The 43,445-nt window shown below is 63.3% G+C and carries 36 protein-coding genes and 2 pseudogenes; 23 read left to right on the top strand and 15 right to left on the bottom strand.

From position 1 onward, the window contains the following. Positions 1-541 (top strand): IS3 family transposase (locus PC358_RS03195; RefSeq protein ID WP_033700009.1); only part of this gene is annotated, 541 nt, incomplete at its 5' end. 114 nt (positions 542-655) lie between these two features. On the opposite strand, the gene sodC is transcribed toward PC358_RS03195, so the two are convergent. The 3 genes from sodC to ggt form a co-directional block, all read right to left on the bottom strand. Further along, complete coding sequence (gene sodC, locus PC358_RS03190) at positions 656-1,171, bottom strand: superoxide dismutase family protein (protein ID WP_033697479.1); 516 nt, start codon at positions 1,169-1,171, stop codon at positions 656-658. Between the two features lie 127 nt (positions 1,172-1,298). Next, the gene (locus PC358_RS03185; RefSeq protein ID WP_033697476.1) at positions 1,299-2,180 is read right to left on the bottom strand and encodes a LysR substrate-binding domain-containing protein; all 882 of its coding nucleotides are present in this window, start codon (positions 2,178-2,180) and stop codon (positions 1,299-1,301) included. A gap of 70 nt (positions 2,181-2,250) precedes the next feature. Next, on the bottom strand, positions 2,251-4,041 hold the full coding sequence (gene ggt, locus PC358_RS03180) for a gamma-glutamyltransferase (protein ID WP_033697473.1): 1,791 nt from the start codon (positions 4,039-4,041) through the stop codon (positions 2,251-2,253). Between the two features lie 116 nt (positions 4,042-4,157). Between ggt and PC358_RS03175 the strand changes: the two genes are divergently transcribed. Then, on the top strand, positions 4,158-4,808 hold the full coding sequence (locus tag PC358_RS03175) for an ankyrin repeat domain-containing protein (protein WP_033697471.1): 651 nt from the start codon (positions 4,158-4,160) through the stop codon (positions 4,806-4,808). A 37-nt stretch (positions 4,809-4,845) separates the two neighbouring features. Here the strand turns inward: PC358_RS03175 and pobA are convergent, their stop codons facing one another. Continuing rightward, complete coding sequence (gene pobA, locus PC358_RS03170; protein ID WP_033697469.1) at positions 4,846-6,033, bottom strand: 4-hydroxybenzoate 3-monooxygenase; 1,188 nt, start codon at positions 6,031-6,033, stop codon at positions 4,846-4,848. Between the two features lie 171 nt (positions 6,034-6,204). On the opposite strand from pobA, the gene PC358_RS03165 reads away from it, so the two are divergent. The 3 genes from PC358_RS03165 to PC358_RS03155 all read left to right on the top strand — a co-directional run bounded on the left by PC358_RS03165 (position 6,205) and on the right by PC358_RS03155 (position 8,487). Beyond that, a complete protein-coding gene (locus tag PC358_RS03165; protein WP_033697466.1) occupies positions 6,205-7,083 on the top strand; it encodes a helix-turn-helix domain-containing protein in 879 nt (292 codons plus the stop codon). An 85-nt stretch (positions 7,084-7,168) separates the two neighbouring features. Further along, a complete protein-coding gene (locus tag PC358_RS03160) occupies positions 7,169-7,567 on the top strand; it encodes a MerR family transcriptional regulator (RefSeq protein ID WP_027593543.1) in 399 nt (132 codons plus the stop codon). Between the two features lie 20 nt (positions 7,568-7,587). Next, on the top strand, positions 7,588-8,487 hold the full coding sequence (locus PC358_RS03155; RefSeq protein WP_033697465.1) for a hydroxymethylglutaryl-CoA lyase: 900 nt from the start codon (positions 7,588-7,590) through the stop codon (positions 8,485-8,487). Between the two features lie 531 nt (positions 8,488-9,018). On the opposite strand, the gene PC358_RS03150 is transcribed toward PC358_RS03155, so the two are convergent. Then, a complete protein-coding gene (locus tag PC358_RS03150; protein ID WP_033697463.1) occupies positions 9,019-9,552 on the bottom strand; it encodes an MgtC/SapB family protein in 534 nt (177 codons plus the stop codon). 154 nt (positions 9,553-9,706) lie between these two features. Here PC358_RS03150 and PC358_RS03145 point away from each other — a divergent pair, with 154 nt between their 5' ends. The 6 genes and pseudogenes from PC358_RS03145 to PC358_RS03120 all read left to right on the top strand — a co-directional run bounded on the left by PC358_RS03145 (position 9,707) and on the right by PC358_RS03120 (position 16,827). Further along, complete coding sequence (locus PC358_RS03145; protein WP_033697462.1) at positions 9,707-9,946, top strand: DUF3203 family protein; 240 nt, start codon at positions 9,707-9,709, stop codon at positions 9,944-9,946. Positions 9,947-10,067: 121 nt separating this feature from the next. Beyond that, on the top strand, positions 10,068-11,471 hold the full coding sequence (gene ccoG, locus PC358_RS03140; RefSeq protein ID WP_033697461.1) for a cytochrome c oxidase accessory protein CcoG: 1,404 nt from the start codon (positions 10,068-10,070) through the stop codon (positions 11,469-11,471). Between the two features lie 52 nt (positions 11,472-11,523). Next, the gene (mapR, locus tag PC358_RS03135; RefSeq protein WP_033697460.1) at positions 11,524-12,933 is read left to right on the top strand and encodes a GntR family transcriptional regulator MpaR; all 1,410 of its coding nucleotides are present in this window, start codon (positions 11,524-11,526) and stop codon (positions 12,931-12,933) included. 60 nt (positions 12,934-12,993) lie between these two features. Then, a complete protein-coding gene (locus tag PC358_RS03130; RefSeq protein ID WP_033697459.1) occupies positions 12,994-14,649 on the top strand; it encodes a PAS domain-containing sensor histidine kinase in 1,656 nt (551 codons plus the stop codon). A gap of 27 nt (positions 14,650-14,676) precedes the next feature. Further along, positions 14,677-14,937, top strand: a pseudogene (locus PC358_RS03125) (PAS domain-containing protein); the annotation flags it as partial. A gap of 165 nt (positions 14,938-15,102) precedes the next feature. Next, entirely contained in the window at positions 15,103-16,827 is a 1,725-nt protein-coding gene (locus PC358_RS03120; RefSeq protein ID WP_081874704.1) for an ATP-binding protein, read from the top strand. Between the two features lie 6 nt (positions 16,828-16,833). On the opposite strand, the gene PC358_RS03115 is transcribed toward PC358_RS03120, so the two are convergent. The 6 genes from PC358_RS03115 to PC358_RS03090 form a co-directional block, all read right to left on the bottom strand. Continuing rightward, the gene (locus PC358_RS03115) at positions 16,834-17,580 is read right to left on the bottom strand and encodes an SDR family oxidoreductase (RefSeq protein ID WP_033697456.1); all 747 of its coding nucleotides are present in this window, start codon (positions 17,578-17,580) and stop codon (positions 16,834-16,836) included. Positions 17,581-17,915: 335 nt separating this feature from the next. Next, positions 17,916-19,451 carry a DHA2 family efflux MFS transporter permease subunit gene (locus PC358_RS03110; RefSeq protein WP_033697455.1) on the bottom strand — a complete coding sequence of 512 codons (1,536 nt, stop codon included), beginning with the start codon at positions 19,449-19,451 and terminating at the stop codon, positions 17,916-17,918. Then, positions 19,448-20,641, bottom strand: a complete 1,194-nt coding sequence (locus PC358_RS03105) for an HlyD/EmrA/EmrK family protein (protein ID WP_033697453.1) — start codon at positions 20,639-20,641, stop codon at positions 19,448-19,450. The genes PC358_RS03110 and PC358_RS03105 overlap by 4 nt, the downstream gene beginning before the upstream one ends. 30 nt (positions 20,642-20,671) lie before the next feature. Then, positions 20,672-21,145, bottom strand: a complete 474-nt coding sequence (locus tag PC358_RS03100) for a MarR family winged helix-turn-helix transcriptional regulator (protein WP_033697451.1) — start codon at positions 21,143-21,145, stop codon at positions 20,672-20,674. A 125-nt stretch (positions 21,146-21,270) separates the two neighbouring features. Continuing rightward, the gene (locus PC358_RS03095; RefSeq protein WP_033697449.1) at positions 21,271-21,888 is read right to left on the bottom strand and encodes a response regulator transcription factor; all 618 of its coding nucleotides are present in this window, start codon (positions 21,886-21,888) and stop codon (positions 21,271-21,273) included. A 12-nt stretch (positions 21,889-21,900) separates the two neighbouring features. Further along, entirely contained in the window at positions 21,901-23,307 is a 1,407-nt protein-coding gene (locus PC358_RS03090; protein ID WP_033697447.1) for a sensor histidine kinase, read from the bottom strand. 196 nt (positions 23,308-23,503) lie between these two features. Here PC358_RS03090 and PC358_RS03085 point away from each other — a divergent pair, with 196 nt between their 5' ends. The 3 genes from PC358_RS03085 (at position 23,504) to PC358_RS03075 (ending at position 28,154) form a co-directional block, all read left to right on the top strand. Continuing rightward, a complete protein-coding gene (locus tag PC358_RS03085; protein WP_033697445.1) occupies positions 23,504-25,126 on the top strand; it encodes an acyl-CoA synthetase in 1,623 nt (540 codons plus the stop codon). A gap of 80 nt (positions 25,127-25,206) precedes the next feature. Further along, on the top strand, positions 25,207-26,976 hold the full coding sequence (locus PC358_RS03080; protein WP_033697444.1) for an acyl-CoA dehydrogenase C-terminal domain-containing protein: 1,770 nt from the start codon (positions 25,207-25,209) through the stop codon (positions 26,974-26,976). A gap of 170 nt (positions 26,977-27,146) precedes the next feature. Next, positions 27,147-28,154, top strand: a complete 1,008-nt coding sequence (locus tag PC358_RS03075) for a FecR family protein (protein ID WP_033697443.1) — start codon at positions 27,147-27,149, stop codon at positions 28,152-28,154. A gap of 4 nt (positions 28,155-28,158) precedes the next feature. Here PC358_RS03075 and PC358_RS03070 read toward each other — a convergent pair whose 3' ends face one another. After that, positions 28,159-29,478: a Na+/H+ antiporter family protein gene (locus PC358_RS03070; protein ID WP_033700005.1), complete on the bottom strand. Its 1,320-nt coding sequence runs from the start codon at positions 29,476-29,478 to the stop codon at positions 28,159-28,161. Positions 29,479-29,666: 188 nt separating this feature from the next. On the opposite strand from PC358_RS03070, the pseudogene PC358_RS28365 reads away from it, so the two are divergent. Together PC358_RS28365 and PC358_RS28360 are read left to right on the top strand one after the other, a co-directional pair. Beyond that, positions 29,667-30,953, top strand: a pseudogene (locus tag PC358_RS28365) (methyl-accepting chemotaxis protein); the annotation flags it as partial. Positions 30,954-31,055: 102 nt separating this feature from the next. After that, complete coding sequence (locus PC358_RS28360) at positions 31,056-31,811, top strand: methyl-accepting chemotaxis protein (protein ID WP_371097434.1); 756 nt, start codon at positions 31,056-31,058, stop codon at positions 31,809-31,811. On the opposite strand, the gene PC358_RS03060 is transcribed toward PC358_RS28360, so the two are convergent. Further along, the gene (locus PC358_RS03060) at positions 31,808-33,736 is read right to left on the bottom strand and encodes a S8 family serine peptidase (protein WP_033697440.1); all 1,929 of its coding nucleotides are present in this window, start codon (positions 33,734-33,736) and stop codon (positions 31,808-31,810) included. The genes PC358_RS28360 and PC358_RS03060 overlap by 4 nt on opposite strands. A gap of 186 nt (positions 33,737-33,922) precedes the next feature. Between PC358_RS03060 and PC358_RS03055 the strand changes: the two genes are divergently transcribed. The 5 genes from PC358_RS03055 to PC358_RS03035 all read left to right on the top strand — a co-directional run bounded on the left by PC358_RS03055 (position 33,923) and on the right by PC358_RS03035 (position 38,402). Continuing rightward, entirely contained in the window at positions 33,923-34,939 is a 1,017-nt protein-coding gene (locus tag PC358_RS03055; RefSeq protein WP_033697439.1) for an ABC transporter substrate-binding protein, read from the top strand. After that, on the top strand, positions 34,936-35,784 hold the full coding sequence (locus PC358_RS03050; RefSeq protein WP_033697438.1) for an ABC transporter permease: 849 nt from the start codon (positions 34,936-34,938) through the stop codon (positions 35,782-35,784). The genes PC358_RS03055 and PC358_RS03050 overlap by 4 nt, the downstream gene beginning before the upstream one ends. An 81-nt stretch (positions 35,785-35,865) precedes the next feature. After that, on the top strand, positions 35,866-36,729 hold the full coding sequence (locus tag PC358_RS03045; protein WP_033697437.1) for a LysR family transcriptional regulator: 864 nt from the start codon (positions 35,866-35,868) through the stop codon (positions 36,727-36,729). Positions 36,730-36,838: 109 nt separating this feature from the next. After that, entirely contained in the window at positions 36,839-37,756 is a 918-nt protein-coding gene (locus PC358_RS03040) for an AEC family transporter (RefSeq protein WP_033697436.1), read from the top strand. 34 nt (positions 37,757-37,790) lie between these two features. Continuing rightward, complete coding sequence (locus PC358_RS03035) at positions 37,791-38,402, top strand: cell wall hydrolase (RefSeq protein ID WP_033697434.1); 612 nt, start codon at positions 37,791-37,793, stop codon at positions 38,400-38,402. Between the two features lie 9 nt (positions 38,403-38,411). On the opposite strand, the gene PC358_RS03030 is transcribed toward PC358_RS03035, so the two are convergent. Next, positions 38,412-40,577: a TonB-dependent receptor gene (locus tag PC358_RS03030; protein WP_033697433.1), complete on the bottom strand. Its 2,166-nt coding sequence runs from the start codon at positions 40,575-40,577 to the stop codon at positions 38,412-38,414. A 256-nt stretch (positions 40,578-40,833) separates the two neighbouring features. Here PC358_RS03030 and PC358_RS03025 point away from each other — a divergent pair, with 256 nt between their 5' ends. After that, entirely contained in the window at positions 40,834-41,685 is an 852-nt protein-coding gene (locus PC358_RS03025; protein ID WP_033697431.1) for a CAP domain-containing protein, read from the top strand. A 23-nt stretch (positions 41,686-41,708) separates the two neighbouring features. Here PC358_RS03025 and PC358_RS03020 read toward each other — a convergent pair whose 3' ends face one another. After that, entirely contained in the window at positions 41,709-42,689 is a 981-nt protein-coding gene (locus tag PC358_RS03020; protein ID WP_033697430.1) for a GlxA family transcriptional regulator, read from the bottom strand. A 101-nt stretch (positions 42,690-42,790) separates the two neighbouring features. Between PC358_RS03020 and PC358_RS03015 the strand changes: the two genes are divergently transcribed. Next, positions 42,791-43,402, top strand: a complete 612-nt coding sequence (locus tag PC358_RS03015) for a LysE family translocator (RefSeq protein WP_033697429.1) — start codon at positions 42,791-42,793, stop codon at positions 43,400-43,402. The last annotated feature ends 43 nt before the right edge of the window (positions 43,403-43,445 follow it).

Genomic DNA, 43,445 nt, shown 5'->3' with positions numbered 1-43,445 from the left:
AGGTACTGTCGGCAAGATAGCGATGAATCTGCTGGAGCGTAATTTCGTCGCCCAGCGCCCCAACCAGAAATGGGTGAGTGACGTAACCGAGTTCAAGGTGGCGCAACAGAAGCTCTATCTTTCGCCTGTGATGGATTTGTATAACGGGGAAATCATCGCCTACGAGACGGCCAGTCGCCCACAGTACAGCCTGGTTGGGAACATGCTCGACAAGGCACTCAAGACCCTGGGGGAGAAGCCGAAACTCGTGCTCCACACCGATCAGGGGTGGCAGTACCAGCAGGCTCAGTATCGCCAGAAACTGCGCAGTTGTGGAGTGAAGCAGAGCATGTCTCGTAAAGGCAATTGCCTAGATAATGCAGCTATGGAAAGCTTCTTCGGCACGCTCAAGTCAGAATTTTTCTACCTCAAGCGGTTTGAGAATGTTGATGAATTGAAAGCGGGCTTGGATGAGTACATCCACTACTACAACCATGACCGCATCAAGCTGAGGCTCAATGGCCTGAGCCCTGTCGAGTACAGGACCCAGGCGGCAGCATAGAACTGTCCAACTTTTTGGGGGCAGTCCAGACAGTGGGAGCGGGCTTGCCCCGCGAAGCGCCGCGCGGGCGGCGCTCGATCTCACAGGCGCTGAAAATGTTGTGGCGAACACCTATTACTGCACAACCCCACACGCCACGCGTGCACCGCCACCACCCAGTTTTTCAGGGTGGTCGCTGTGGTTGTCGCCACCGGCATGCACCATCAGCGCATGGCCTTTGAAGTCCTCGGCCTTGAGGCGGGGCGCAAGCACGGGGTAGGTGGCCTTGCCGTCGGCACCGACGTACAACGCCGGCAGGTCGCCACGGTGGCCGCTGTCATCGAACGGGCCCTTGTGCGCCTGGGTCGAATCCGGGTCCCAGTGGCCGCCCGCGCCACCTGCAGGCACAGGTTTGCCGTTTTCCTCGGTAGGCGCGCACGACGCCTTCTGATGCAAGTGGAACCCGTGCACGCCAGGCGGCAGGTCCTTGAGATCAGGGGTCAACAGCGCGCCGTACTTGTTCTGTTCGATGCTGATGGTGCCTATCGACTTGCCTGGGCCGTCGGGGCCTGCCAGCTTGAGCTCCACCTTCTCGGCGGCCTGGGCGAGGCCGGCGCTGGCCAGCAATGCGATGAAAAGCGCTGCTTTCATGTTGTTTCTCCATGGCATGGGGAGGATGGGTGTCGTACCCGGATAACAAGTGGGACTGCATAACCTGTCAGATATTCCATTCGGCCACAGACTGAAACACTTCCTTTGCACGAGGCAGCAAGGGGCTCTAGATCCCGCCGCCAGCCAGCAACTGTGTCATCACCTCGGCCAATGCCTTGACCATCACGTCCGCCGTGGGCCGGTGCACGATGACGATCTCGTAGCTGTCGACCTCGGGCAGCCCTTGCTCGCCCCCCAGTACCTGGTGTTCACGCGTTGCCGCCCGAGGTGGCAGCAGGCTGATACCCATGCCATCGGCTACCGCAGCCTGGATGCCGCTGAGGCTGGAACTGGTGAAGCTGATACGCCAGCGCCGGCCCATGCCTTCGATGGCGGTGATCATGTCGTCGCGGTACAAACCGCGCGGCGGAAAGGTCACCAACGGAATCGGGTCGAGCTCGAAAGACGGCATGCGTGCACTGTCTATCCACTGCAGGCGCTCTGGCCAGCACGCCACCCCTTCGCGGCTGTTGCGCCGTTGTTTGAGCAGCACCAGGTCTAGCTCGCCATTGTCATAGGCCTGGCTGAGGTCGCGGCACAGCCCGCTGGTCACCTCCAGTTTGACCTGGGGGTGCAGGCGGCTGAACGCCGACAAGGCATTGGTGGTGCGCCCACCGACGAAGTCCTCGGGCACGCCCAGGCGCACTGTGACACCCACCATCGCCCCGGCCAACGCTTCGAGCATCTGGTCGTTCAAGGCCAGCATATGGCGGGCGTAGCCGAGCAAGGTCTGCCCGGCGTCGGTCGGCAGCACATCACGGTTGCCGCGCACCAGCAGACGGTGGCCGACCATTTCTTCGAGGCGCCGCACCTTCTGGCTGATGGTGGATTGGGTCGAATGCAGCCGCGCGGCGGCGGTGGTGAAACTGCCGCAATCGGCCACCACGACAATAGCGCGCAGCAGGTCGAGGTCGAACAGGGCTCTATTCGATTTCACGCTGATAGACATCTTGATATTCAACTTCTAAATGACAAGGGTGATTTCTACCACGCTACCTGATGCCCCGCAACGCGCGCCCTCAATCGCCGAGCGCCACGCCTTCGCGCCGCGGGTCGGCGCCGCCTGACCAACCGTTGGTATCGCGCTGGATGATCTGCATGCCACTGGTCATGGTCATGGGCGTGACCTCGTGCCCCCAGGCCGCCAGCTGGCGGATCAGCGCCGGGCTGGTCAACTGTGCTTCCACCTCGGTAGCGGCATTGCGGCTGCCGAAGTTGGGCAGGCTGCTGGCCTGCTGTGGGTCGAGCTGCCAGTCCAGCAAGCCGACCAGGGCCTTGTTCACGTAACCGATGATCTGCGACCCACCGGGCGAACCGAGGCTGGCCACCAGCTCCCCCGAGTTACGTGAAAACACCAGGGTCGGTGCCATGGCCGACAAGGGCCGCTTGCCCGGTTCGACCCTGTTCGCCACCGGCTTGCCATGCTCCTGCGGCAGGAAGGAAAAGTCGGTCAGGTGGTTGTTCAACAGGAAGCCCTTGACCATCAGGTGCGCGCCGAACGCGGCCTCCACCGACGTGGTCATCGCCAAGGCCTGCCCACTGTCGTCCACTGCAGAAAGATGCGAGGTGGAAATGCGCAGCGGCGAACGGTCAGGGGCCATGGCCAGGTCCGCGCCCTGCGGGGTGCCTGGGCGGGCGCGCTTCATGCTGTACTCGCCGATCAGCGCTGCTCGGCTGGCCAGATAGGTGGCGTCGATCAGGCCCTTGACCGGGACCGGCACGTAATCGCTGTCGGCCAGGTACTGAGCGCGGTCGGCATAGGCCAGGCGCTCGGCCTCGGCGATCAGGTGCACGGCCAGCGGCGATGCCTCCAGGCCTGCCGGGGACGCGTTCGCCAGCGGCCGCAATGCTGCCAGATCGCGTTGTGGCGTGGCGCGCTGCACGGCTTCAAGCACGCCCAGCGTCTGCAACACCGTTACCCCACCCGACGATGGCGGCGGCATGCCGCAGATACGCCAGGCCTTGTAGGGGCCGCACACCGGCTCGCGCTCTTTGGCGCGGTACTGCTCAAGGTCCTGCAACGACAGGTAACCGGCATTGGCATGGCTGCGCACCTTGGCCACGATGGCCCCGGCGATTTCACCGGTATAGAACGCTCGGGGACCGTGCGCGGCAATCTGCTCGAAGGTTTGCGCAAGCTCGGGGTTGCGCAACCTCGTGCCCACCGGCAGCGGCTTGCCCTTTTCATCCAGGAAGTAGCGGGCCATGGAGGGTGAACGGCGAATATACGGGTCGCCCGCCACCAGGGTGTGAAGGCGTTCGGAAACCGGGAAACCGTTACGTGCCAGCGCAATGGCCGGGGCAAAGAGTTGCTGCCAAGGCAGCTTGCCGTGCTGCTCGTGAGCCAGTTTTAGCGCGCGCAGTACCCCGGGTACACCCACTGAGCGCCCGCCGATCTGCGCCGTCTTGAACGGCATCGGCGAACCATCGGCTTGCAAAAACAGTTTTTCCGTTACCTGCGCCGGGGCAGTCTCTCGGCCGTCGAAAGCCTGCACGCGCTTGCCGTCCCAGTACAGGATAAAAGCCCCACCACCGATGCCGCTGGATTGCGGCTCGACCAGGGTCAGCACCATTTGCATGGCGATGGCCGCGTCGATGGCGCTGCCGCCGGCACGCAGCATCGCCCGCCCCGCTTCGGTGGCCAGCGGGTTGGCGGCGGCGGCCATATGCCGGTTGGCGTGCACCGGCTGCAGGCCAGTGCGATAGCCGGACGCCAGCTCGGGTGGTGCGGGCATCACCTGGTCGGCACAGGCCCACCCACTCGCGACCGCCAGGCACAGCGCGCTCATCAGCGGTGTAGAGAACTTCATCGTTTTGCTTCCTGCCTTGTCTATTCAGCAGACCACTGTCGGTCATGCGCAAACTTAACTTCAAGACCTGGTGTGATTTTTCTAGGATGCAGACAGGTCACCAAGGAGCCCATCCCATGCGTATACCACTCGCAACCATGCTGTTCGCCCTGTTCACCAGCCTTGCCGCCCACGCCGAGAACACCACCCTGGACAACCACCTGCACAACGCTGCCAGTCACGATGACGTGCGCACCTTGCAACAGTTGCTGACACAAGGTGCCCGACTGGAAAGCCGTGATGAGCAAGGGCGCACTGCCCTGATGGTGGCCACTCACGGCAACCAGGTTGCGGCGGCCCAAGCGCTGATCGAGGCCGGTGCCGACGTGAACGCCAAGGACAATATTGATGACAGCCCTTATCTGTATGCCGGCGCCCGGGGCCTGAACGACATCCTGCGGCTGACCCTGAGCCACGGTGCCGACCTCCGGAGCACCAACCGATACGGGGGAACTGCGTTGATCCCTGCGGCGGAGCGTGGGCACGTCGAGACCGTGCAGATGCTGATAGACGCCGGGGTGGACGTGAACCACCTGAACCGGCTGCACTGGACCGCGCTTATGGAGGCAGTGATCCTGGGGGATGGCGGGCCGCGGCATGTGGAGATTGCGCGCCGGCTGCTGGCTGCGGGGGCGGATCGGCAGAGTGCCGACAAGGACGGGGTTACCGCGCTGGAGCATGCGCGCCAGCGGGGATACCGGGAGATGGAGGCGCTACTGACTCGCTAATTTCGAGGCAGGCACAATTCGTTTGCACAATGGCAGGTCAGACTACTGCTTCGTACGGCAGCCCCACATAGTTCTCGGCAATGTTCAGCAGCCCCGCCGGGGAGTTCAGGAAGTACTCGCGGTCTGCCTCCTGCATCTTCTGGTCCCAGGCATCCTTGTGGCTGCCGAAGTCATGCAGCAGCTGGGTCATGAACCAGCTGAAACGCTCGCCCTTCCATACCCGGCGCAGGGCCAGCGGCGAATATTGCTGAAGCAGGTCGGTACGCCCTTCGCCGTACACCTTGACCAGGATGCGGTAGAGGTAGTTGACGTCCGAAGCTGCCAGGTTCAAACCTTTGGCGCCGGTGGGTGGGACGATGTGCGCAGCGTCACCGACCAGGAACAGGTGGCCGTACTGCATCGGTTCGACCACCAGGCTACGCAGCGGCGCGATGCTTTTTTCCAGGGCTGGGCCAGTGACCAGGTCAGCCGCAACCTCGGCGGGCAAACGGGCCTTGAGTTCGTCCCAGAAACGCTCGTCGGACCAGGCTTCGACCTTATCGTCCAGCGGCACTTGCAGGTAATAGCGGCTGCGCGTCTGCGAGCGTTGGCTGCACAGCGCGAAACCCCGCTCGTGGTGGGCATAGATCAGTTCGTGATTGACCGGGGGCGTATCGGACAACAAGCCAAGCCAGCCAAATGGATAGACCCGCTCGTACTGCTTGAGCACGCCCTCGGGAATGCTCTGCCGGGAAACCCCGTGGAAACCATCGCAACCGGCGATGTAGTCACACTCCAGGCGGTGGGCCTGGCCGTCCTTCTCGAACGTCAGGTACGGCCGCTCGCCTTTGAGCTCATGCGGCTGCACATTGTTCGCCGCGTAGATGATCGGCGCCCCACTGGCTTCACGCGCCTGCATCAGGTCACGGGTGACCTCGGTCTGGCCGTAGACCATCACTGTCTTGCCGCCGGTCAGGGCCTTGAGGTCCAACCGCTGGCGACGCCCGCCGACCAGCAGTTCGACACCTTCATGCACCAGGCCTTCACGGTCCATGCGCGCCGATACACCGGCCTCACGCAACAGGTCGACAGTGCCTTGCTCAAGCACCCCGGCACGGATGCGCCCAAGCACGTATTCAGGGGTCTGGCGTTCGACGATGACGGTCTCGATACCGGCATTGTGCAGCAATTGGCCGAGCAGCAGGCCAGACGGACCTGCACCGATAATTGCAACCTGAGTTTTCATTGTTGTTGTCTCTAGTCGGGCGATGCCGGCCTGGACTGGCAGTGGCCGGGCATCTGCTGTTAGGGTTTGCACCTGCATTTTTACGGGCAACGCCAGCCGTTTAAGTGTGCTATTCCATGCAAAACCTGCACTTTTACAAAAAACGTTCGATTAACGGACAGGCATCCCCGCATGAAATCCACCCTCCCCGGCATTCCGTTGTTCCAGCTGTATGGCGAAAACCAGGCGTGGCCCGGCACCGACCTGCTGCACTGCGAGTCGATCCCGGCACGCAGCCGCCTGCACCACTGGGAAATCAAACCGCACCAGCACGCCGAGCTGTTCCAGCTGTTGTATGTGCAACGTGGCCAGGCCGAGGTGGAGATCGAAGGTGTTCGCCGCGCGATCAGCCAAGCCTCGATCCAGGTAGTACCGCCATTGACCGTGCACGGCTTTCGCTTCAGTGCCGACATCCAAGGGCATGTGCTGACCTTCGGCACCGCGCTGGTGGCGGGCCTTGAGCAGCAACTGGGCGCGCCGCTGGGCATGCTTGCCGCGCCGGCGTGCTATGCGCTGGGCAAGGACCGCCAGCGCTTGCGCAGCCTGATCGACACCTTGCAGCAGGAGTACCAGGGCAATGCCCCGGCCCGGGCGACGATGCTGCAGGCGCTGGTCACAGCATTGATGGTGTGGATCAGCCGCCAGCAGCAACTGGGGCAGACGCCACGCAACCGTGACGAACGTGACCGGCAATTGCTCGGGCAATACCTGCGCCTGGTCGAGGCCCATTACCGCGAGCACCTGTCCGTGGAAGATTTTGCTGCGCGGCTGAACGTCTCGAGCCTGCAGCTGAACCAGCTGTGCCGCGCTTTGAGCGGGCAGACCGCCTTGCAGGTGGTGCATCAGCGCCTGCTGCTGGAGGCGCGCCGCAACCTCCTCTATACCCGCATGAGCATCGGGCAGTTGTCGGATACCCTGGGGTTTACCGACCCGACTTACTTTGCGCGGTTTTTCAAGCGACTAAGTGGGCAGACACCCAATGCGTATCGGCGCACAGGCGTGCCAGATTAGAAACCCTCACACGCCTTCAAGCCCTGCTTGACGTATACGTCAACCTGCATTCAGGATACCTGCATACTCCACGCCGAGCCCCAGCATGAGCCTTCAGACCTACAGCATCTCCGACCTGTCCCGCGAGCTGGACATCACCACCCGCGCCATCCGCTTCTACGAGGAACAGGGCTTGCTGAGCCCCGAGCGGCGCGGCCTGGAACGCATCTATTCGGCACGTGACAAGGTCAGCCTGAAACTCATCCTGCGCGGCAAGCGCATCGGCTTTTCCCTCGCCGAATGCCGCGAGCTGATCGAGCTGTACGACCCCACCAGCGGCAATCTCAAGCAGCTCAATAGCATGCTGGTGAAAATCGCCGAACGACGCGCCCAGCTGGAACAGCAGATGCTCGACATCCACCAGATGCAACTCGAACTCGACACCGCCCAGGAGCGCTGTGAACAAGCCCTCGCCGCGACCTTGAACAATAAAGACAACCGTTGACCCGCCACAGGAAACCCGCCATGCCCTTGCCCAAAGAAGTCCGTCTGGTCGAAGTCGGCCCCCGCGACGGCCTGCAAAACGAAGCCCAACCCATCAGCGTCGCCGACAAGGTACGCCTGGTGGACGACCTCACCGAGGCGGGCCTGGCCTACATCGAAGTCGGCAGTTTTGTCTCGCCCAAGTGGGTACCGCAGATGGCCGGTTCCGCCGAAGTCTTCGCCGCAATCCAGCAAAAGCCCGGTGTCACCTACGCAGCCCTGGCCCCCAACCTGCGGGGTTTCGAAGATGCCTTGGCGGCAGGGGTAAAGGAGGTGGCGGTGTTCGCCGCAGCGTCCGAGGCCTTCTCGCAGCGCAACATCAACTGTTCGATCAGCGACAGCCTCAAACGCTTCGAGCCGATCATGGAAGCCGCGCGCAACCACGGCGTGCGCGTGCGTGGCTATGTCTCCTGCGTGCTGGGCTGCCCCTATGAAGGCACGGTCAGCGCCGAACAGGTTGCCCCGGTCGCTCGAGCCCTGCATGAAATGGGCTGCTATGAGGTGTCGCTGGGTGACACCATCGGTACCGGTACCGCCGGTGATACCCGTCGGCTGTTCGACATCGTCTCGGCCCAGGTGCCCCGCCAGCAGCTGGCCGGGCACTTCCACGACACCTACGGCCAGGCCTTGGCCAATGTGTATGCCAGCCTGCTTGAAGGCATCAGCGTGTTTGACAGCTCGGTAGCGGGCTTGGGGGGGTGCCCCTATGCCAAAGGCGCCACCGGCAATATCGCCACCGAAGACGTGCTGTACCTGCTCCAGGGGCTGGGCATCGAGACCGGCATCGACCTGGACCGCCTGATTGCTGCGGGGCAACGCATCAGCCAGGTGCTTGGCCGGGCCAACGGCTCGCGGGTGGCGCGGGCACGCAGCGCGCAGTAAGTCATACGGGTGTCACATGAATGTGGGTGGAGTGTTACCTCCCCCACGTTTCACAGCAAAAAATCGGGTAACAGGGAAACAAATCGACAAAATTTCAGGCTCGGTGTTTTTCCGTAAACGCTTAAGTGATTGATTTTAAAGGGTTTGCAAAAGTTGGCACGGGCCCTGCTATATCTTTGGTACAAGAACAAGAAAAACGACACACCCAATAAAAACAACAGGTAACGGCTCTGACATAACAAGAACAACACGGCAGAGGCGTAGCAAGCAGATTTTTTTGGAGTAGGCACGCTTTTCAGGGGTACGCCCCGCGGTCTGACACAGAACAATAAAACTACCTCAAGGTAGCAGCAGTCAGCACCGGACCAGTCATGGTGAAAGCAGGTCAGCGCTCAAAAAAATACGTTTGCTCTTGACCCCGCATGGGGGTCGCTCGCAACACAAAGACAGGCTTACAAAAACAACAAAAGGCCAGTCTTCAATAATAAAAAAGAGCAGGCAACATCACTTTGAGGGGAGCTTAGGCTCCCCTCAGTGCTTCCTGCCCTCCTCCTCTTCCTCCTGCTTCGCCTCATCCACATTCTCGACCTTCTCCACCAGCAAAGGCATCGTGCCCAGCACCAGCAAGGCCAGCACCGTGCTGATCAATGCCGTGGCCTCACGCCCCATGCCGGCAGCCGTGCCGATGGCGGCGGTCATCCACAACCCGGCAGCGGTAGTCAGCCCTTTCACATGGCTGGTGTCCTGGCCGTTACCCTTGAGAATGGTCCCCGCGCCCAGAAAGCCGATACCGGCGACAATGCCCTGGATCACCCGGCTCAGCGCCTGCTCGTCAGCGCCGGCCATGCTCGGTGACAACACAAACAGTGCAGCGCCAAGCGAGACCAGCATGTGCGTGCGCACGCCGGCAGACTTGCCTTTGTGCTCGCGCTCGAAACCCAGTACCGCACCGAGCAGCGCGGCCATCAGCAGGCGCACGAGGACCTGGGTCACTTCGCGCTCGTCGGTGATGTCGGCGAACTCGGCTTGTATGGCCTGCCAGATGGGGTGCCACCAGGGGTTCATAGTGATGCTCCTCGACCGGGCTCGGCGTGCGGCCCTTCTGAGGGTTGACCCGCTGCGCGCTGACAAGTGCGATGCCGCCCGCCCGGCGGAACGATGCAGCAACCTGCCATGTGCTGCGGTCACAACCTGTAACCGACACCAAGAGGATGTTCCCATGCCGGTTGAAATCGACGAAAGCACCCGCCGCTGCACCCTCATCGGCGACGATGTGCATCTGGAAGGCGATGGCCCAGCCATCGAAATCATCACCGACGAACAGCTGCGCATGTCGGTGGCGCTGCTCGCCGGGCAACGCGTACCAATCACCGAGGCAGAGGCCGATGCCCTGACCGTGGCGGGTGCGGTGGATAGCCGCAGGCATCTGAAGACAAGCGTTCCAGGCTCGGTAATATGAGGCCTGGCGGCCTTCAGCTGCGCATCTGATACGGTTTTTATCGCGAAACCTGAGCCTGTGCTGATAACAGCTCGGGGGCCATAGTGCTCATGCCTGATCGAGGCCTGATGAGCACCGAGCCATGAACGATAGAATTCAATTTACCGAGATTGCCGCGCCCGTAGTCACCGCCGCCAAACGCCATGTCGACAGCGGCATTCACACCCGCAGTTTCACCGGGCTGTACCGCAACCTGCGCATCGGCTTCGCCGGGCTGTTGTTTCTCCTGTTTTTCGGCACCGTCTGGCTCGACTGGAACGGCCGCCAGGCCGTGCTGTGGGACTTGAGCAGCAGCAAGTTCCATATCTTTGGCGCCACCTTCTGGCCGCAGGACTTCATCCTGCTGTCGGCGCTGTTGATCATCTGCGCCTTCGGCCTGTTCGCCATCACTGTCTACGCCGGCCGTGTGTGGTGCGGTTACAGTTGCCCGCAAAGCACCTGGACCTGGCTGTTCATGTGGTGTGAAAAGATCAGCGAAGGCGACCGCAACCAACGCATCAAGCTCGCCGCAGCCCCTTGGGGCCTGGAGAAGCTGGCCCGCCGCTCACTGAAGCACGGGTTGTGGCTGGCCATCGGCCTGCTCACCGGCCTGACCTTCGTTGGCTACTTCACCCCGATCAAGCCCCTGGCGGCGGAGCTGTTCACCCTGCAACTGGGCGGCGTCGCGCTGTTCTGGGTGCTGTTCTTCACCGCCGCCACCTACATCAATGCCGGTCTGTTGCGCGAAGCGGTCTGCCTGCACATGTGCCCATATGCCCGTTTTCAGAGCGTGATGTTCGACAAAGACACCCTGGCGGTAGCCTACGACCCGCGTCGGGGCGAAACCCGTGGCCCGCGCAAGAAAAGCAGCAACGCCCAAGCCCAAGGCCTGGGCGACTGCATCGACTGCACGATGTGCGTGCAAGTCTGCCCCACCGGCATCGATATCCGCGACGGCCTGCAAATGGCCTGTATCGGTTGCGCGGCCTGCATCGATGCCTGCGACGGGGTCATGGACAAGATGGGTTACGCCCGCGGCCTGATCGGTTACAAGTCCGAACACAGCCTGCAGGGCGGCACCACCCACTGGCTGCGGCCTCGCCTGCTGGGCTATGCCGCCGCGCTGGTGGTGATGGTCGGCGCACTGGTGCTTGCCTTGCAGTGGCGCCCGATGGTGTCGCTGGACGTGATCAAGGACCGTGGCCTGTTCCGCGAAAACGCCCTGGGCCAGATCGAGAACATCTACCTGCTCAAAGTCATCAACAAGACCGAAAGCACCCAGCGCTATCACCTGCGGTTGCTGGACGCCGACGGCTTCACCCTGCAGGGCAAGACCGAGTTCATCATCCCGGCCGGCGAAATGAGCGAACTGCCTGTCTCGGTGGCGATGCTCGCCGAGCGTCCCGCCAGCAGCTCGCAGACCTTGAGTTTCGAGGTGCAGGACAGCGACGAACCTGCTGTACGCAGTGTTGCCCAAAGCCGCTTCGTCGCGCCGATGAACCGCTGATCCCTTAAACTGTTTGTCTACCTTGCCTGCCAGGCTTCGACAGAAGGCCAGAATGAAACGCTACGAACGATTCGCCGACGACATTGCCGAACTGATCCGCTCGGGTGTGCTGGGCCCCGGCCAGCGCGTACCCTCGGTACGCTATGCCAGCCAGACTCACGGGGTCAGCCCGTCCACGGTGTTCCAGGCCTATTACCTGCTTGAGCGGCGCGGGCTGATCCGCGCACGGCCGCGCTCGGGGTATTTCGTCAACGCCCATGCACCGCGCCAGTTCAGTGAGCCGCAGGCGTTGCAACCGGTCAGCGAGTCCACCGATGTCGACGTCAGCGCGTTGGTCTTCTCCATCCTCGACTCGATCAAGGACCCCAACACCGTGCCGTTCGGCTCGGCGTTCCCAAGCCCCGAACTGTTCCCGCTGCAGCGCTTGTCGCGCTCGCTGGCCAGCGCCAGCCGCGCAATGGACCCGCGCATGGTGGTCACCGACCTGTCCCCTGGCAACCCCCAGTTGCGCCGGCAGATCGCCCTGCGCTACATGGTCGGCGGGCTCATGCTGCCGATGGAAGAGCTGCTGATCACCAACGGCGCTCTCGAAGCCCTCAACCTGTGCCTGCAGGCCGTGACCGAACCCGGCGACCTGGTGGCGATCGAAGCACCGGCCTTCTATGCCTGCCTGCAGGTGCTGGAACGGCTGAAACTCAAAGCGGTGGAAATCCCCGTTCACCCGCGCGAGGGCATGGACCTGAGCGTGCTGGCGCAGACCCTGGAGAAGCACCCGGTCAAGGCCGTATGGTGCATGACCAACTTCCAGAACCCGGTGGGTGCGAGCATGCCGGAGGCCAAGAAGCAGGCGCTGGTCGAGCTGCTGGCACGCCACCAGGTGCCGCTGATTGAAGACGACGTCTATGCCGAACTGTATTACGCGCAACAGGCGCCCAAGCCAGCCAAGGCCTTCGATACGCAGGGCTTGGTGATGCACTGCGGTTCGTTCGCCAAGAGCCTGGCGCCCGGCTACCGGATCGGTTGGGTGGCCGCCGGGCGCTTCGCCCAGAAGATCGAACGGCTCAAGCTGATGACCTCGCTGTGCGCCTCGATGCCCGCCCAGGCAGCCATCGCCGACTACCTGCAGCACGGTGGCTATGACCGCCACCTGCGCAAGCTGCGTTACGCCCTGGAAGGCCAGCAAGCCAACATGCTCGCAGCCATTTCCCGGTACTTTCCGGCACAGACGCGGGTCAGCCAGCCCTCCGGCGGCTACTTCCTGTGGCTCGAACTGCCAGAGCAGATGGACGCACTGAAGCTGTTCCACATGGCCTTGGCCCAAGGCATCAGCGTTGCGCCCGGGCCGATCTTCTCGCCAACGCGACGCTTCGGCAATTGCATCCGCCTGAATTACGGTAGCCCCTGGCATGACGGTGCCGAACGGGCGATGGAGACCCTGGGGCGCATCATTCGTTCATTTTGATGGCTGGGGGCATTGAGACACGACTATAGTTTGTGCGAATTGTTCAACGGATCGAACAGCATGCCGCCAGTCACTCAACCCTCCTACCAGCAGCTGCAGGCACGTGTCGCAGAGTTGGAAGCTCTGCTGACCGAGCGCGAGGACATCGCGCAGGCCAACAACAAACTGCTCGGTCAACTGGTCGACAGCAGCCTGGCCAACGTGTTTGCGGCCGACCGAAAGATGCGCCTGGTGGCAATCAACCGCACTGCCCGCGAAACCTTCCAGCGTTTGCGCGGTTTTGTGCCACAGATCGGCGACTACATTCCGCAGTTCCTTGCCAACCAACCGGACATCATGGGCCGGTTGGCCCCGGTATGGCCGCGCCTGCTGGCCGGCGAAGCATTCATCGATACCATCTCCCTCGGGCCACCTGACGACCTGCGCCACTACGTAATCCGCTACAACCCGCTGCGCGATGAGCAGCAGCGCATTCAGGGTGGCTACATGTTCGCCTATGACATCACCGAACGGGTTGCCGAGCAGGAGCGCCTGCGCCAAACCGAAGAAGCCCTGCGCCAATCGCAGAAAATGGAAGCGGTCGGCCAGTTGACCGGCGGCATTGCCCATGACTTCAACAACCTGCTGGGGAGCATGCTTGGCGCACTGGAGCTGGCCGAGCAACGCCTGGGCCAACAGCGCTACTTCGACACTGCCAGGATGCTCGACGTCGGCAAGCACAATGCATTGCGCGCGGCGTCGCTGGTGCAACGCCTGCTGGCATTTTCGCGCCAGCAGACACTGTTGGCGCAACCGGTCGACGTGCAGTTGCTGGTGGCTGACATGAACGACCTGATCCGTAGCTCGATTGATTCGCACATCGACTTCCAGGACCTGACCCAGGCAGGACTGTGGTCGATCTGCATCGACCCTCAGCAGCTGGAAAATGCCCTGCTCAACCTGTGCATCAACGCCCGCGACGCCATGCCGCTGGGCGGCACATTGCGCATTGGTTGCGAAAACGCCGAACTCGACAAAGACCAGGCGAGCAGCATGGACCTGCCGTCGGGGCAGTTCTTGCATATCCGCGTGGACGACACCGGCATAGGCATGAGCAAGGACATTATGCAGCGTGCGCTTGATCCCTTCTTCACCACCAAGCCCATGGGCCAGGGTACTGGCCTTGGGTTGTCGATGGTCTACGGCTTTGTGCGCCAGTCGGGCGGCCAGTTACGCATCGACAGTACGCCGGGCCAAGGCACCACCGTTCACCTGTATCTGCCTCGGGACGAAAGTATCACGCCCCCAGCACCCTGTGTGGCACCCGAAGAGATCCTCGAAAAGCCGCAACACAGGCCTTATCGGATCATGCTGGTTGAAGATCAGGCGACCATGCGCCTGGTGCTCAGCGAAGTGCTGCAAGAACTGGGGCACGAGGTCCAGGTTTGCGAGGACGGCCTTAGCGCCTTCAATGCATTGCGGGAGGGGCCGTTGCCGGACTTGCTGATCACCGATGTCGGCCTGCCCGGCGGCATCGATGGGCAGCAACTCGCCGGGGCCTACCGAAGCCTTGCCAGTGAGGCGCCGGTGATACTGATCACCGGTTATGACATCACCAGCAGCGTGGCCAGCAGTCTGCCTGCCGGCCCCACCGAAGTGCTTTGCAAGCCGTTCGAGCTCAAGGCACTTGCGCAGCGCATCGATCGCCTGCTGGGCGTTAACGCGTATTTGCGTTGAGCGGCTTTTCGCCCTCGCCGTGAACGCGTTAAGCCTTTGTGGCAACGTGCGCTGTCGGGCGAGCAGTTCACCTTGACCCAGCATTTAGGCAATGGGGCTGCACAGCGGCATTACGAGCTGTGCTTCAATTGCTTGCGTGCCCCTGATGGCGTTGTTCAAGGCGCCTACCTGTTCGCCCACGACATCAGCGAACGGGTCACGGCCCAACAACGTCTGCTCAAGGCTGAGGAGGCATTGCGTCATGCCCAGAAGATGGAGGCCGTTGGCCACTTGAGTGGCGGCATTGCCTAATACCGCGTACGTCACCCGCACAGCAAAGTACTGTTCATTACGGGTACGATGAAAGCGCCGTACTCAGCAACGGTCAGCCACTGGAGGCTTCCAGCGTGCTGACCAAACCTTTCGACCTGGCTGATTAACCAACGGCCACTGGATAGCGATGGAGCGCAAAGGATGCCCAGTGACTCTCGCTTGAGCACTACCGATGAATTGAATTTTCTACGCCAACGGGTTGATCAACTCGAACGGCGCAATACCGAGTTGAGCAGCGAATTGTCGCGGTTGCACGAGCGCACTCAGGAGGCGGAAGGTTACCGATTCCTGTTCGAGAACATGGAAGAAGGCTTCTGCATCATCCAGTTCATCGACGGCCCTCTGGGGCCATTGAGCGACTACGTGCACTTGATGGCCAACCCCGCTTACTGCCGCCATGCCGGGCTGCCCGATGTGGTGGGCCGCACCCTGCGTGAAGTGATCCCCAACGAGGCCGAGGTCTGGCTCGACTATTTCGGTACGGTGGAGCGCACCGGCAAACCCCTGTATTTCGAGCACGAGCTGCTGGCCACCGAACGCTGCCTGGGCCTTGCGGCAATCCGTATTGAGCCTGCTCACAATCATCAGGTTGCGGTGATCTTTCGTGACGTGACGGCACGCAAGCGCGCTGAAAGCGCCCTGCAGCACCTCAACGCAGAGCTCGAACAGCGCGTGGAACTGGCCGTGGCGCAGAGCCAGAAGGCCGAGGAAGCGTTGCGCCAGGCGCAAAAGGTCGAAGCCGTAGGGCAATTGACGGGGGGCATCGCGCACGACTTCAACAACCTGCTCGGCGGCATCCTCGGCGCTCTGGAACTGGCCAGAGACAGGCTTGCAGCCGACCCGCGCAAAGCAACGATCAGCCCGCTGCTCGACAGCGCCCACGGTGCTGCGCAACGGGCAGCTGCGCTTGTGCATCGGCTACTGGCGTTCTCCAGGCAGCAAACCTTGCAACCTCGCCCTACGGATGTCGCCGAGTTGGTCAGCGGCATGCTGGACCTGATCAGCCGCAGCACCGGCCCCCACATCGCAATCGACTACCAGTGCAAAGACGCCCTCTGGGCGGTACGTATCGACCCTCCTCAGCTTGAGAGTGCCCTGCTCAACCTGTGCATCAATGCCCGCGATGCCATGCCCAATGGCGGCCGGGTCCGTATCGCGCTGTGCAATACCTCGCTCACGCTTGACCACGCCAGCGAGCTGGAACTGGTACCTGGCGACTATCTGTGCCTGAGTGTCGAGGACACGGGTGGCGGCATGGCGGATGACACGCTCAGCCGCGCCGTGGACCCTTTCTTCACTACAAAACCACTGGGCCGCGGCACAGGCCTGGGCTTGTCGATGACCTACGGCTTTGTGCGGCAATCCGGCGGGCAGTTGAAAATCACATCGACGCTTGGGCACGGCACACAGGTGCTGCTGTACCTGCCGAGGTACCACGCGCAATTTGCCCCTGCCGCGCTCAAGCCCCTGGCGCCGGCAGCGCGCCCGAGCAGCGGCGCCGCAAAGCGGATCGTCGTGGTCGAGGATGTAAGCGCGATGCGCCTGGTCATTGCAGAAGTGCTGCATGACCTGGGCCATGAGGTGGAGATGTACGAGGATGGCCCCATGGCGATTGCCGGGCTGGAAAATAAGCCGCCACCCGACCTGCTGGTCAGCGACGTGGGCTTGCCGGGTGGCATCAACGGGCGCCAGTTGGCCGACCGGCTGCGCCTGCGCTACACCGGGCTCAAGGTGCTGTTCGTCACAGGCTACGACGAGAGCACGGCGCTTGGCCAAGGCGACTTCGATAGGGACATGCGTGTGCTGACCAAGCCCTTCACCCTTGAAGCGCTGGCCGAGCAGGTCGGCCAGTTGCTTGACGGCTGATAGCCCTCAGCGCCCGCCGCCCAGGTCGACGAAGCTGCCGGTGGAATAGGACGCTTTGTCCGAGAGCAACCAGATGATCGCCTCGGCGACTTCTTCAGGCCGGCCACCACGGCCCATGGGCAAACCGGGTTCGAGTTTGGCGACGCGGTCGGGGTCGCCGGAAAGCGCATGGAAGCCGGTGTGTATGTAGCCTGGGCGCACGCCATTGACTCGCACACCGTCCCCCGCCACTTCCTTGGCCAAGCCAAGGGTGAAGGTGTCCAGTGCGCCCTTGGAGGCGGCGTAATCGACATACTCGTTGGGCGAGCCCAGGCGAGCGGCCACCGAAGAGACGTTGACGATAGCCCCGCCCTGCCCGCCATGCCGGCGTGCCATGCGCAGCAGGGCATGTTTGGCGCAGAGCATGGGGCCGACGACGTTGGTCTTCATCACCTTGAGCAGGCGAAACTCGGACATCTCCTCGACGCGGCTTTGCTGGCCGATGGTGCCAGCATTGTTGACCAGCGCAGTGACAGGACCGAGTTCCTGGTCGACGCGCTGAAACAGCTGGATGACCTCATCCTCGACGCTGGCGTCGGCGCGCACGGCAATCGCCTCGGCGCCCAATGCCCGCACCTGGCTGAGGATATGCTCGGCGGCCTGGTTGTCGGCGTGATAGTTGATGCAGATGCGATAACCCTGCTGTGCTGCCAGCAGCGCGGTGGCCGCGCCGATACCTCGACTGGCGCCAGTGATGACGATGACATTCTCCATGGGTCTGCCAATGTGTTTGAAAGTGGAGCTTGGACAATAGGGGAAATACCAACTCAAGGGAATGACAGTCGCCCTGCAAAGCGTGCTATCACCCGCGTTCTTGATCTGGCTCTTGATCTTGATCTTCAGCGACTCAGGAGCGAGGGGACCCCGAAGCGCAGCGTAGGGGCCGTATGATGGAGCGCAGCCCTTTTTGGTTACTTTTTGGGGCGTTTGCCAAAAAGTGACCCGCTGTAAGAGCGGAAAGGTGACTAAGCGTCACCCTCGCAAATGGACGTTGCCAGATATCAATACCAACCGATCAATATCACCGACCAATATCACCGACCAACCAATCAATGCCCAGCCGAAGCCGGCCCAGCCTTGGCCGTAAACGGCGGCCGCGCAAACCACACCAGCAAGATCAACCCAGCAAACACCCACGTCATCATCATGAAGTAGTCCACCGTCGACATCATGTAAGCCTGCGCATTCAGAATCTGCTCCAACTGCGCATAATTCTGCGGGCTAGCCCCCCCAAGCTGCTCGAGCGTATGCCGAGTCGCCGGGTCAAACTGGCTGATGTTCTCGCTCAAGTAGGCATGATGCTGATCAGCCCGGCGAATCCAGATCCAGGTCGTCAACGACGCCGCAAAACTCCCCCCCAGCGTACGCAGGAACGTCGCCAGCCCCGAGCCATCGGCAATCTGATGCGGCGGCAGGTCCGAAAGCAGAATGCTCAACGTCGGCATGAAGAACAGCGCAACGCCAATCCCCATGAACAACTGCACCAACGCCACATGCTGGAAGTCCACCTCACTGGTAAACCCGGCACGCATGAAGCAACTGGTCCCAATGGCCAGAAACGCCAACCCTGCCAACAGGCGCAAGTCGAACCGGTGCGCGTACTTGCCGACAAAGGGCGACATGATCACCGGCAACAGCCCGATGGGTGCCACCGCCAGCCCCGCCCAGGTAGCCGTATAGCCCATCTGCGTCTGCAGCCACTGCGGCAGGATCAGGTTGATACCGAAGAACCCCGCATATCCCCCGACCAAGACGATGGTGCCGACCCGGAAGTTGCGGTGCACGAACAACCGCAGGTTCACCACCGGGTGCCGGTCGGTCAGTTCCCAGATCACGAACACCGCCAGGAACACCACCGAAATCAGGCTGCCGATGATGATGAACGACGACTCGAACCAGTCCAGGTCATTGCCCTTGTCGAGCACCACCTGCAACGCGCCGACACCGACGATCAGCGTCAGCAGGCCGATGTAGTCCATCGGCTGACGGCTGGTCACAACCGGCCGCGTGCGCATCTGTTGGCGTACCACGGCGGCGGCGAACAGGCCGATGGGGACGTTGATGAAGAAGATCCATGGCCAGCTGTAACTGTCGGTGATCCAGCCCCCCAGTATCGGCCCGGCAATCGGCGCCACCACCGTGACCATCGCCAGCAGTGCCAGGGCCATGCCCCGCTTGGCCGGGGGGTACACGGCAATCAGCAAGGTCTGGGTCATCGGGTACAACGGCCCCGCCACCACCCCTTGCAGCACACGAAAGCCCACCAGCTCCGGCATCGACTGGGCGATCCCGCACAGGAACGATGCCAGCACGAACAGTAACGTGGCCCAGATGAACAGCTTCACCTCACCAAAGCGCCGGCTCAGCCAGCCCGTCAGCGGCAAGGCGATCGCGTTGCTCACCGCGAACGAGGTGATCACCCATGTGCCCTGCTCGTAGCTCACCCCCAGGTTGCCGGAGATGGTCGGCAAGGCCACGTTGGCGATGGTGGTGTCGAGCACCTGCATGAACGTCGCCAACGACAGGCCGATGGTGGTCAGCAACAGGCTCGGCGGGGTGAACTGGGCGGCGGCCTGGTTGCTCATCGCTGCGCCGTCTTGCCGGATGCGCTGTTGTCGTGAATCAGCCGGGCAATCAGGTGGTCGGCTTCGACCAACTGGCGGTCATACACCTGGGTGGTGTAGCTGGCCTGTTGCGGGGGTTGCTGGGCCAGGGTCGGGCCGCTCTGGTCGTGCAGGTCGACCTCGACCACCGTGGACAGGCCGATCCGCAGCGGATGGTCCTTGAGCTGATCAGGGCTCAAGTGAATACGCACCGGTACCCGCTGCACGATCTTGATCCAGTTGCCGGTGGCATTTTGCGCCGGCAGCAGCGCGAAGGCGCTGCCCGTACCTGCACCGAGGCTGTCCACCGTGCCGCTGTACTTGACCTCGCTGCCGTACAGGTCGGCGCTGATTTCCACCGGCTGACCGATGCGCATGTCGCGCAGCTGGGTTTCCTTGAAGTTGGCATCGATCCACACCTGGTCCAGGGGGATCACCGCCATGGTCGCGGTGCCAGGTTGCAGGCGCTGCCCCAGCTGCACGGTGCGCTTGGCGACATAACCGGTCACCGGCGCCACCAAGGTGGTGCGGGCATTGTCCAGGTAGGCCTGGCGCAGGTCGGCCGCGGCCGCCATGACTTCGGGGTGCGAGGACACCACGGTGTCATCGACCAGCGCGGTGCTGGTATTGAGCTGTTGGCGGGCGCTGGTGAGGGCGCTCTGAGCGACGCTCAGGTCGTCGCGAGCGTGGGAGATTTCTTCCGCCGCAATCGCCCCGCTGTCGGCCAGCACCTTGCGCCGGTTGTAGTTGTCCTGGGCCTTCTGCAACTCGGCCTGGCGTGTCTGCAACTGGGCCTTGAGCGCATCCACGTTGCTGTACAGGCCACGCACCTGGCGCACCGTGCGCGCCAGCTTGGCTTCAGCGGACTGCAGCGCCACCTCGCTGTCGGCCGGGTCGAACTGCAGCAACACCTGGCCGGCATGCACCAGGTCGCCGTCATCGGCACCAATGCTGGTGACGGTACCGGTCACCAGCGGGGTGATCTCTACCACGTTGCCGTTGACGTAGGCGTCATCGGTGCTCTCGTGCCAACGCCCGACCAGGGAGTACCAGGCCCAGGCGCCGATGCCGCCAACAATCAACAGCAGCAGCAGGCCGAGCAGCCAGGCCTTGCGTTTGCGCGACGGCTCGGGCGCGTCGGCGGGGGGTGTGGTGTCTGTGGGAGTAGCCATGACAATACCTTGGAAAATGCGTAACAGGGATCAACGATCGCCGAAGCGGCGGATCGTCAGAGGGTCGCCAGCGCTGAGCAGCACCTTGGCCAGCAAGCCCTCGAGGGTCTTGAGTTCTTCAGGTTGCAGCACGCCGCACAACTCGTTCATCGCCGCCGCACCGATCTCTGGCAGCCGATCAGCCAGGCGCTGGCCATCGTCGGTCAGGGCCAGGCGCACCTGGCGGCGATCGTCAGCGCAGCGGTTGCGTACGATCAGGCCCTTCTGTTCGAGGCGATCAAGCATGCGGGTCATCGAACCACTGTCCAGGCCCAGGTAGCGGCACAGCTCGGCCGGGGTGTCGACCTGGTACTGGGTGACGATGATCAACACTTTGAACTGCGCGGCGGTGACGCCCTCGGATTCAAGGTGCCAGTCAAGAATGCGGTCCTTGAGGATCGCCGCGCGGCCCAACAGCATGCCAATGGCACAGGTCTGGAAATTCTCGGGAGAAAAATGCGCCATAGGATCTGCCGTGGGTAATTGTGTGGAAATGTTACTGCCTAGGCAGTGAATGTCAAAGCTTTGATTAGGCTGCTATGCAAAACTTCATGATTTGACGCTCATGACTTGCTGATGTGGTTGCGCTGCTACGCCAACGCCGGCACCGCGCCACAGGCAATCGCCATGCCCACCAGCTCGGCCAGGCTGCCGGCCTGCAGCCGCTTCATCACCCGCCCCCGGTACAAGTCCACGGTCTTCACGCTAACCCCCAACTGCACGGCGATCTCGCGGTTGCTCAGGCCTTGGGCCAGCGGCACGAACACATCGCGCTCGCGCGGTGTCAGGCCATCGATGCGCGCCTGCACCTGGGCCAGCGCCTGGTTGCCCTGACGCGCGCGGCCGGCGCGCTCAAGCGCTTCCTGCACACTGTCGAGCAGCAACTGGTCACTGTACGGCTTCTCGATGAAGTCGCAGGCACCGGCCTTGAATGCCCGCACCACGATCGGCACATCGGCATGGCCGCTGACGAAGATCACCGGTAAGTCCAGGCCCCGCTCCCTCATCAGCTGCTGCACCGCCAGCCCACCCAGCCCCGGCATCCGCACATCCAGCAGCACACAGGCGGGCCCATCATCCCGGCACGCGTCCAGAAACGCCTGACCACTGGCAAACGACAGGGCCTCAAGCCCCACCGACTGCAACAGCCAGACCGTGGAATCACGCATGCCCTGGTCGTCGTCGACCACATACACTTTCGCTTGCACCCTGACCTCCTCTTAGCCCCTGCTCACCGCCAGGCGGCAGCACACTACCAAACCGCCCTGCTCGCCCGCACGTGCCCACACACTGCCGCCAAACCCTTCGACAAGGCTGCGGCTCATGCTCAAGCCCAGCCCCAGACCATCGGCCTTGCTGGTGGTGAACGGGGTAAAAATGTCTTCCAGGCGTTCGGCCGCAACCCCTGGCCCTTGGTCGGCCACCTCCACCAACACCCCATCACCCTCGCGCACGGCGGCCAGGAGGATACGTGACGGGCGTTCGCCATGCTGCTCGCGGTTGGCATCAATGGCGTTGCGCAGCAGGTTCAGCAGCACCTGCTCAAGCAATACCCGATCGGCATACACCGCCGGCAATTGCGCGCTCACGCGCAGCTCGATGCTGACCTGGTCACGGGCCGCCTCCCAGGCACACAGGCGCATGGCCTCGTTGACGACATCCAGCATGTCCAGTGCCTGTAGCCGCCGCGGCCCTTTACGCAGAAACGCCCGTAGCCTGCGGATCACTTGCGCGGCGTGGGTCGCCTGCTCAGTGATGCGTTGCAGCCCCTGCCCGACCCGCACGCGTGCCTGCGGGTCGCGCTCCAGGCCCTGCAGGTAACGCTGACTGGCATTGGCATAGTTGACCACCGCCGCCAACGGTTGATTGATCTCGTGGGCGATGCCCGAGGCCAACTCGCCGAGGGTGGCGAGCCGGGCACTGTGCGCCAGGTTCTCCTGGGCCTCGATGCGCAAGGTGATATCACGCGAGACACTGACGATCTCCACCACGGCCCCGGTATAGGTTTCGCGGATGGCGCGGCTGGCGATCTCGAACCAGCGGTAGCCGCCAGCGGCCTGGCGCACCCGGCAGGTCATGGTGTGATAACCGTCCTGGTCCAGGGCGGCGGCCGCCTGAGCCAGCACCTGGCGGCGCTCGCGCGGGTGCAGCAAGGTCCGTACGGCCATGCCTCGCAGTTGCTCTGGCCACAGGCCCAACAGGCGGAACGCCGCCGGTGAGGCATCAAGAAAACGGCCATCGGGGCTGTGCCGGGAAATCAGGTCGGTGGTGTTCTCGATGATCAAGCGGTACAGGCGCCGGGCGCGGCTGGCTTCGCGCGCTCCCTGGCGCTCGGCGCTGGCGTCACGGCAGCGGCCGAGCACCTGCTGGCCTTGGTCGTCGGGGATGAACGTCCACAGCACGATGCGCTCGCCCACTTCTACTTGCACATCGGCAATTGCCCGGTGCTGTCGCAGGCAGGCGCGCACCAGTGCGGCGCAGTTGGCCGGCAGCCAGCAGGCCAGCGCAGGGCCTTCATCAACCCAGGCCTGCAAGGCCGGGTTGCAGGCCAGCGGCCTGGCATCGGCGGCCAGCAGCAGGCTGGGCTGGGGGTCTTTGGCGAGCAAGGGAGAGCGGGTCTTGTCCACGATGTGAGGCTCGTTGTTATAGTAGTTTTACTATATTGCTATAGTCGATATTCCATCTACCATAGCTACTCGCGTAAAACTGCGACAGGGGAATTGCGGCCAACCGTACGCCTTCCCACACCCTGAACAGAGCTAACAATCAGCCACCGGGGGCCAAGCGCACAGGCTGCGCCTGCCTCCCCTACAGGATTACCGCATGTCGATCTATGCCCAGGGCCTGATGCCCGCTGCCGTCAACCACGTCGCCCTCACCCCACTGAGCTTCATCGAACGCACCGCAGCCGTGTATGGCAACTACCCGGCTGTCATCCATGGCGCCATCCGCCGCACCTGGCAGGAAACCTACCAACGCTGCCGGCGCCTGGCCAGCGCACTGGCCGGCCGTGGCGTCGGGCGTGGCGACACGGTAGCGGTCATGCTGCCAAACACCCCGGCCATGCTCGAAGCGCACTTCGGCATCCCCATGACCGGTGCAGTGCTCAACACCCTCAACGTTCGCCTGGACGCCGAAGCCATCGCCTTCATGCTGCAACACGGCGAGGCCAAGGTGCTGATCACCGACCGCGAATTCCACTCGGTCATCGAAGCCGCCCTCGCCTTGCTCGAACACCCGCCCCTGGTGGTCGATGTCGATGACCCGGAGTACGGCGAAGGCCGCGCGGTCAGCGAGCTGGATTACGAGGCCCTGCTGGCCGAGGGTGACCCGGACTTCGCCTGGGAATGGCCCGATGACGAATGGCAGGCCATTTCGCTCAACTACACCTCCGGCACCACCGGCAACCCCAAGGGCGTGGTCTATCACCATCGCGGCGCTTACCTCAATGCCCTGGGCAACCAGATGACCTGGGCCATGGGCCACCGCCCGGTGTACCTGTGGACCCTGCCGATGTTCCACTGCAACGGCTGGTGCTACCCCTGGACCATCACCGCCCTGGCAGGCACCCACGTATTCCTGCGCCGGGTCGACCCGCAGAAGATCCTCACCCTGATCCGCGAACATCGGGTCACGCACCTGTGCGGCGCACCCATCGTACTCAACGCCCTGGTCAACATGCCTGAGGCCGCCAAGGCTGCCATCGAGCACCCGGTGCAGGCGATGGTCGCAGGTGCCGCGCCACCGGCCAAGGTGATTGGTGCAGTGGAAGAAATGGGCATTCAGGTGACCCACACCTACGGCCTGACCGAGGTATACGGGCCAGTGACGGTATGCGCCTGGCATGAAGCGTGGGACGGGTTGCCGCTCGAGGAACGTGCGCGCATCAAGTCGCGCCAGGGCGTGCGCTACCCGACCCTCGACGGCCTGATGGTCGCCGACCCGCAAACCCTCGCGCCGGTACCGCGTGACGGTAACACCCTGGGCGAGATCTTCATGCGTGGCAACACAGTGATGAAGGGCTACCTGAAAAACCCCGAAGCCACGGCCGAAGCCTTCCGCGGTGGCTGGTTCCATACTGGGGACCTGGCCGTGTGGCACGCCGATGGCTATGTCGAGATCAAGGATCGGCTCAAGGACATCATCATCTCCGGTGGCGAGAACATCTCTACCATCGAGGTCGAGGACGCCCTGTACAAGCACCCGGCGGTGCTTGAAGCCGCCGTGGTGGCACGCCCCGACGAGAAATGGGGCGAGACGCCGTGCGCCTTCGTTGCCCTCAAGCCTGGCCGGGAAGACACCCGCGAAGCCGACATCAGCAGTTGGTGCCGGGAGCACCTGGCCGGCTTCAAGGTGCCCAAGACGGTGATCTTCGGCGAACTGCCGAAGACCTCCACCGGCAAGATCCAGAAGTACCTCCTGCGCGACCGGGCCAAAGCCCTCTGACCGTTCATTGGCCTCGTCGTCGGCAATCCGCCGCCGAGGCCAGCACCACACCCGTTGCTTCTACACCTACCGAGCCGCTGATGACCGACTACATCGCCCCCCTGCGCGACATGCGCTTTATCCTGCGTGACGTTTTCAACGCCCCTGCCCTGTGGGCACGCCTGCCCGCCCTGGCCGAGCGCATCGACGCCGACACCGCCGATGCCATCCTCGAAGAAGCGGCCAAGGTCACCGGCCAACTGATCGCCCCGCTCAGCCGCAACGGTGACGAACAAGGCGTGCACTTCGAGGCCGGCCGGGTGAGCACCCCGGACGGTTTCCGCGAAGCCTGGCGCATCTACCGGGAAGGCGGCTGGGTCGGCTTGGGGGGCAACCCCGAGCATGGCGGCATGGGCATGCCGAAGATGCTTGGCGTGCTGTTTGAAGAGATGCTCTACGCCGCCGACTGCAGCTTCAGCCTGTATTCCGCCTTGAGCGCCGGCAGTTGCCTGGCGATCGATGCCCACGCCAGCGAGACGCTCAAGGCCATCTACCTGCCACCGCTCTACGAAGGCCGCTGGGCCGGCACCATGTGCCTGACCGAGCCCCAGGCCGGCACCGACCTGGGGTTGATCCGCACCCGCGCCGAGCCACAGGCCGATGGCAGTTATCGCATCACGGGCAGCAAGATATTCATCACCGGTGGCGAGCAGGACCTGACCGAGAATATCGTCCACCTGGTGCTGGCCAAGCTGCCGGATGCCCCCACTGGCGCCAAAGGTATCTCGCTGTTCCTGGTGCCCAAGTACCAGGTCAATGCCGATCGCAGCCTGGGTGAGCGCAACGCCGCGCATTGCGGCTCGGTCGAGCACAAAATGGGCATCAAGGCCTCGGCCACCTGCGTGATGAACTTCGATGGCGCCACGGGCTACCTGGTGGGCGAAGCGAACAAGGGCCTGGCGGCCATGTTCACCATGATGAACTACGAGCGGTTGTCCATCGGCATCCAGGGTATCGGCTGCGCCGAAGCGTCGTACCAGAGCGCTGCGCGCTACGCCAGCGAACGCCTGCAGAGCCGCGCCGCCAGCGGCCCGCAGGCACGGGGCAAGGTGGCCGACCCGATCATCCAGCATGGCGATGTGCGGCGTATGCTGCTGACCATGCGCACCCTCACCGAGGGCGGCCGGGCATTCGCGGCCTACGTGGGGCAACAACTGGACCTGGCCCGTTATGCCGAAGACACAGGCGAGCGTGAACATGCCCAACGCCTGGTGGCGCTGCTCACGCCGGTGGCCAAGGCCTTTTTCACCGACAATGGCCTGGAAAGCTGCGTGCTCGGCCAGCAGGTGTACGGGGGCCATGGCTACATCCGCGAATGGGGCCAGGAACAGCGTGTGCGCGACGTGCGCATCGCGCAGATCTACGAAGGCACCAACGGCATCCAGGCCCTCGACCTGCTCGGGCGCAAGGTACTGGCCGATGGTGGCCAGGCCCTGGCCAGCTTCACCGCCGAAGTGCGCGCGTTTAGCGTTGCCGCGCCGCTGCATCGCGAAGCTCTACAGGCCAGCGTTGCGCGCCTGGAGGCGACCAGTGCGTGGCTGCGGGCCCAGGCCGGTGAAGACGCCAACCTGGTCAGCAGCGTGGCCGTGGAGTACCTGCACCTGTTCGGCCTAACCGCCTATGCCTACATGTGGGCGCGCATGGCAGCCGTGGCGCAGGCCAAGCATGAACAAGACCCCGCTTTCCATGGAGCGAAGCTGGCCTGTGCGGCGTTCTTCTTTCAGCGCATCCTGCCGCGCAGTCTTGGGCTGGAGGCAAGCATCCGGGCGGGCAGCGCCAGCCTTTATGGCATGACAGAAGCGCAGTTCTGATCGGCCCAGGGGGTGCGCAGCGCCCCCTGGCATTGCCCGCGAAGGGTTCTCAAACGCTGAAATTCCATTGCAAATCCGACGAAAAACCGTCACAACTGATAGTCATTCGCCATTACCTCGGTTCTCGGGACCCCTTAGCAAGGGTAGAATGCGCAAAACCCGGAGCCGCAATGAACCACGACCGCCTCAATCCCAGCTCAGACGATGCCATCACCGACGCCGCCGCGCATTGGTGCATGCGCCTGCACGCCGAAGATTGCACTGCGGCCGAGCGTGAGGCGTTCGCCCGCTGGCTGGCGGCCGACCCACGGCACGCCGAGGAATACCACGCGATGCTGGAGATCTGGCAAACCGCCGACCTGCTGCCACGCAACGCCACCGTGGTCGATTTCAACCCGCCTGCACGCCAAGCACCGCGGGTACGCAACTGGCGCCCGCTGGCCTCGGCCGCGGCCATTGCCCTGGCGGTGCTGCCCTTGGCCGGCTGGCTAGGCTGGGAACAAGGCTGGCTGCCGAACCACTACCAGCACGTTGAAGCCAGCAACCGGATGCAGACGGTGGAGCTGAGCGACGGCAGCACGGTGGAACTCAACCTCAACACCGAGCTGACCTACCTCAACTACAAAGACCAACGTCAGGTCACCCTCAAGCGCGGCGAGGCGTTTTTCAAGGTGCAGCACGACAGTGCACACCCGTTCATCGTCCGCGCAGGCCGCGGCCAGACCCGCGTCACCGGCACCCAGTTCAACGTGTGGAAGTACCAGGACCAGGTCAAGGTCACGCTGGTGGAAGGCTCGGTGCTGGTCACCAGTGACGGCAGCGCGGGCGGTTACCGCCTCGGCCCTGGGATGCAGGCCAGCTATCACAAAGGTGATTTCGAGCCACAACTGGAGCAGAGCGACGATTACGGCAATACCCTGGCCTGGCGCAGTGGCAAGCTGGTGCTCGACAACCTGAGCCTGGAGCAGGCGTTGCCGGTGATCAACCGCTACCTCGACGCCCCGCTGCTGCTGGCTGATGCCAGCACCGGCCGGATCCGCATCAGCGGCATCTACAACACCCGTGAAGTCGGGCGCCTGGTCAACAACCTGCCCAAGGTACTGCCGGTGTACCTCACCCGCAGCAAGGACGGCAGCACCGTCCTCAACCGCATTTCGCCGCCGCCCGGCAAGGGCTAACGCCTTACAGCGTCATCGCCGCCAACCAGCCGAAGGCCAACAGCGGCAGGTTGTAATGAAGGAAGGTCGGCACCACGGTGTCCCAGATATGGTGATGCTGGCCATCCACATTCAAGCCCGAGGTCGGCCCCAGGGTCGAGTCCGACGCTGGCGAACCAGCATCCCCCAACGCCCCCGCGGTGCCGACAATACACACCGTGGCCAGTGGGTCGAAGCCCAGCTGCACGCACAGTGGCACGAAGATCGCCGCCAGGATGGGCACGGTGGAGAACGACGAGCCGATGCCCATGGTCACCAGCAGGCCCACCAGCAGCATCAGCAAAGCGCCGACGCCCTTGCTGTGGTCGATCCACTGCGCTGACGCCTGGACCAGGCTGTTGACCTCGCCGGTGGCCTTCATCACATCGGCAAAGCCCGAGGCGGCAATCATGATGAAGCCGATCATGGCCATCATCTTCATGCCTTCGGTGAACAGGTCGTCGGTGTCTTTCCAGCGCACGATGCCAGACAGCGAGAAGATCAGGAACCCGACCATGGCGCCGATGATCATCGAGTTCAGCCACAGCTGAACAATGAACGCTGCGGCGATCGCCAGGCCCGCGACCATCAGGGTCAACGGGTTGTATTGCACACTCACCTGCTCGACCTGCTCGATACGCGCCAGGTCGTAATCGCGCTTCTTGCGGTAACTGAACAACACCGCCAGCAGCAGGCCGGCGAGCATGCCAGCCGCCGGAATGGCCATGGCATGGGTGACGTTGACGCCACTCACATCGACCCCGGCCCGGGCGACGTTGGCCAGCAGGATTTCGTTGAGGAAGATGTTGCCAAAGCCCACCGGCAGGAACATGTAGGGCGTGATCAGGCCAAAGGTGATCACGCAGGCGACCAGCCGGCGGTCGATGCGCAAGCGCGTCAGCACATACAGCAGCGGCGGCACTAGCAGCGGGATGAAGGCGATGTGGATGGGCAGGATGTTCTGCGATGACACCGCCACTACCAGCATCAGGCCGATCAGCAGCCACTTGACCTTGCCACCATTGGCATGCCCCTGGCGATCGATCATGGACAAGGCACGGTCAGCCAGGGCATGCGCCAGCCCGGACTTGGCGATGGCTACCGCAAAGGCACCCAGTAGCGCATACGACAACGCCACCGTGGCCCCCCCGCCCAGGCCGCCGTTGAAGGCCTTGAGCGTCCCCTCGATGCCCAGCCCGCCGACCAGGCCACCGACCAGCGCGCCGATGATCAGGGCGATGACCACGTGCACGCGCGACAGGCTGAGTATCAGCATGATGCCGACTGCGGCGATCACTGCATTCATGGTTTGGCTTTCCTCGTAGCTGCGGACAAAAAAGCGGGCACTCTGAAGCAGTGGGCGGCAGATGTCAAAAGCGCCACGTGTCGGCGCATTACCCAGCCCCTTCGAGTTTAAATTGAACGTTTGAATAAAGAAAAAATCGCCACGGCCGACACAGTCGTCAGCCAGCACTATTACAAGGGATTCGCCCCATGCCTTTGCGACAACTTTCCATCCAGTGGAAGATCACCCTGCTTGCCGGTCTCTGCCTGGCCGGTATCGTCACCCTGCTCGTCGGCCTCTCGCTGTACCGCATGGACCACAGTTCAGACCTGGTCAAGGCAAGCAGCATGCAGATGCTCACCGAGGCGGCCCAGGGGCGCATCGAGTCGCAAGGTGAAGTGCAGGCCTTGAACATTCGCCGTCAGTTTATGGACGCCTACCAGTACGGCGCCGGCTTCGCCCGCCAGGTACTGTTCCTGCGCGAGCAGGCTGAAAAGCGCTTTCTCGATGCCTACGACCTGCGCGAGGACATGACGCGCCAGGTACGTGCCGCGCTGCAGGCCAACCCTGACCTGCTCGGTTTGTCGCTGGTGTTCGAGCCCAACGCCCTGGACAACAAGGACAACCTGTTCACCGCCAAGCCCGAGCTGGGCAGCAACGAAACCGGGCGTTTCGCGCTGTACTGGTCGCAACCGCGTGCCGGCCAACTGACGGCCATGGCCCTGCCCGAACAGGACATGGCCAACACCGAGATCGGCCCCAGCGGCCAGCCCGCCAACACCTGGTGGGTGTGCCCGCGCAGCACTGGCAAGGTCTGCGTGGTGGAGCCCTACTTCTATGACATCGATGGCCAGCGGGTGCTGATGACCAGCATCGTCTTCCCCCTGGCAGTCAACGGCAAGGTGATCGCCACCCTGTCCATCGACATCAACCTCAACAGCCTGCAGGCCTTGACCCAGAATGCCAGCCGCAGCCTCTATGAAGGCCGCACCACCGTCGGCATCCTCAGCCCGGTGGGCCTGCTGGCCGGCTACAGCGCCGATGCCGGCAAGCTGGCCCAGCGCTTCGACCAGGTCGACACGGCCAAGGGTGCCGAACTGGTGCGCAAGCTGGCCGAAGGCAAGTTGAGCATCCTGCATGACCAGCAGCGCCTCAAGGTGCTTGCTGCCTTCGAGCCGATCCCCGGCGCCCAGCCCTGGGGCGTGCTGCTGGATGTACCGGAAAACGCGCTGACCGGGCCTGCCGAAACGCTGAAGCAGGAACTGGACGCACTGAACACCAGCGGCACCCTGCTGGAGCTGGGCCTGGGCCTGGCCGCTGCGATCGCCGGCCTGCTGCTGGTGTGGTTGATGGCCCGCGGTGTTACCCGGCCGATTCTCGGTGTGGCAGCGATGCTCAAGGACATCGCCAGCGGCGAAGGTGACCTGACCCGTCGCCTGACCTACCAGAAGCACGACGAACTGGGCGAGCTGGCGGGATGGTTCAACCGCTTCCTCGACAAGCTGCAGCCGATCATTGCCGAGGTCAAACAATCGGTACAGGCCGCCCGAGGCACCGCCGACCAGTCCTCGGCCATCGCCAGCGAAACCAGCGCCGGCATGGAGCAGCAGTACCGCCAGGTCGACCAGGTGGCGACTGCCTCGCACGAGATGAGCGCCACCGCCCAGGACGTTGCCCGCAGCGCCGCCCAGGCTGCGCAGGCGGCCCGTGAAGCCGACCAGGCCACCCGTGAAGGCCTGGCCGTGATCGACCGCACCACCCACAGCATCGACGCCCTGGCTGCCGACATGAACAACGCCATGGCCGAAGTCGAAGGCCTGGCACAGAACAGCGAGAAGATCGGTTCGGTGCTGGAAGTGATCCGTTCGATTGCCGAACAGACCAACCTGCTGGCGCTCAACGCCGCGATCGAAGCTGCCCGCGCCGGCGAGGCAGGCCGTGGTTTTGCCGTAGTCGCCGATGAAGTGCGCAACCTGGCCCGACGCACCCAGGAATCGGTGGAAGAAACCCGCCAGGTGATCGAAGCCCTGCAAGCCGGTACCCGCGAAGTGGTCGGCGCCATGGACAACAGCCACCGCCAGGCCCAGGGTGGCGTGGAACAGGTCGGCCAGGCCGTCACCGCGCTGCAGCGCATCGGCCAGGCAGTGACGGTGATCACCGACATGAACCTGCAGATCGCCTCGGCCGCCGAAGAGCAAAGCGCAGTGGCCGAGGAGATCAACAGCAACGTCGCGACCATTCGTGATGTGACCGAGTCGCTGTCAGGGCAGGCCAACGAATCGGCACGGGTCAGCCAGTCGCTCAATAGCCTGGCCAACCAGCAGCAGGCATTGATGGATCAGTTCCGGGTCTAGGCCTGTGGCGCGCACTCGTCGCCGCAGAAACCATCGTCCGGCAGGTGAAACCGACCGGCCTGGAGGATTTGATCGAGCAACACCAAGGCGCCCAGCACATTCGGCCGGGCGCCCATGGGTAGCCTGCTTGCGTCTGGCAACGTGGCGTCCTTATACCCCGATTGCATCACCAGCAGGTGCATCTGGTCGGCGTTCAGGTACAGGTGGTGCTGCTCGATGGCATACGACTGGATCAAGGCCAGGGCACCGGTCACCATCGGCGTGGCACTGGAGGTACCCCCATAGGTGCTGGTGTAGTCGCGATCGTGCCCGTTCTTGTCCTGCAGTGCCCCATACCCTAGCGTTGCGACGCTATCCCCCCAGCCATTGAGCATGCGGTAGCGGTAGTTGTAATTGGAGTACTGATGCGGTTTGCCATCCCAGGAATGGCAGGCGCCCACCAGAATTGCATCGGCCTCACCATGGTCGTCGAAGTAACGCCACTGCTCCAGGTCGACGCCGTAACCTTGAGTGGTACGGGCGTTGTGATCGGACACGCTGGTACCATTGCACGCCGCATTGAGCACCACGACGCCTCGCTCGGTCAGCGACCGGGTGACATCCCACCAGGTCCTGTCATGCAAAGAAGGCAGGAAGGTCCCCAGGACATTCACATTGGCTGTCTGGCGGTTGACGCCAACGATATCGCCAGCCCTTGCATAAGCCAGCAGCTTTTTCAGTGTCTGGGAATACCCACGTGCATCGTAGGCACGGTTGTCATACAGGAACAACTCCGCGGCATGGCAAATACCAGTCATGCCCAACCCATTGTCATGTGCCAGCAACACCCCCACCGAAGCCGTGCCGTGGTCAGGCTCCGAATCGACTGTTGGCGGGATGACTTTGAGCCTGGGGTTACCACGCAAGTCTTCGTGATTGGCATAGAGCCCACCGTCGGAGAAATGCACGCGTACCCCTCTGCCCTGCACTCCCGCCTGCCATGCGTTGCGGATATTCAAGCCTTTGGCGCTGCTGTCTGGCTCGTTCAGGTAGCGCTGCAGCGCTTCAAAGTCGGGTGTGGGCTGCGCTTGCTCATTGGCATTGGTGCCAGCGGCGTAGGCACCGCCAGTCAGCAGCGTCGCGATGACAGCGGCAGCAGCGAAGGCCAGCAGATTGCCCGGTTCGAGTTGCGGGGGGAGCAGCGCGCTGTCTTCGACGTATTCAAGCCCATTCAGGCTTTGGACCAGGGCGCTGAAGGTTGCGTTGGGCATGCCCTGCGGCTGCTCGACCCAGTAGTGGTTGGCGAGTACCTGCAAGTGCTCATCCTCACGCTCGTGAGGTTCCAGAAACGGCTGCAGGTCAATGATTTTCTGAAGGCCGGGCCAATCATGGGCCAATGACGAGCTGGCATCAGCTTGCACATCAGCCATGAAACGCGCATGCCCCCCTTCACTGAACACCAGAATCAGCGCGGGGTAACGCTGCCCTTCAGGCAGAGGCGGGAGCGTTGCGCCCTCCTGCGCGGCCCGCCTTCGCCGGGTGCCGGACGACGACAGCGGCACCGTATCAAGAATGCGCCGGGTCAGTTCACCTTCACTGACCTCGATCAGCAATGGCCCCTCACGCAAGGTAGCGTCTGCATCAGCGTCCAGGTCCTGCTTGATGACTTCGCTGTCGATCAGCGTGACCAGCGGGGTGATCCTGTAGGTACCTGCCAGCACCTCGCAACTGAGGGTGGCAGGGCATCCATGATTGGCGACCGTGCCACTGTGAACCTGTGAAAGCACGTTAACGCCATCCAGCTGAACCACACCTTCGGGGACCTCGCGCTCAAGTAGATACTGGATGGACTTGACCTTGTGCAGGTCGTCCCCTGTACAACGCACATGAAACTTCCCATCGAACGTGAAGTTGCGGTAATACACGAAATCCAGATTGAAACCCATTGCGTACTCCTGTCAGCGCTACGTGCCCAGCGGCCGCGGGCACAGGTGCATAGCCTTGCAACCTGTATCCAACGCGCCTAGACAGAAGCGGTTCCTGCTGGTGCAGCAGGGGCCGCAGCAACTTCGGCTACAAGTACCTTCGACTACACTTTCGCGGCAACTGGAATGACAACCCACGAGGCCCCGATGAAAAAAATTCCAACGTTGCTGGCCAGCCTGCTGCTCGCCGCCGGCCTGGCCAGCACCGACAGCGCCGCCTCAGCGGAGCGCACCACGCCCATTCACTTTGGCGCCATTGGCTGGGAAAGCGGCGCCCTGACCACCGAAATACTGCGGCTGATCGTCGAGCGTGGGTATGGCTACCCCACCGACACCCTGCCCGGCAGCACCGTGAGCATGGAAGTGGCGTTGGCCCGCAACGACCTGCAGGTGATCGCCGAGGAGTGGGCCGGGCGCAGCCCCGCCTGGGTCAAGGCCGAACAGGCCGGGCAAGTGTTCGCTCTGGGCGATACCGTCAAGCACGCCGAGGAAGGCTGGTGGGTGCCGGCTTACGTGATCGAAGGCGACCCTTCGCGCAACCTCAAGGCCCTGGCGCCGGACCTGCGCAGTGTCGATGACCTCAAGCGCTACCCACAGGTGTTCCGCGACCCCGAGTCGCCGGCCAAAGGGCGCTTCCTCAACAGCCCCAGCGGCTGGACCTCCGAAACGGTCAACAGCCAGAAGCTCAAGGCCTACGGGCTCAACGACAGCTATAGCAACTTTCGCAGTGGCTCCGGTGCGGCGCTGGATGCCGAAATCGGCTCCGCGATCCGGCGCGGTCAACCGGTGTTGTTCTACTACTGGAACCCGACCCCATTGATGGGGCGCTACAAACTGATACGCCTGCAAGAACCGCCCTTCAATGCCCAGGCCTGGGCCACCCTGACAGATGCCAGCAACCCCAACCCGCAAGGCAGCCAGTCACTGCCGGCCAAATTGTCGATTGGCGTGTCCAAGGCGTTCCACGAGGGTTACCCGGATTTAGTGGCCGTGTTCGAAAAGGTCGACCTGCCGATCGATCGGCTCAACCGCGCCCTGGCCGAGATGAGCGAAAAACGCACACCACCGAACAAGGCTGCCCTCACCTTCCTGCGTGACAACCCAGACGTCTGGAAAGCCTGGTTGCCGGCAGAGGTCGCCGCCAAGGTCGAGGGCAGCCTATGAGTGGCGGCTTTCCCGAAGCGCTGCAATTTTCCTTCGCCGAACGCGTCAACCAGCTGGTCGACTGGCTGGTGCTGAACTACGGCGATCACCTGCGCAGCGTCTCGGACCAGCTGCTGCAACTGTTGGTAAGCCTGGAGAACCTGCTGCGCCTGCTGCCCTGGTGGGCACTCTTGCTGCTGGTCGGGCTGCTCGCCTGGCATGCCAGCCGCAGCGTACTGCGCAGCGTGGCGATGGTTACCCTGCTGGCCTTGATCGGCGTGCTCGGGCTGTGGGACAAGCTGCTGCAGACCTTGGCCCTGGTGCTGGTCAGCACCGGCCTGTGCGTACTGGTCGGGGTGCCGCTGGGCATCCTGCTGGCGTCACGCCCGCTGGCTCGGCGGTTGTTGATGCCGGTGCTGGATGTGATGCAGACACTCCCCGCCTTCGTCTACCTGATCCCGGTGCTCATGCTGTTTGGCCTGGGCAAGGTACCGGCAGTGTTCGCCACCCTGATCTACGCCTTGCCGCCACTGGTGCGGCTGACCGACCTGGGCTTGCGGCAGATCGACCCGTCGTTGCTGCAAGCCGCACACGGTTTGGGCGCCAGCCGCTGGCAGCGGCTGCAGCGCATTGCCCTGCCGTTGGCCCTGCCGAGCATCATGGCCGGCCTCAACCAGTCAGTCATGATGGCGTTGTCGATGGTGGTAGTGGCTTCGATGATCGGCGCGCGCGGCCTGGGTGAGGATGTACTGGCCGGCATTCAGACCCTCAACGTCGGCCAGGGCGTTGAAGCGGGGCTGGCGATCGTGGCCTTGGCCATGGTGATTGACCGCATCAGTCAGGCGTATGGGCAAGTCAAACGCTGATCTCGGCATCTGCCGGCTTGCCGGCAGCCGGGCCGGCGCTGACAATGCGCTACCATCCGCTCAGCCTTGGAGCCTTTCAGCGTGTCCCTCAAAGCCCTGCGCACCTTGGTGACCATCGCTCGCCACGGCACCTTTGCCCGAGCGGCCGATCTGCTCAGCCTCACCCCTTCAGCCGTGAGCCTGCACATCAAGAGCCTCGAAGACGAGCTGCAGGTCAGCCTGTTCGATCGCAGCCGGCGCCAGGTGGTGCTGACCGAAGCCGGCCAGCTGGCAGTAGCGCGCGCCGAGGGCATCCTCGGCGCCTATGACGAATTGGCCGACGCCTTGGCCAGTGGCCCGAGCTTGCGCGGCCGCTTGCGCCTAGGGGCGATCCACACCGTGCTGGCCCGGCGCCTGCCCAAGGCGCTGCTGTGGATCAAGACCCATCACCCGCAGCTGCATATCAGCGTCGCTTCAGGCATGTCGGCGGAACTGGCGCGGCGCGTCGAAGACGGCGAACTCGATGCGGCGATCACCACCGAGCCAATCAGCCCCTACCCCCAGTGCCTGGTCTTCACACCCTTGTTCGCTGACCGCTTCTGGGCCATCGCCAGCCCTGAACTGGCGGGCCAGAGCCTGCCAGCGCTGTTGGCCAGCCAACCGTTTTTGCGCTTTGACAAGCGCGCCTGGGCCGGGCGACAGATCGAACAGGAGCTGCGCCGCCAGCACCTGCAAGTGAGCGAACAGATGGAGCTGGACAGCCAAGAAGCCCTGGCACGCATGGCGGTGATGGGCCTGGGGGTGGCGATCATCCCGATGGCCGACGAAGACCTGCAACGCTTACCAGCGGCCACCTGCCTGCCCTTTGGCGAGCCGCAACTGACGCGGCGGGTGGTGCTGCTGGAACATGAAAAAAGTCAGCGGCGCCACTTGAGCGCCGTATTGAAGACGGCACTGGAGGCCTGACCCAAGCAGACCGTGCATTTATTCTCAACGGTCACTGAAGAAAACAACGTTTTTCCAAACCAAAGCGTCCCCGTAGGCTTTAGCGATACCCGACTACGGAAGGCCGACCATGCTCCACCTGCTGCTGACCACGCTGTTACCGATCATCCTGCTGATCGCATTGGGCACCTTTCTGCGTGTTCGCGGTTTTCTTGCCGACACCTTCTGGCCCGGTGCTGAACGCCTGAGCTATTACGTGCTGCTGCCGTCGCTGTTCCTCCACGGCCTGGCCACTGCCAACCTCGACGGGGTGCCGGTGCTGGGCATGGTCGGTGTGCTGATGCTCTCGACCCTGCTCGGCGCCCTGCTGTTGGTGCTCTACCAAGGTGCGGTCAACCATGACGGCGCCGATTTCACCTCGGTATTCCAAGGTGGCGTACGCTTCAACAACTACATCGGCGCTACCCTGGCCGCTGGGATCTATGGCAGTGCCGGCATCGCCCTGGCGGCGGTGGCCAATGCCGCCATCGTGCCCTTGGTCAACCTGCTGTGCGTCCTGGTGTTCGCCCGTTTCAGCGCCCGCCACAGCTCACCGGCCACGGTGTTGCGTGCGATTTTCGCCAACCCGCTGATCGTTGGCTGTACCGGCGGCCTGCTGCTGCGGGTCACCGGGCTTGGCTTGCCCGCAGGGCTTGAGCCCACCGTCAAGGCCCTCGGCCAGGCCGCCCTGCCCCTAGGCCTGCTGTGCGTGGGCGCGGCCCTGGGGGGCGCCCGCGTCGGCCAACAGGTGCGCCCGTTGATGGCAGCCTCGGCATTCAAGTTTCTGGTGATGCCACTGACCACCTGGGGCCTGTGCCGCATCCTTGGCCTGAGTGGCCAGGCGGCAGTGGTGGCCGTGCTGTTCCAGGCGCTGCCTACCGCATCCTCTTCCTATGTGATGGCCAGGCAGATGGGCGGCAACGCCCCGCTGATGGCCACCATCATCGCCCTGCAGACCGTGGCCGCTGCCGCAACCCTTCCTTTGGTGCTAATGCTTACGCTTGGCTAGACTGTGATTCAACCCACAGTTCGGAAGCTCGGCCATGCGCCTTTCGTGGATGCTGATCGGTTTGACTAGCGCCCTGCTTGCAGGCCCAGTGCACGCAGTTGACACGGCCAAGGCCGCCGTCGCCGAAGACAAGGCCGAAGTGCTTGAGGAAAAGGTGGTGGAGGATGCCCCACCACCGAAAAAGGCCGAGACCATCACCCCGGGCGAGGTGAAGGCCGTCGACCCGGCCGGCAAGTCGCCGCTGGACGACAGCATCACCTGTCTGGCCCGTACCATCTACTGGGAAGCCAAGGGTGCCGATGCCAAGGACATGACCGCAGTGGCCAGCGTGGTGCTCAACCGCCTGGGCCACGATGGCTTCCCAGACACCATCTGCGGTGTCGTCAAGCAGGGCGTGGAGACCAAGGCCTGCCAGTTTTCCTGGTGGTGCGACGGGCGCTCCGATCAGGTTGAAGAGGCGCAACGCTACGACATCGCCAAAGAGATCGCGCGCAAGGCGCTGAACCAGCAGCTCAAGGACCCCACCGGCGGGGCGCTGTACTTTCACGACCGCAATGTGCACCCGCAGTGGGCCAAGGCCTACCGCAGGACGGCCGAGACCACGCACTTTCTGTTCTACAAGCCTCATCAGGCGCTCGCCCGTTGAGCGGCGCTGTCAGAAGTCAATCGAGCCAGAGAACTTGACCAGGCGCGGGTCGCCCTGGGTCAGGTAGCCGCCGTTGGCGGAAGCCCAATAGTGCTTGTCGGTGAGGTTTTCCACGTTCATGCGCAGGGTGACCTCCTTTTGCTGCACCTTGAAGCGGTAGCGTGCGCCCACATCGAAGCGGTTCCAGGTCGGCAGGCTGAGGGTGTTGGCCGGGTTGGCGTACTGCCCCCCGGTACGTAGCATACGGGCGTTGAGCGCCACGCCCTGCAAGCCAGGCACGTCCCAATCGACGCTGGCGTTCAACTGGAAGGTCGGCACCCCGACCGCATGGTTGCCGTCATCGGCCCCGCCCTGGGTGTTTTTCAGCTCGGTGTCCATGCGCGTTCCGCCGGCCATCAAGCGCAGCCCCTGCACCGGCTCGCCGAACACACTCAGTTCGACGCCCTTGTTGACCTGCTCGCCATCCTGGACGAATACATCGCCCTGAACAAAACCGTCGGTGGGCCGCTCGATACGGAACAGCGCCAGGTTGGCACCGAAGGTCTGGTAGTCGAGCTTGACCCCGGCCTCGACCTGCTTGGTCTTGGCCGGCGGGAACACCTCCCCGGCATTGATCACCTGGCCCGATGCAGTCGCCCCTTGCGCGAGCCCTTCGATGCGATTGGCGTACAGCGAGATCGACGGGTTTACCTTGTAGACAATGCCGTAGACAGGCGTGGTGACCGACTCATCGTAGAAGGCGTTGCGGCCAAGGTCCGGCCCCTCGCCGTCATAGGCATAGCCTTCGACGCGCAACTGCTGGCGCCGCACGCCGACGGTGACCAGCAAGGTATCGTCGAACAGGCCCAGCGTGTCGGACACGGCAAGGCTGCGGTTGCGCGTCTTGCCGGTGACCCCGGGGTCGTCCAGCTTGCCACCGGTGAAGGTGGGGGTGGTGGGCTTGGGCAACGGGTCGGTGTTGTAGAGGTTGGTGGCCTGCGAATTGTAGAAGACGAACGCGTTTTCTTGCTGGGTCCAGATGCTGGCAGCGCCGAGGTTCACCTGGTGGCTGACCGGGCCGGTCTGCAAGCGGCCGTTGATGCCGCCCATGAAGGTGGTGTTGTCTTCGTTATGGGGGATTTCCGAACCGCCGATGGTGGCAGCACCGCTGGCGGCGTCAGTGAGGACCGGCGTGCCATAAAAACCGTTTTCGTGGGTGTGCTTGACGCCACCCGCCAGGTAACCGCTCCAGTTGTCGTTGAAGTCGTAATCGCCGCGGACCATGCCGAAGGTGTCTTCGGTCTCGGTCCAGGCCCAGTCCTGGCCATAATTATGGTCGGCATCCGGCGCCCGGGGGATATCGCTCAGGCCAGCCCCCAGGCGCACCGAGTTGCGCATATGGTTGACCCGCTGTTTCTGATAGCCGATGTCGGTAGACAGGCGCAGCTTGTCGCCACGGTAGTCGAGGCCGACGATGAACAGCTTGCTGCGTTGGTCCTGGTCGTCGACTGCGGTTTCGCCTTCACGTTGCGACAGGTTCAGGCGCACGCCAAAGCGATTGTCCTCACCAAAGCGCTGGCCGAGGTCTAGGTGCTCACCCAGGCGGCCATCGCTGCTGATGTCCTGGGTGTAGCGGCGGGTCGGCGTATCGCCGGCACGCTTGGGCTGCAGGTTGACGTTACCGCCCAGGCCAGTACCCGTGGGGCTGGCGCCGTTGAGAAAGGCGTTCGGCCCCTTCAGCAGCTCGACCCGCTCCACGGCATCGGTACTGATCATCTGCCTGGGCAGCACGCCATACAGGCCATTGAATGCCACATCATCCCCGTTGAGCGGCAAACCCCGGATGACGAAGACCTGCGACTGGTTGCCGAAACCGAACGACTGGCGCACCGACGGGTCATTGAGCAGTACATCGCCGATGTCCTCGGCTTGCTGGTCTTCGATCAACTGCGAGGTGTAGCTGGTCATGGTGAACGGCACATCCATCATATCCTGGTTGCCCAACACGCCCATCTGCCCGCCCCGCGCAACCTGCCCCCCGGCAAAGGGCTCCGGGGGCTCGCCCTTGAGCTTGGCGGACTCGGCATTGATGGCGGTGGCGTCCAGCTGGATAACGCCGTCAGCCGCCTGTGCGGTAACGGCGACGGAACAGCAGACAGCGAGAAAGGTCGATTGATACTGACGGGATCGTGCCATGCAAGGCGCCTCGATAGGGGATGGGGCCTTCCTGGCACAGTGAAGCTAAGAGCGATTGAGTCTTGTTTCTAGCCGAAATTACGAATGATTACCAAGTGATCGCACTTTTGGGGCGACCAGTGGTCTACTCCCTCTTTTGCCGCCTGCAACGATTGCCGGCGTTTTCATTGCTTTACACGATACCGGGCCAAAAACCCTGGGCTTGTGTAGGATGAGCAGCGCTTACCACGACGCTGCCAGTCATAGGGAGATTCACATGCGCGTCCTGTCATCTGTTGCCGCCTTGTCGCTGGGCCTGGTCATCTCGACCGGGGCCTTCGCCGTGACTGGCGAAGAGGGGCAACTGATCGATTCGATCAATGCCTACCGCAGCAAGGCCCAGCCTTGCGGTGGCGAAGCGTCGCTGGAGCTTCCCCCCCTCAACAGCGACACCCGCCTGGCATTGTCCCCCGAGGGCACCCGCGACTTGCAGCAGGCCATGACCCGCGCTGCCTACCCGATGGTCAACGTGCAGGCGATCAGCCTCTCGGGCCCGCGTGATGCACAAGCAGCCATGCATGCCATCGAAGAAAGTTTCTGCCAAGTGGTGCTCGACCCGCAGTTCGTCGATATCGGCGTCAGCCAGGAAGGCCGCGACTGGCGCATCGTCCTCGCCCGCCCGTTGCTCAGCGGGCGCCTCGGTGACTGGCAAGCCGAGGGGCAGAAGGTGCTGCAGGAAATCAACGCTGCGCGCAAGTTGCCGCGCCAGTGCGGCGGCCAGCCCTTTGCTGGCGCACCGGCGCTGACCTGGAATACCACCTTGGCCGGCGTGGCCGCCGACCACACCCGGGCCATGGCCAACCAGAACTTCTTCGACCACATCGACAAGGACGGCCGTACCCCCGGCGATCGGGCGGAGCTGGCCGGTTACCTGTATCAGCAGGTCGGCGAGAACATCGCTGCCGGCCGCGACAGCGCGCACAAGGTGGTCGACGGCTGGCTGGCCAGCCCTGGGCATTGCGCTACGTTGATGAACCCTGATTTGCGCGAGTTGGGGGCCGCCTATGCGGTGGACCCGAAGAGTGATGCCGGGATCTACTGGACGGCCTTGTTCGGTACCCCGCAATAAGCACTTAAACAGCCTGGGCGGCCTCAGCCAGCAGCCGCCCCGCTGCGCAGTTGCAACGCCGTACAGCCAAACCGCCGCCGCACGCACTTGCCCAGGTGGCTGGCATCGCCCAACCCGACTTCATCGGCAATCTGCGCCAGGCTGTGGCTGGAATTGAGCAACCGCCAGCGCGCCTGCTGCAAGCGCATTTCCAGCCACCAGGCCTTGGCGCTCATGCCCTGGCTGGCCAGGAACTGTCGATCGAGCTGCCGACGGCTGATGCACAGCTCTGCCGCCAGGTGCTCGACCGACAACGGTGAACCCAGGTGATGGCGCATCAACGCCAATGCGCGCTGAACCTGCCGCCCCTGCCCCGCCCCCAGCTCCAGCTCCAGCGAGCGCAAGGCGTGGCGGCTATCGCGCGTTTCGTCTACCAGCATGTCGGCCAGGCCCTTCAGCGCTCGGGCTCGCCCACAGGCGCGTGACAACAGCTCCACGGCCAGGTCGACGGCCGCCGTCCCCCCAGCACAGGTGACGCGCCCGCCTTGAATGCAATAAAGCTGATCACGCAGGACCTTCAGATGAGGGAACGCGGTACGGAACTCGGCCTCATGCCGCCAGTGGACCACCACGTCGTGCCCCTCCAGCAGGCCGCACGCGGCCAGTAGAAACGCCGCGTTATCGACACCCACCAGCTTGACGCCAGCCTTGGCGGCCCGTTTCAGCAAGCCCTTGTAAGACGGTGCCAGCTCGGCGGTGGCCATGGCGTTGCGGCCGCCAAACAGCACCAGGTAATCGTACTGCTGCAGGTCGAGCTGTTCGGCGATGGCCTCTACCTGCACCACCACGCCACTGCTGGCGGGCACCGGCTCGCGGGTCAGTCCTGCCAGGGTCCAGCTGCAGTAGCGCTGACGGCTGTAGTCTTCGTCATCGGCGCTGAAGCGGAGCTTGTCGAGAAACGCCCCGAACGGCAGCAAGGCGAATTCTGGCAGCGGCACGATCAGCAGGCGGATATCAGGGGGCATCGCAGGGCGTCCGGATTGAACCATATAATGTCCAGATAATACCCTCTAAAAACGTCGTCGTAGCCTAGACTGGCGCCCTGTGAACCTACAAGGCATTGCCCATGGCACTCGACACTTGGCTTATCTACCTGCTGGCCAGCATTGGCCTGTCGCTGACCCCAGGCCCTAACAGTTTGCTGGCCTTGACCCACGGTGCACTGTATGGCGCGCGCCGCACCCTGTTCACCATAGTTGGCGGGGTATTCGGCTTCAGCGCCCTGATCGCCCTGGCGATGTTCGGCCTCAGTGCGTTGCTGCAAACCTCTGCATCGGTGCTTGGCATCCTCAAGTGGGTGGGTGGCGCCTACTTGGTCTGGCTGGGTGTGCAGCTGTGGCGCAGCCCGGCGCTGCACCTGGAAGTGACCCAGCGAACCCCGCGCTTGAGCAATGCGAGCCTGTTCCGTCAGGGGCTGCTGTCGGCCATGGCCAACCCCAAGGTGCTGTTGTTCTATGGCGCGTTCCTGCCGCAGTTCCTCGACCCCCAACGGGGGCTGTTGCTGCAGTTCGTGGTGATGGCGGCGACCTTTGCCAGCGTGGAGTTTGTGGTCGAGTACCTGCTGGCACGGCTGGCGTTTCGCATTCGGCCCTGGCTGGCCAAAGGCGGCAAAGGGTTCAATCGCTGCTGCGGGACTTTGTTCGCCGTGATTGGCGTGGCGTTGCCCCTGAGCCGCTGAGTGGCCGTTTGTAGGAGCGGCCTTGCGTCGCGAAAGGGCTGCG

Source organism: Pseudomonas capeferrum, from assembly GCF_000731675.1.
GTDB lineage: Bacteria > Pseudomonadota > Gammaproteobacteria > Pseudomonadales > Pseudomonadaceae > Aquipseudomonas > Aquipseudomonas capeferrum.
This window is presented reverse-complemented; position numbering and strand designations above follow the sequence as displayed.

Excerpts from the sequence above, each read along its gene's own strand:
- PC358_RS03110 (WP_033697455.1), bottom strand. The coding sequence starts at position 19,451 with ATGAGCAACCAGGCCGCCGCCCAGTTCACCCCGCCGAGCCTGTTGCTG.
- PC358_RS28360 (WP_371097434.1), top strand. The coding sequence starts at position 31,056 with ATGGAGCAGCAGTACCGCCAGGTCGACCAGGTGGCGACTGCCTCGCAC.
- PC358_RS03100 (WP_033697451.1), bottom strand. The coding sequence starts at position 21,145 with ATGGCGCATTTTTCTCCCGAGAATTTCCAGACCTGTGCCATTGGCATG.
- PC358_RS03025 (WP_033697431.1), top strand. The coding sequence starts at position 40,834 with ATGCGCGTCCTGTCATCTGTTGCCGCCTTGTCGCTGGGCCTGGTCATC.
- PC358_RS03070 (WP_033700005.1), bottom strand. The coding sequence starts at position 29,478 with ATGAATGCAGTGATCGCCGCAGTCGGCATCATGCTGATACTCAGCCTG.
- ccoG (WP_033697461.1), top strand. The coding sequence starts at position 10,068 with ATGAACGATAGAATTCAATTTACCGAGATTGCCGCGCCCGTAGTCACC.
- PC358_RS03075 (WP_033697443.1), top strand. The coding sequence starts at position 27,147 with ATGAACCACGACCGCCTCAATCCCAGCTCAGACGATGCCATCACCGAC.
- PC358_RS03040 (WP_033697436.1), top strand. The coding sequence starts at position 36,839 with ATGCTCCACCTGCTGCTGACCACGCTGTTACCGATCATCCTGCTGATC.
- PC358_RS03085 (WP_033697445.1), top strand. The coding sequence starts at position 23,504 with ATGTCGATCTATGCCCAGGGCCTGATGCCCGCTGCCGTCAACCACGTC.
- mapR (WP_033697460.1), top strand. The coding sequence starts at position 11,524 with ATGAAACGCTACGAACGATTCGCCGACGACATTGCCGAACTGATCCGC.
- pobA (WP_033697469.1), bottom strand. The coding sequence starts at position 6,033 with ATGAAAACTCAGGTTGCAATTATCGGTGCAGGTCCGTCTGGCCTGCTG.
- PC358_RS03120 (WP_081874704.1), top strand. The coding sequence starts at position 15,103 with ATGCCCAGTGACTCTCGCTTGAGCACTACCGATGAATTGAATTTTCTA.
- PC358_RS03150 (WP_033697463.1), bottom strand. The coding sequence starts at position 9,552 with ATGAACCCCTGGTGGCACCCCATCTGGCAGGCCATACAAGCCGAGTTC.
- PC358_RS03035 (WP_033697434.1), top strand. The coding sequence starts at position 37,791 with ATGCGCCTTTCGTGGATGCTGATCGGTTTGACTAGCGCCCTGCTTGCA.
- PC358_RS03015 (WP_033697429.1), top strand. The coding sequence starts at position 42,791 with ATGGCACTCGACACTTGGCTTATCTACCTGCTGGCCAGCATTGGCCTG.
- sodC (WP_033697479.1), bottom strand. The coding sequence starts at position 1,171 with ATGAAAGCAGCGCTTTTCATCGCATTGCTGGCCAGCGCCGGCCTCGCC.
- PC358_RS03155 (WP_033697465.1), top strand. The coding sequence starts at position 7,588 with ATGCCCTTGCCCAAAGAAGTCCGTCTGGTCGAAGTCGGCCCCCGCGAC.
- PC358_RS03145 (WP_033697462.1), top strand. The coding sequence starts at position 9,707 with ATGCCGGTTGAAATCGACGAAAGCACCCGCCGCTGCACCCTCATCGGC.
- PC358_RS03055 (WP_033697439.1), top strand. The coding sequence starts at position 33,923 with ATGAAAAAAATTCCAACGTTGCTGGCCAGCCTGCTGCTCGCCGCCGGC.
- PC358_RS03020 (WP_033697430.1), bottom strand. The coding sequence starts at position 42,689 with ATGCCCCCTGATATCCGCCTGCTGATCGTGCCGCTGCCAGAATTCGCC.
- PC358_RS03050 (WP_033697438.1), top strand. The coding sequence starts at position 34,936 with ATGAGTGGCGGCTTTCCCGAAGCGCTGCAATTTTCCTTCGCCGAACGC.
- PC358_RS03105 (WP_033697453.1), bottom strand. The coding sequence starts at position 20,641 with ATGGCTACTCCCACAGACACCACACCCCCCGCCGACGCGCCCGAGCCG.
- PC358_RS03185 (WP_033697476.1), bottom strand. The coding sequence starts at position 2,180 with ATGTCTATCAGCGTGAAATCGAATAGAGCCCTGTTCGACCTCGACCTG.
- PC358_RS03165 (WP_033697466.1), top strand. The coding sequence starts at position 6,205 with ATGAAATCCACCCTCCCCGGCATTCCGTTGTTCCAGCTGTATGGCGAA.
- ggt (WP_033697473.1), bottom strand. The coding sequence starts at position 4,041 with ATGAAGTTCTCTACACCGCTGATGAGCGCGCTGTGCCTGGCGGTCGCG.
- PC358_RS03115 (WP_033697456.1), bottom strand. The coding sequence starts at position 17,580 with ATGGAGAATGTCATCGTCATCACTGGCGCCAGTCGAGGTATCGGCGCG.
- PC358_RS03030 (WP_033697433.1), bottom strand. The coding sequence starts at position 40,577 with ATGGCACGATCCCGTCAGTATCAATCGACCTTTCTCGCTGTCTGCTGT.
- PC358_RS03130 (WP_033697459.1), top strand. The coding sequence starts at position 12,994 with ATGCCGCCAGTCACTCAACCCTCCTACCAGCAGCTGCAGGCACGTGTC.
- PC358_RS03060 (WP_033697440.1), bottom strand. The coding sequence starts at position 33,736 with ATGGGTTTCAATCTGGATTTCGTGTATTACCGCAACTTCACGTTCGAT.
- PC358_RS03080 (WP_033697444.1), top strand. The coding sequence starts at position 25,207 with ATGACCGACTACATCGCCCCCCTGCGCGACATGCGCTTTATCCTGCGT.
- PC358_RS03175 (WP_033697471.1), top strand. The coding sequence starts at position 4,158 with ATGCGTATACCACTCGCAACCATGCTGTTCGCCCTGTTCACCAGCCTT.
- PC358_RS03160 (WP_027593543.1), top strand. The coding sequence starts at position 7,169 with ATGAGCCTTCAGACCTACAGCATCTCCGACCTGTCCCGCGAGCTGGAC.